The following is a 51,315-nucleotide window of genomic DNA, read 5'->3' as shown; positions in this document are numbered from 1 at the left end:
GTGATCGCCCTGCCGCTGCTGTTCTGGACCGTCGCGGCGACCTTCGAATTCTTCGAGGTACACCGCTACAAGAGCGTGCGGGAAAAGGCGACCTATACCATCGCCGATATGATCTCGCGCGAGCAGGCCGCCGTGACCGATACCTACATGGACAACGTCAAGGTGCTTTTCGACATCATCACCAACGATGGCGGCACCAACCAGTTGCGCGTCAGCATCATCCGCTACGACGCCGGCGACGATGAATACGATGTATTCTGGTCCAAGGTCCGCGGCACCGGGCCGATGGACGAGCTGGTTAACAACGACGTCGCAGACTCTCACGACACCCTGCCGGTCATGGCGGATGGCGAGGACGTGATCGTCGTCGAATCGGTGTCAGACTACGATTCGCTCTTTGATCTGGTGTTCAGCGACGCGTTCGAAATCGAAACCCGCGTCTTTACCAGCATCCGGTTTGCGCCGCAGATTTGCTTTGACGCCTGCGGATCATAGGCTGTCCTGACGCGCTGCCCGGTCGCTTTGCAGCCGCAGCCCGATGATGTCGGCCATTGCCTTGGTCTGGGTGCCCGGTGTCACCCCGCCGACGCCCACACGCCGGCCCCATCGCCACCACAGCCCCGGTCGCCAGCGCAGCGGCGCCCTTGATACGAGCCGCAGGATGAAACCGTTCGACGGCTTGAAGGCAAAAGCGCCGCGGTCGACGCTGGCGATCTGGTCCCACGGCACGATCACCTCGCCGTCGCTGGTGCGCAGTCCCTCTTGCGTCAGCTCGATGGCCTGCGTCGTGGCCCGGCGCAGCAACTCACCCACCCAGAGCGCCCCCAGTCCGATGGCGATCAGCAACAGCTGAAACCCGGCATTGGCGGGCGAACGGGTCAGCACCAGCCACAGCAGCAGCACCCCCAGGCACCAAATAACCAACAGCCCCACCCCGCGGCGCATCGGTGATGCCCGCACCTCTGCCAGTATCTCGTCATGCTCGGCCATGTCTGCCCTCCCGTTCGCACCAGCGGCTTAGCCCGGACGCGCGCCCGGCGCGAGAGGGTATCAGCAAAACCGTGCGGATCGGGAATAGCGGGCGCTCACACCGCCACGGATTTGCGCACCATTTCCCAGTAAAGATCCTGCACCTCGGGCTGCGACAGCCGCCCGCCGGCACGATACCAGGTGTTGACCCCGTTCAGCATGGCGATCAGCGCCATCGCCGCGATGCGCGGGTCCGCGACGGCAAAGATACCGCGCTCGACCCCTTTGCGCAGGATATCCTCGAGCCGCTGTTCATATGCACGGCGCAGCGTCTCGATCCGGGTGAAATTCTCGGGCACCAGGCTGCGCAGCTCCATGTAGGCGATGAACACCTCTTCGGGCCGTTCGGCGTGAAAGCGAATGTGGAATCGGGTGAACGCCTTGAGCGCGGGATACGGCATTTCGCGGTCGGGCAGCGCGTCATAGGCGGCCAGCAGCTCATCCATGTGGGTTTTCATCAGGTCGAACAGCAGCGTCTGCTTGTCGGGCGTGTAATTATAAAGCGCCCCCGCCTGCACCCCCACCTCGGCCGCGATTTGGCGCATGGAAACAGCGGCATAGCCGTGCCGGGCGAAAAGCTGCAGCGCCGCTTGCCGCACCCGCGGGCCGGTGATACCTGAATGGGAACCTTGCGTTCTGGCCATGCCGTCAGAATAATTGAACAGTTGTTCAAATCAATGCCCGACTTGCCCCGCCCCACCCGAAAGTGGCAAGAGAGAGACAGTGGCACACGGAGAAAGCGCCGATGACCATCCGCCCCCTTGCCGCACTGGCCGCCGCTGCCGTGGTGGCGGGATGCAGTTCCTTTCCGCAGCTTGACGCGGCGGTCACCCCCGGCGCGCTGGACCCGGGCTTTCCCGCGCTGATGCCGGTCGATGACCTGCGGGTGGCGGCGGATGCGCGCGCGCCCTCGCCGGGGGCGACGACACTGGTGGCCGATGCCGGCCCCGCGCCCGAGATCGACGCCCGCGCCGCCCGGCTGCAGGCCCGCGCGGATCGCCTGCGCCGAGAGGCGGTGATCGACGCCGCCGCCCGCGAGCGGCTGAACCAGGACGTCGAGATCGAAGAACAGGACATCTGACCGCCCCACCGCCGGCCAACCCGGTGGGCGCGTCACGTCCAGCCGCCGCGAAACCCGCGTTGCACAGCCCGGCCCGAGGGGGTACATGGCGGCAGAACCCCGTCCGCCATCCTATCGGAGCGTGCCCATGACCACCCCCCTGCGCCTTGGCATCGCCGGGCTTGGCACCGTCGGTGCCGGAGTCGTCAAGATCGTCCGCCAAAAGGCCAACCTGCTGGCCGACCGCGCCGGCCGCCCGGTGACGATCACGGCCGTGTCAGCCCGCAGCCGCGACAAGGATCGCGGCGTCAACATCTCTGCCTACGCCTGGGAGGACGACCCCGTCGCCCTGGCCACCCGCGACGATGTGGACGTGCTGGTCGAACTGATGGGCGGCAGCGACGGCCCCGCCAAGGCCGCGACCGAGGCCGCGCTGGCAGCCGGCAAACACGTCGTCACCGCCAACAAGGCGATGTTGGCCTATCACGGCCAGGCGCTGGCCGAGGCGGCAGAGGCCGCCGGCGCCGCCCTGCGCTTCGAGGCGGCCGTTGCCGGCGGCATCCCGGTGATCAAATCGCTGGCCGAGGGGTTGGCGGGCAACGACATCACCCGCGTCATGGGGGTGATGAACGGCACCTGCAACTATATCCTCACCCGGATGGAGGCCACCGGCGAGGGCTACAATACCCTGTTCGACGAATGTGGCCGACTGGGCTATCTCGAAGCCGATCCCAATCTGGACGTTGGCGGCATTGATGCCGGCCACAAACTGGCGCTGCTGTCCTCGATTGCCTTTGGCAGCAAGCCCGCCTTTGACGACGTGGTGCTGCAAGGCATCCAGCGCATTGCCATCGACGATATTCGCCACGCCGCCGATATGGGCTACCGGATCAAACTGCTTGGCGTGGCACAACGCACCGCGCGCGGGCTAGAGCAGCGGATGACCCCCTGCCTGGTGCCGGCGAATTCGCCCCTGGGCCAGCTGGAAGGCGGCACCAATATGGTGGTGATCGAAGGCGACGCGGTGGAACAGGTTGTGCTGCGCGGCCCTGGTGCCGGCGAAGGCCCCACCGCCAGCGCGGTGCTTGGCGATATCTGCGATCTGGCACGCGGCCTGCGCATTGCCACCTTTGGTCAGCCCGCCACCACCCTGCAAGAAATCCCCGCCGCCCAGACCGGCCTGCCTGCCCCCTATTATCTGCGTCTGGCCTTGCAGGACAAACCCGGCGCCCTAGCCAAAGTGGCCACTGCCCTGGGCGATGCCGGCATCTCGATCGACCGGATGCGCCAATACAGCCACTCCGAGCCCACCGCGCCGGTGCTCATTGTAACCCACAAATGCACCTCCGCCGCGCTGGATATCGCCATTGAGGCGCTGGACCAGGCCAGTGTTGTCGACGGTGCCCCCGTCGCCCTGCGTATCGAAGAGCTGTAGCTCTGACTTAAAACGGCAGCGGCGCGCAAAATCTGCTCCCTTGAGGGCACAGCGCGCGCCTTCCTGCCATAGCTTGCGCTATCATCCCTTGCCCGTCCCCCCTGCAAAAGGCTATTCGACAGGCAGCCCGCCCGGATTAAACAGGATATTGAGTATGACCGAGACCTCCGCCGACGCCCCCTTCCACGACCGCATGCTGTCTCTGGGCCTTGCCCGGGTCGCTGAACAGGCCGCACTGGCCTCTGCCTCGCTGATTGGGCGTGGCGATGAAAAAGCCGCAGATCAGGCGGCGGTGAACGCCATGCGCGAACAGCTGAACCTGCTCGACATCAAAGGTGTCGTAGTCATTGGCGAAGGCGAACGCGACGAAGCCCCGATGCTGTACATTGGCGAAGAGGTCGGCACCGGCAATGGCCCCGGCGTTGATATCGCGCTGGACCCGTTGGAAGGCACCACGCTGACCGCCAAGGACATGCCCAACGCCCTGACCGTGATCGCCATGGGGCCGCGCGGCTCGATGCTGCACGCCCCCGACACCTATATGGACAAGCTGGCGATTGGCCCCGGCTACCCCGACGGCGTTGTCTCGCTGGATATGTCGCCTCGTGAACGGGTCGAGGCACTGGCAGCTGCAAAGGGCTGCGCCCCTTCAGATATCACCGTCTGCATTCTGGAACGCCCCCGCCACGAGGCGATGATTGCCGAGGTCCGCGAGACCGGGGCTGCCATTCGCCTGATCACCGATGGCGATGTGGCCGGGGTGATGCATTGCGCCGAATCTGAGACCACTGGCATCGACATGTACATGGGCCAGGGCGGCGCACCTGAGGGTGTTCTTGCCGCTGCAGCGCTGAAATGTATGGGCGGTCAGATTTTTGGGCGCCTGTTGTTCCGCAATGACGACGAAAAGGGCCGTGCCGCCAAAGCCGGCATCACCGATCTTGACCGGATTTATACCCGCGACGAAATGGTGACCCAGGATGTGATCTTTGCCGCCACCGGCGTCACCGGCGGCTCGCTGCTGCCCGAAATCAAGCGCCAGCCAGGCTGGGTTGAGACCACCACGCTGCTGATGCGCTCCAAAACCGGATCGGTACGGCGGATGTCCTACCGCACCCCGGTTTAACACTCCGGTTTAAGCGCCCGGCCCCCGCCCTAGGCAAAAGCGGCTTGCACCGTTGCCTCCGGCGGGGATATTTTAAGCCAAATGAAGGGCTGGATCCATTCGGGTCTGGCCTTTTTCCATAGATGAGGTAGAGCCATGAGCTTTCTTGGGGTTGAAAACTCGCTGACAGGACGCCGCTGGCTGGGGCTTGGCATTGATCTTGAACGCGCAGCCGAACATATGGCGCAGCAAACCGGCTTGCCCATGCCCCTGTGTCAGGTGCTGGCCCGTCGCGGTGTCCCCCCTCATGAGGCCCTTGGGTTCCTCAGCCCACATCTGAAAGACCTGCTGCCGGATCCGCGCCGCATGAAGGATATGGAGCGGGCCGCAGCACGTTTTCTGGACGCGGTTGAGACCCGCCAGCGTATCGCGATTTTTGCCGATTACGATGTGGACGGTGGCAGCTCGGCGGCGCTGCTGCTGGTCTGGCTGCGGGCCATGGGGCTACAGGCGACCCTGTATATTCCCGATCGCATCGACGAGGGCTATGGCCCCAACGACGCGGCCATGGCGGGGCTGGCACAGGCCCATGATCTGATTGTCTGCGTCGACTGTGGCACCCTGTCCCATGGCCCCATTGCCGCGGCCAAGGGCGCCGATGTCATCGTGCTGGATCACCACCTGGGCGGTGAAACCCTGCCCGATTGTGTCGCGGTGGTGAACCCCAACCGCCAGGATGAAGACGGTGAACTGGGCTATTTCTGCGCCGCCGGTGTGGTGTTTTTGATGCTCGTCGAGGTCCGACGTCAGGCCCGAGAAAAGGGTCTGGGCACCGGACCGGATTTGATGAGCCTGCTGGATCTTGTCGCACTTGCAACTGTGGCCGATGTCGCCCCGTTGATTGGGGCTAACCGGGCCCTGGTGCGCCAGGGGCTGAAAGTTCTGGGCGCACGCCAGCGCCCCGGTCTGGTGGCGCTGGCTGATGTTTCCCGCATGGATGCAGCGCCCTCGACCTATCATCTCGGCTTTTTGCTGGGGCCACGGGTCAATGCAGGCGGGCGCATCGGCAAGGCCGATCTGGGTGCCCGCCTGTTGGCAACGGAGAACCCCCATGAGGCCGCCGCGCTGGCAGAACGGCTGGATCAGCTGAACACGGAACGGCGCGACATTGAAAACGCGGTGCGCGCCGCCGCGATGGAACAGGCCGAAGCCCGCGGGTTTGACGCGCCTTTGGTCTGGGCCGCCGGCGAGGGCTGGCATCCCGGCGTGGTTGGCATCGTCGCCTCGCGCCTGAAAGAGGCCGCAGGACGCCCGGCGGTGGTCATCGGGTTGCACAACGGTGAAGGCAAAGGTTCGGGACGTTCGGTAAGTGGTATCGACCTTGGTGTTGCCATCCAGCGCGCTGCAGCAGAGGGCCTGCTGATCAAAGGCGGGGGCCACAAGATGGCCGCAGGCCTGACGGTGGCAGAAGACAAGCTGGAGCCCGCCATGCAGCGTCTCAGCGATCTGCTGGCCAAACAGGGCGCGGGAAGCCTGGGACCGGCGGATTTGAAACTGGATGGCATGTTGATGCCGGGCGCTGCCAACATTGATCTAATCGAACAGATCGAACAGGCAGGCCCCTTTGGTGCCGGAGCCGCAGCGCCGCGCTATGGTTTTCCGGATCTGGCCATCCGCTTTGCCAAACGGATTGGGGAAACCCACCTGAAGCTGTCGTTGACCGACGGGGTTGGCGGTAATCTGGATGCGATCTGCTTTGGCGCCTTTGACACAGCGCTGGGGCCGCGTCTGCTCGAACATGGCGGCGCACGATTCCATTTTGCCGGACGGCTGGAAATCAACAGTTGGGGCGGCCGTCAAAGCCCACAACTGCGATTGGAAGACGCCGCCGAAGCCAGTTGACCCGAGCCAAACCCTTTAAAACACACGCTCTCTGTGCATTCGCAAAAAATTCTCACCAAGAGGCATTTTTTACCTTGCGGCTTTGGCACGGAGAAACTAAACACCGCTCCACAGCAAGTGGCCCGTTCGTCTATCGGTTAGGACGTCAGGTTTTCAACCTGAAAAGAGGGGTTCGACTCCCCTACGGGCTGCCACTTACCCCCCTAGATCCTTTCTATATCGTGCCATTGTTTTCTAACAAATCGGCACCGCTAACCTGTGTCTAGAGAGCAAGACCCTTTCCCTTTTCTTCTGATTTTTCTCTAGCGCCCAGCCCTGCCCCTGAGGCTCCGCATTTGTGAAACCGCCCTGTTCAGGTTTCAATCTTGCTCTGACCGGTTAACCCATTCTGCTGATGTCAGGTTGGCGCAGCTGGACCGTGGTCACGAACACCTTTCGGGAATGACATTCATAACCAATCGCCAGTTTACCCGATTTTATTATGCGCCCTGTATTCTCCCATCTGTTCCGGGATTTTACGACCAATAGTTGGGTGGGCGAGATGGTAATACCAAATTGGGTAGATGAGCTTGTCGCAGGCAATACAAGCCACAAGGGCGATGCGGGCGACAATGCGTTGGATGGCTCCACCGGCGATGACATCATGGACGCGGGTGCGGGTGCCGATACCGTTGCCGGTGAAGAAGGCAACGACATTATTGATGCCGGTGAAGGCAACGATGTCATCTATGGTGACATCGGAGACGGCTTTGATCAGGGCCTAGAGGCCACGCCACTGTCGCTGAAACTCAGCAATATGCAAAGTGTCTCCCACGACGGTCATCTGGGATCTGCGGGTGATTTTGCTGTTTTCAAGGATGTCGCCACCCTGGATGATGGCAGACAAATCTGGGGCAAGTTGGTGTTGGTGGAGAAAACCAACCCGGACATGTGGGTCGAATTTGGCTACGATGAAGGTGCCGAAGTTCTCTTGGATGGCAATGCACCCGGAGATCAGGCGACCTTCCGGTTGGAATTCTTCGACCCTACAACCGGCGACCCCGTTTACCTGAACTCGACCGCAACCTTCAACGATATTGATGACAACAGCTACACCGGTGATGACGAAGCTGTCATTGTGGACGGCAACAGCTTCACCTCGTTTGGCGTGTCATCCGACTCCTCGCTGACCACGGCTTTGGATGGCAATGTGGTCACCGCGTCGGGGAACGAAAGAAATGATTACACAGACCAAGACGCCTGGTTCTCGGCCTCTTTTGAGGATCGCTCCTCTATTGAATTTACCCTACAGACGCGGGTCGGTTTTTCGGGCTTCACCCTTTCAGGCAATCTGATCGAAGACCCCGTCACCACGATCATCGAAGAAGGTGCCGACACCATCATGGCGGGCGCAGGGGATGATATCGTTCATGGCCAGGGGGGGGATGACTCTCTCATGGGTGAAGATGGCAACGATATGCTGGATGGCGGCGAAGGCAACGACGTCATGGAGGGGGGGGTTGGCGCGGATACCCTGCTTGGCGGCGCTGGTGGTGACACCTTGTCGGGTGGCGACGGCGACGACTACATCGATGGCGGCGTAGGCGATGACTCTCTCTCGGCAGGCATCGGCAACGATACCGTGCTCGGCGGCGAAGGCAATGATACGATCCACAACTCGGCTGGGGATGACAGTCTTGTCGGCGGGGTCGGAAATGACAGCATTGTCGCAACCGACGGCAATGACACCCTGGAAGGGGGCGATGGCAACGACACCCTTTATGGCGGCAATGACAACGATCTGCTGGTGGGGGGCGGCGATGCCGACCTGATGTACGGCGAACTGGGCGATGACAGCCTGGATGGGGGCACCGGCGATGACATCATGGATGGCGGTGCGGGCAATGACACCCTGATTGGCGGCGACGGCGGCGATACCATCTCTGGCGGTGACGGCGACGACTATATCGAAGGCGGCCTGGGCAACGACAGCCTGTCAACCGGTCTGGGCAATGATACCCTGGTCGGCGGCGAAGGCGATGACACGCTGCACAACTCAGCCGGGGACGACAGTCTGGACGGCGGCGTTGGCAACGACAGCATTGTGGCAACCGACGGCAACGACACTCTGGACGGTGGTGACGGCGACGACACCATGTATGGCGGCAACGACAATGATCTGCTCATCGGTGGCGGCGGTGCCGATCTGATGCACGGCGAAGCCGATGCGGATACATTCCAGATGTCCGACGGCTTTGGAAACGACACCCTGACCGGTGGCGAGGCCGGGAACGACTACGATACGGTAGACATGTCCGGTGTCACCGCTTCGGGCGTTTCGGTCACCTACACCGGCGATGAGGCTGGCACCATCTCTGATGGCGCTGACACCATCACCTTCTCCGAAATCGAGGCCCTGACCCTTACCGATCAGGCGGATGTGGTGGATGCCTCCTCAGACACCGCTGGTGTGGTGATTGATGCCGGGGCTGGGGATGACACCATTACCTTTGGCGCTGGCGACGATTCGATTTCCGGCGGAACTGGCTACGACCAGTTTGTCCTGACCGCCACCGGCGGCGTTGATACGGTGAGTGATTTCAGTATCTCTGATGACGACGACGATGGTTTTTTCAATGACCAGCTTGATGTCTCAGATCTGACCGGAGGGACCGGCTTTGGCGGCAGTATCCGGACCCAGGACGTTACGGTTACCGATGACGGGTTTGGCAATGCTCTGCTTTCGTTTCCAGGCGGGGAAAGCCTGGTCCTGGAAGGGGTGGCTCCGGCTCAGATTACCACCGCCTCGCAACTGCATTCCGCAGGTATTCCCTGCTTTACCCCCGAGGTTCAGCTGGCCACCAAACGTGGCGCAGTGCCGGCAGGCGAGATCCAAGTGGGGGACCTTTTGCAAACAGCCGACAATGGATATCAACCCGTCCTATGGGTCGGCAAACGCAGGCTGAACAGGGCTGAGCTGGCCAAACGGCCGCATCTGCGCCCCTATTGCATTCGTCCAGATGGGGTTTTGTCCCCCGACCAGCCCATGCTGTTGTCGCCACAGCATCGCCTGTTGGTCAATAAAAAGACCTTTGAATACAATACGCCGGTCAGCGAAAGCTTTCTGTCCGCCAAGCTGCTGGCCGAAATTGACGAAACCTGTCAGCCACAGACCGACACCCCCGACGGTGTCACCTATGTTCATCTGATGACCGAACACCATGAGGTGGTTTTTGCCGAAGGGATCGCAACCGAGACCTTCTGGCCCGGCCCAGAGGCTGTTCGCGGGTTGTCAGCCAAAGATCTGCACGAATTGTTTGAACTGTTCCCAGAGCTGATCCCTGTATATGGGCTGGTTGGATCATATGGCCGTCGCCATACCCGCCAGGCCTATGGTGACCTGGCCCGCCGCAGTCTGAAACGGCGGGATATCTTGCATTTGACCACCGCCTGAGTGTCGCGCCGCGCAGGGGCAAAATGGCCCCCCTCATCGCGGTGATGAAGGGCGCAATGGAGTTGCGACAAAACAGGCTCAGGGCCAAAGGGTTAGCCCCGTGCACTTGGCGCAGGCGAACCAGGGGCTTTGTGCCGCCCTCAGTTTGCTGGCAGCAGCGTCACAGGCGGCCCATTCCTATATACAACTGTCGATCCTGGTCCTTGATCGCCCGACGCCCATGCATAACGCGGGTGTTGTCGATCACTGCCACATCGCCGTCCTGCCAGTTGATTTCAGCCGTGCAGGTCTCGGCAATATCGCGCAGCTCTTCAATTTCATCGGAGCTGACAATTGACCCATCCTCAAGGGTATAGACTGGCGGTTCATAGTTGTGTGACGGGCCCAGAATTGCATTGGCAAACCCCTGCCCCTGGGACACTGACGACGGACGCACCGGAGAGACCTTGATGCGGTACTCAAGCGATCCATCGTCATTCAACGTGAAGTCCTGATCGGGGATTGCCGCTTTGAATTGCAAAATATGGTCATGGGTGACCTCTGCGGGATCACTGATGGCCGGGTGTTCGTTGGCAAGGTAGCGTTTCCACAGCACCTCAGGCAGGGTGCGCGTCACCATCATACGCTGCGACCAGCGCGTTTTTTGGGCGTCAGAGAAAGCTTCAAAAACCCGGCGACCGTCGCAGATCGTTGTTTGTGACCCTTCAAAAGCAGCTTTTGCACTATAGAAGGCAACCACATCCGGGCACACCGGGGTGTTGCCATTTTCAATATGGAGGCCAATGGGCCCCAGGCCCGCGTCGACCTTTTGGGTGTTCTTTTCCGAATATTCACGCGCGGGATCAAAGGTGATGGTTTTGCAAAGCTGTGATGTGATCCCGCTGAAGGTAGGCATATCCATCTTAAAGCCGCGCAGCAGGGCCCAGCCATCGCTGTCCAAATAGTCTTTGACCTCGGATAACACGGCTGGAGTGATAGAAGTTTCGCCCGCATCAGAGGCGCGGATTACGTTGTAGCTCATGACAGATGTCCTGTTGATTTTGGAGGTGTCGATTAGGAGTGGTGTGAGGTTTTGAGCGCCGCAAGGGTTCTGGGATCACGCGCCTGCGCCCCCACCGATTTGTCGACCAGCGATGGGAACAGCCGTTGCACCTTTACGAAAAACCGCTCTTTGCCTTTGGGGAAGCTCTCACGCTTGCCTTTCAGGATGGCATCCCAGGCCTGTGCGGCCACGGTCTCGGCTGTGTCGAGCACCATATCCAACGGCTCAACCAAGGCGCCAAAGGCGCTTTCAGCCGCAGTCTGCGTGGCACGCGGCGCGACATAGGTCACGCCAATGCCTGTCCCGGACAGTTCCCGCCGTATCGCGTCCGAGAACCCGCGCAGGCCAAATTTGGTCGCCGAATAGCCGGCAAAGAACGGATAGGCGATATCGCCAAAAACCGAACCGATGTTGACGATACGGCCCTTGGCGCTGCGCAGTGCCGGCAGCAGATCACGGCTCAATGCCATCGGTGCGACAAGGTTGGTCTCTGCCATGCGTTGCAGGTTTTCATCAGTCATATCAGCCAGATGCCCAACGCTTAGAACGCCCGCATTGTTGATCAGAATATCCAGCCTGCCGCTGACCGCCTGGGTGATCACGGCCCGCCCCTCGGCGCTGGTCACATCGGCCACAATACACCGGGCTTGTGTGGTGCTACATTGGGAGAGCGTCTCATCCAGCGTGCTGGACGTGCGGCCAACCAGGATCAGATCAAACCCCTTCTGTGCCGCCTCAATGGCGAGTGCACGGCCAATGCCAGTCCCTGCCCCTGTGATGAGAACTGTTTTGCTGCTGTTCATGACGCGATGCTTTCTGGGGCTGGTTCTAGCTGCTGGGCAGCACGGGTGTTGATCAAGCTGGCGGCCACAGATCTGTTTGGGGTTCCGGCTGCAAACAGCAGCCCCTGTTCAGACGGATCAGTGGTGATAAACGCCGAGGGCCGCGCATAAGTTGGCAGATCTGACAGGTAGCCCAGAATGTCAGTGGCTGGCACGGCAGCCGCGACAACCAGGAGCAATATCAGCGCCCCGTCAGACTGGCGAAGGCCCAAAGCCGAGCTGACAACCCGCGGATCACTGTTGACCCGCTGTTCGACCCACTCCGGTGAAATGTTGCGCCCGGCACTGGTCACCAACAGTGCATCTTTGCGGCCATCAACAACCAGCCGGTTCCCGTCGAAATGGCCCAGATCCCCGGTGTGCCAGACATCGGGGGCGCCGTCGCCATTCAGATAGCCCGTCATCACTGTCGGGCCTGACACCACAATCTCACCGTTATCGAGCGAAACCGTCAGCCCGTCCAATACTGGTCCCACAGTGCCGGGGTGATTGTCGCCGGGCCGGTTCATGGCCACAACCGCGCAGCATTCAGACAGCCCATAGCCTTCATGGACCGGAATGCCGACATCTTGCGCAGCATGGATCAAAGAGGGCGAGCTGGACGCGCCACCCACAGCCACAAACCGCAGGCTGTCAGGCGCTGCGCGCCCCGCCAGGGCGCTAACCCAGCGGCCCAGCACAGCCGGCGCCAGCAGGCTGGTGGTTGGGCGCAGGGTTTCAAAAGCGGCAACCAGCGGCGCGATCGGCGCCCCAAAGAGAGCCTTGGTTGCTTCAAATCGAAACACTGTTTTGGCGCCCGCGACGATGGGCAGGAAGATCCCGCAAATCTGCTCCAACAATTGCGCCAGCGGCAGAATGGACAGATGGGTATCAGTTTCATCCGCTGCGATCACCTGGCTCAGGGCACTGATAGAAGCCTGCAACTGGCGATCCCCCAGCACGACCCCTTTCGGGGTGCCGGAGGAGCCAGAGGTATAGATGATCCGCTCGGCGCCACCGTTATAGGCGCGCAGCCCGCGCCCGGTGGTCGGAGCGGCAGCCGGGGCAGCTGGGGCAACCGGGCTAAGCAAATTAAGATGTGGCAGCGCCAAAAACAGTTCGGGAGTGTTTGTGATGACACAGCCAACCTTGGCATCCATCAACACATGGGCATTTTGCGCCGTGCTGAAAAAGAACGGCAAAGGCACCTGCCGTTTGCCACTAAGCGTCGCCGCCAGATCAGCCACGACATAGTCGATGCCACCAGCAAGACCGATAGCAACAGGCCCTGTGATGTCATCCAGAACACAAGCCAAGTTTTCCACACGTTCGGACAACTCCTGCCAGCTGATCTGGCCGCTGTCATCTTCAAAGGCGATGGCATCGGGGCGACTGTGTGCATGGCGTTCAAGCGCGTCAAAGACCTGTTTCATCACGATGCCTCCGCCACATGCCCGGCCCGACGTGCACGGGGCGACAAAACAACCGGCTGCGACAGCACCTCGCTAAACGCGCATACTCTTGGATCGGTGTCGTAATAGGATCCCCAGGCCTGTGGGTTTGCGACCTTCGAAATATCCGCCCTGGCGATTTCAGTGTAGCTCAGCGAGGTTCGGGCCAGCAGGCGACGCAGGGGTTTTGTGGCCGTAAACACGCCACAGGTCATCGCGTTCTGACGCCCCCATTCGACCATCTTGTCCAGCATAGGCAGTACCGGAAAGGGGGTTGTCGCGGCCAGAGAAACCACTTCCATGATTTCCGCAGCCGGAACCCGCAGACCGGCTGTCTGATGCAGAGCGGTGGAAAAATCAGTTGTCAGATAGGCATCGGAAAAGAACCCATCCCGCGCCGTCCGAATACCAGCCGCGCAGAGCACCTCTCCGTTTGCATGTTTTGCAACAACCAAGAGAGGGGCGAATTCGGTGACATCGGCGCCATAGGCACTTTTGTAGACACCCTTGATATGGTCCTGGGCCTGCTGGCGTCCCGGGCAGTTGCCGCTCAAAAACTCGATTTTCATATCCAACCTCAACGCACCTTTATTTGACGTGTTGAGACGGGAATCGCAGGGCAAACTTACAAGAGACTTACAAAGCGCAAAAACCACATGATGTGTTACGCCGAAGCATTGAAAATGAAGGAGAATGCTGTGCCACCCCCCTCCCTGTCCTGAATGATGCTTGTGGCATTGTGGGACTGAGCAACCGACTTGACGATGGCCAATCCTATTCCCGATCCCGTGCTGTTGGAATTGGCCAGCGTTCCGCGATTGAAGCGCTCAAACAATGCTGTTTTCAGATTGTCCGGCACCCCGGCGCCGCGATCAAGCACCCGCCATCCAGCAGGGTTGGCCAGCACCTCGATCTCGACTTCGCTCGCCTCGGGGGTATACTGCAAGGCATTGCGGACAACATTGCTCAGCGCGATGGTCAAGAGCCCTGCGTTGCCCTCAACCAAGACCTTCTTGGCGCCGGTGACCGACAGGCTCCGACCAGACCGTAGGGCCGATTGCGCCAGATCCGTGGCGACCTGGACCGCAACACTGTGCAGGTCCACCGGCTCAAAGCTGGTTTTCAAAGCCGCATCGGCGCGGGACAAATCAATCAGCTGAGCAAAGATACGATCGAGTTGATCAACATCCTGCGTCAGCATTGTTTTCAATTCGGGGTCAGTGATGCGGTCGATACTGGACCTGAGCACTGCGATAGGCGTGCGAATTTCATGGGCTACATTGGCGGAAAAATCCCGCTGCGCCTGATAGCCCTGTTCCAGGCGGTCAAACGCCGTGTTCACGTCGCCAATAAGCGGCGCGATCTCAGCGGGCACCTGGGCAACATCGAGACGACGACCAGCCGCAGACGGCCCGATTTGATGCGCCTGATCAGACAGAGATCGCAGCGGCGACAGCGCCTGGCGGGTGGCAAACAGCGTCGAGGTCAGCACCACCACAAGACCCAGGATAACCAACCATATTTCCTCTTCGAGTTCGTGCAGCAAGCTGGCAAAACGCGTCTGGTTATTGCCCTTGGGAAAGGTGGAAACCAGGATCACCACTTCCAGGTCCACAATACGCGCCCTGAGGCCAATTCCCCTACGGTCGCCAAGCAGCGCAATGGGGTGCGGAAGTCCCAGCGTCGTGGCTGCCAGTTGCCGCCATATTTCCCCCGAGGTTTCGCCGCCAGCGATGAGACCACCATCCACATCAAAGACGGTATACCGATAGTTGCCTTCAATCCCCTGGTATCGCAGGGCGCTGGCATCCAAGCCATAGCCCGCACGCGCGGGATCAATCTGACTGACAATTTCATAGGCCTCATCGGTCAGGGCGTCTTCGATGTTTTCTTCCAGATGCTCGTAGAATTCCTTGATGATGACGGCGCCAGCCAAAATGATGCAAAAACACAGTGCCGCCAGGATGTTTAACAGCAGGCTTCGTTTCAGCGACCGGCGTGGCCCAATGACGCGATGTAAAACTTTCATTCAGCAGGTGCCCGTAAAACGTAGCCAATGCCGCGCAGATTGTGGATTTCAATACTGGCGCCTTTTTCGATCAGCTTTTTCCGCAGTCGATGGGTCAGCACATCAATGGCATTGGGCGTTGTCGCCTCGTTGAACCCATAGAGCGCATTTTCGATCACATCTTTTGACACCACGCGGTCCGGCCGACGCAGGAACAACTCTAGCAGGGCGAGTTCCCGTTTGGAAAACCGCGCCACGACGCCATCTATTGCGACGGTCCGGTCTGTCGTCTCATAGGAGACATTGCCCAGCGTCAGCGTCATGCCAAGCACCCCACCGGGACGCCGCAAAACGGCGTTCACACGGGCGATGAGTTCGGACACCGCAAAGGGTTTGACGATGTAGTCGTCGGAGCCCGCATTCAGGCCTTTGATCCGCTCTTCAAGCGCGTCGCGCGCGGTACAGATGAGGATGGGGAGTTGCGGTTTGTGGGCTTTGATCCTTGGCAAAATCTCCAGGCCATCCTGATCCGGCAACCCCAGATCCAGAATAAGGGCGTCATATTCATAGCTTTTCACAGAATGCAGCGCATCCTCAGCCGTATGGACGACATCCACCACAAACCCTGCCTCGTGCAAACTGGCGCTTGTGTTCAGCGCCAGTTTCTCGTTGTCTTCAATATAGAGAAGCCGCATTCGGCATGCCGTCCTATTTCCGAATATACATCACTGTGGATCCATCATCGGCCTTGAAAGCCACCTGTGCAAGGTTGCCCGCCGCATCGTACCAAAGATCCCGTGCCAGCCCGCCCGACAGCCGGTAATGATGGGCCGAAATGCTGCCGCGTCTGGTTTTGACCGTTTCCATGCCAAGATCAGCAGCGCGAATGTTCATCAGTGTCCCGTCGATGGTGTTCATCAGTTTGCCGCTGCGCAGGATATCATCATTCCACAGGCTCGCAGGCAACGCGCCCTTGTTCGCGGTCTGCAATTGATGGGGATCTCCGTCATCGTCGGTGGTTGAGCTCAGCTGCATCAATTTGCCGTTCTTCCAGCTCTCAACACTTGCATGTCTGAAACTGTAGGCTGTGGTTCTGATCAAAGGCACCTTCACAACGATGTCTGTGGTCACCTTGACGGTCAGCGCTGCGGTGGTGCCGGAAAACCTGTAGCTGTGATCGCCGATATCTTTGCCTTTACGAACAACATCAAAATTCAGTTTGCCGTTTGATGGGATCGATAGAGCAGTGACAGGTGCCGCCAAGGCCATAGCAAGGCCTAGGGCCAATCCAAAAATACGCATATCTAGCTCCATTTTTCTTTACGATGGGGGAGCTCATGAGACCCCAGACTTACAAAAATCTTACAAGACAACAGAATGTGCCGCTGCCAGGGCTTGGTTATGGCGCCAGGCACCCCGCACCCATCGTCCCCGGCCCCCGCGACATATCAAAGCCTGGGCGCCACGCGGCAGTGCTGCCGACCAAGGCCTGCGTCATCATCTGCACCTGCCAGACCACGCAAGATTCGCAGCGCCATCGCTGCGACTTTGCCCCTGCATCCTGCAAATTTTCGGAATGACGTTCCGTTCTGCGGTATTGGAAGATCCAGATCTACTCCCTAGTCTGGCGGTTAGAACGACAGCTATGATCTGAAAAGAGGCCGTCGGCATTTTTCTTGGGAGGGGAACATGTATCTATTTCCAGAGTTGCAATGACAGCAATGACACCTGAAGAGGCGGTGTGTCATGTCATTACCACGAACCCGACATTTGCGGTGCATGAGGTCGAGGTGCGGGGCGTGACGGTAAAGGCCTTCAAAGCCATACCTGGCACGGTTCCCGCGCTGCTGGCCTCCGGTTGGGAACAGCACGGTGAGGGAGCCCTTGAATTCCTGGCCTACGAGAGCGAGACCTATACCTATGCCGAATTCACCCAATCCGTGAACCAGCTGGCCCATGCGATGCGCGATGAGCTGGGCTTGGGTCAAGGCGACCGGGTGGCCATTGCAATGCGGAACTACCCCGAACTCTTGATGCTGGTTCTGGCAATTTCCTCCATCGGCGGTGTCGTCGTGTTTCTAAACGCGTGGTGGACAAGCGAGGAACTGGACTATGCCCTCCAGGACAGCAAAGCCCGCGTGATTTTTGCAGATGGGCTGCGTATGGAACGGGTGCTACCGCTTCGCGATGCGCTGGACCTGACCCTGATTGGTGTCCGCGATGCGGAGGGACAAACGGCACATGACCTGAGCAGCCTGAAACGTAATGCCCGTTTCGATACGGCTCCTCTGGTCGAAATCGACACGGATGATGATTTTGCCATCATGTATTCCTCTGGCACCACCGGCCATCCCAAAGGCGTTGTGCAAACTCATCGCGGCGCGGTCAATGCGGTATTCAGCTGGTTGATGCAATCGGTGATCGCGCCGCTGGTTGATCCTCCGGACCCGGACGCGCCAGAACCGCTGCGCCCTTCGGCGCTGGTCGTGACCCCGCTGTTCCATGTCACGGCAACCCACCCGCTGTTCTTGCTCAGCCTGCCGGCCGGTGCCAAGATTACGCTGATGCACAAGTGGGATCCGGAACAGGCGGTGCGCCTGATACGCGACAATAGCATCACGCGCTTTCTTGGGGTGCCCACCCAATCTGCCGAATTGATGGAGGCAGCCGTCAAGATGGGCGAAACCCTGCCCTCCCTGGATTATCTTGGGGCTGGAGGTGCAAAGCGGCCCGGCGCCCAGGTGGCAAAACTGGCCGAAGCCTTTCCCAACGCCGGTGTTGCAACCGGCTGGGGCATGACCGAAACAAATGCCTTGGGCATTGGCATGATCGGCGACAACTACAAGGCCCGCCCCGATAGCGCAGGCAAACTGCACCCCCCGGTTCAAGAACTCCGAATGCTGGATGACGCAGGCAATGATGTGCCCCTGGGGGAACTGGGCGAAATCACGGTGAAAAGCCCAGCAAACATGCGGTGTTATCTTAACAAGCCAGAGACAACCGACGAGGTTCTGCAAGATGGCTGGCTGCGCACTGGCGACCTGGGCGTCCTTGACCAGGATGGCTTTGTGACCATCCTGGACCGCAAGAAAAATATCATTATCCGTGGCGGCGAAAACATCGCCTGCCTGGATGTGGAAGGTGCCCTGCACCATCATCCCGACGTTCTGGAAGCCACAGTATTTTCGGTGCCGGACGAGCGTCTGGGAGAAACAGTGGGCGCAGCCGTACAGCTCAAAGCTGAGGCCCAGCTCACCCTTGCAGATATGGCCGCCTTTCTGGACGGGCATCTCGCGAAATTCAAAATTCCCACCGCCCTTTGGACCCAGCACGACATATTGCTGCGCGGTGCAACGGACAAAATTGACCGTCGCGCGATCCGCGAAGCCTGTCTGAACAATAAAGAGACCTAAGAGATGAACACCCCCACAGAAACAGAAATCGGCACCTATATTGCAGCGGCCGGCGCCGCCGCCTGGCAGGTGCCCGGATTAGACGAAACCACCGCCAAACGACCAATCAAGACCGTTGGCATCATCGGTGCCGGCACCATGGGCGGCGGCATTGCGATGAATTTTGCCACCGCAGGCTTTTCGGTGCGAATTGTCGAGACAACACAAGAGGCGCTGGACCGCGGCCTGAAAGTTGTGCGCGGCAATTACCAGCGCTCGTCCGACAAAGGACGTTTTCCACAGGACGAGGTCGAGGCGCGTATGGCGCGCTTTGATGGCCGCCTTGCGCTTGCAGACCTTGCGGACTGTGATCTGGTGATCGAGGCCGTGTTCGAAAACATGGACCTCAAGCGGCAGATTTTCACCGAACTGGATCGCGTAATGAAACCCGGTGCCATTCTGGCAACCAATACCTCGGCGCTGGATATCAACGAAATTGCCTCGATGACCCAGCGGCCCCAGGACGTGATCGGGCTGCATTTCTTTTCGCCAGCCAACGTGATGAAACTGCTGGAAATAGTGCGTGCCAAACATACTGCGGATGATGTGGTTGCCACCTGTATGGCGCTGGCCAAAGACATCAACAAAATCGCCACGCTTGTTGGGGTCTGCCCCGGTTTCGTCGGCAACCGCATCCTGTTTGCCCGTCAAATTCAGGCCAACAAACTGGTCTACCAGGGGGTGATGCCCTGGGATGTTGATGCCGCCCTGAATGCCTTTGGCTTTAAGATGGGTCCGTTCCAGATGAGCGACCTTGCAGGACTGGATATTGGCTGGTCCAAAGGTGCCAAAACCGACAACCCAATCCGCGATGCATTATGCGAGCTGGACCGGCGTGGCCAAAAGACCAAGGCCGGATTTTACGACTACGACGAGGCACGCCGCCCCGTTCCCTCGGACATCACCGCCGGGATCATCCAGGATATCACTGGCGCAAAGCCCGCAAAAATGAGCACCGACGAGATCATCGAAAACTGCATCTACCCAATGATCAACGAAGCGGTGAAAATCCTCGAAGAGAACAAGGCGCAGCGCCCCTCCGACGTCGATGTGGTGTGGCTCAACGGCTATGGCTGGCCGGCGGACAAAGGGGGGCCAATGTTTTACGGCGACATGGTTGGCGCCAAAGCGGTTTTGGCCCGGATGGAGAAGCTCGGCGCCGAGGATAGCGACTTTGCACCTGCCGACACATTGCGCAAACTGGCCGCTGACGGTGGCGCTTTCACCAAGATCGACACCGGAGGCCTGATCGTATGAGCTATGACTTCATCAAGACCGAAACCAAGGGACATGTGCTTGTCGTCACAATGAACCGGCCCGAGGTCTATAATGCTGTGCATGTGGATATGCACAACGAAATGGCCGACTGCTGGGATAAATTTGCGGCCGATCCAGACCTGTGGGTTGCGGTACTGACAGGCGCCGGAGACAAGGCGTTCACCGCAGGCAACGACCTGAAGGCAACCGCCACCGGTGGCAGCAAGGCCAAGATGACCGAAACCGGGTTTGCCGGTCTGTCGTCCCGCTTTGATCTGGAAAAGCCCATTATTGCCGCGGTCAATGGGTTTGCGATGGGCGGCGGATTTGAAACGGCGCTATCCTGTGACATCATCCTGGCCTCGGAAAACGCCAAGTTTGCCCTGCCCGAAGTCAAGGTTGGCTTCTTCGCCGCCGCCTCGGGCGTTCAGCGCCTGTCACGCTATATTGGCCGGCTGGCGGCGCAGGAACTCATGTTCACCGGCCGCACCATAACCGCCGCTGAGGCACTGAAACTGGGCTGTCTCAACGAAGTCCATCCCCATGACCAGCTAATGGAAAAAGCCATGGAGAAGGCCGAGCAGCTCTGCACGGTGTCTCCCTCGGCGGTCAAGGCAACCAAACGGGTTCTGAATGACATGGCTCTGCGGGACGGCATGGCCGGCAGCATCGCCTATTCCCGCGAGGTGATCGCGGATCTGGCCAAAACCGAAGACTTCAAAGAAGGCGTCAATGCCTTCGTCGAGAAACGCGCGCCCCAGTGGGTGAACAAATAATTTTGCCAAAAGGAGACATGCAAATGTCCGACACCTCCGCTCCATCCAGCCTGAACAATCTGGAAATGTCCGAGAAAGCCAAGCCGCTTTATGACGCCGTGATCAAACACATCCGTGAGAATGTGGATCCGATGACCGCAGAATATCACCGCCTTGGCGAAGGGCGTGAAAACCGCTGGTCCTATGCGCCGGGGCAATTGGAACTGATGGAAGCCGCCAAACAAAAGGCCCGTGACGCCGGCCTTTGGAACTTCTTTCTGCCCAACGCCGAAACAGGCGAAGGCCTGTCCAACCTCGATTACGCCTACATTGCTGCAGAGCTGGGCAAAAACCCCTTGGCGTCTGAAACCCTGAACTGCTCAGCCCCGGACACAGGCAACATGGAGGTGCTGGAACGCATCGGCACAGAGCAACAAAAGGAGCAATGGCTCAAGCCACTGCTGGCCGGTGAAATTCGCTCTGCCTTTGCCATGACAGAACCGGATCAGGCCTCCTCGGACGCCCGCAACATCTCCACTTCGGCGGTTCTGGAGAACGGTGAATGGGTCATCAACGGCGAGAAATACTATATCTCCGGTGCGGGTGATCCGCGCTGCAAGATCATGATCGTTATGGTAAAAACCTCGCCCGAGGCTGAACCCTTCCGGCAGCAATCGCAAATTCTGGTGCCGATGGATCACCCCGGTGTCGAAATCCTTGGTCCCATGCATGTCTTTGGCCATGACGATGCGCCCCACGGCCATATGCACATCCGGTTCACAGATGTACGCGTGCCCGAAGAAAACATTCTGTGGGGCGAAGGCCGTGGCTTTGAAATCTCGCAGGTCCGCCTTGGGCCAGGTCGCATCCATCACTGCATGCGCTCCATTGGCCAGGCGGAACGCGCGCTGGATCTGATGATTGACCGCGGCCTGAATCGCGTTGCCTTCAAAAAGAAAATCATCGACCTGGGCAAGAACATGGAAACCATTTCCCGCGCCAAGATCGAAATTGAATCGATGCGTCTGCTGGTTTTGAAAGCAGCCAAAGCGATGGATGTGCTTGGCAACAAAGAAGCCCGTATCTGGGTTTCAATGATCAAAGCCAAGGTGCCAGAGCAGGTCTGTGACATCATCGACCAAGCGATGCAGGTTCATGGTGCCACGGGCATCAGCCAGTGGTCCCCCCTTTCCGGTATGTACGCCCAGCAGCGCACATTGCGCTATGCCGATGGCCCGGACGAAGTGCATCACCACGTCATCGCCCGCCACGAGGTCAAGACCTACGCTGACAGCAATTCCCGTCAGGACGCAATCAAGGGCGACACCAAGGCCCGCGGCTCGTATGGGTTTGTAGGATGAGCCTGTTTGACCTGACTGGAAAGGTCGCGCTGCTCACTGGGGCGTCCAAGGGCATGGGATTGGCGATGGCAACGGCCCTCGCCGATCACGGCGCAACGGTGGTGATCTCTGCGCGCAAGCAAGAGGCACTGGACACGGCTGCTGCGGGCATCAACGCCCGCGGCAAAGGCACCGCACATGCGGTGTCCTGCAATGTCGGTGACAAGGAACAGCTGCAGGCGCTCGTGGACAAGACCCATGACCTTGCAGGGCCAATCGACATTGTGATCGGCAATGCCGGGGTCAATCCCTACTACGGCAAGACCTCAAAAATCGACGACGAGGCTTACCGCAAAACAATGGATGCCAATGTCCTGTCCAACCTCTGGCTTGCCCAGATGGTGGCCCCTGACATGGTTGCAAAAGGCGCCGGCTCGATGGCGTTCACCTCTTCCATCGGTGCCTTCAAGCCTTCGGTCATGCTGGGCACCTATGGGGTCTCAAAACTTGCGCTGATCGGCTTGGTCCGTAACCTCGCAGCCGAATTCGGGCCAAAGGGCATCCGCTTTAATGCGATTTGTCCGGGTCTTGTGAAAACCGAATTTGCGCGGGAGCTTTGGGATAATCCCGAAACCGCAGAGAAATACCAAAACGAAGTGCCTCTGCGCCGTTTTGGGGAACCCGAAGACTTTGCAGGTCTCGCCGTGTTTCTTGCGTCCGACGCCAGCAAATACATGACCGGGCAGGCTCTTACCGTCTGTGGCGGCTCCAGCATGTGGTCTTGATATGGAACTGAAAAACAAGATCTGCGTCGTCACCGGCGCCGCAAGCGGCATTGGCCGCGCCCTGTGTCAGGCCTTTGCCGCCGAGGGCGCGCGCCATGTGGTTTGCGTTGACATGAATGGCGAAGGGGCGGCGCAAACAGCCAAAGACATCGGCGGCCATGCCTTTACCGTCGATGTGTCCAATGAGGCGCAGATCAGCGCCATGATTGACAGGGTCGAACAAGACATCGGCCCGATAGATCTGTTCTTTTCCAACGCAGGCATTGCCGTGGGCGGGGGCATGGAAACCCCCAGCTGCGAATGGCAACGGTCCTGGGACATCAATGTGATGGCCCATGTCTGGGCCGCCCGCAAACTTGCGCCCCTGATGGCGTCCCGTGGCGGTGGATACCTGTTGAACACATCCTCTGCGGCGGGGCTGCTGAACCAGATTGGGTCGGCCTCTTACGGGGTGACCAAACATGCGGCCGTGGGGCTGGCGGAATGGATCGCGATAAGCCATGGCGATGACGGCATCAAAGTGTCTGTGTTGTGTCCGCAAGCAGTGCGCACCGAAATGACACGGGGCCACGAAGACCACGTTGCGGCGATCAATGGCATGATGGAGCCGGAACCCGTCGCGCAAATCTGCATCCAAGCCATTCGCGATGAGACCTTCCTGATCCTGCCCCATGCGGAGGTGGGGGACTATATGAAGAAAAAGACCGCTGATTATGACCGATGGATCGGCGGGATGCGTAAACTGAACCGCCGTTTTGCAGATCACGAGCTTTGAACGGATCCTGAAAACGACATAAGCTGTGTCTCTGGAAGGATTTGCACCTTCTAGGGCCAGTCTTGTAGGGTCAAGTTTCCAGGGTCAGGCTTCTAAGGTCAGGAACCGTCTGACAGGACCGTCAGAGCGGGCGTTAGTCAGGCTATGCAATATTCAGAAAAAACAGCGGGGCATTGGCGGGGATCCTGCCTATTTGGCGCCCCTTCCCGCCCCGCGAAAGATCACCACAGGTGGTGCCGTCGTATCGCCCAAGCAATCGGATTTTTTGCAGGCTGTTACGCCGCATTCCCGATCGCTTGGGGTATTGGGGGCTAGACCTCCAGCCACTCCTTGCGCACGTCCTCACGCGCTTTCAGCTCTGCGGGCGTGCCCTCAAACACCACCTGGCCATGGCCCATGACATAAACCCGGTGTGCGATGTCCATGGCAATCGACAGTTTTTGCTCAACCAACAGGGTTGAAATGCCCCGGTCCGCGATCTCTTTCAGAACGTCAGCGACCTTTTGCACCATCTGCGGCGAAAGACCTTCTGTCGGCTCATCAATCATCACAAAATCAGGATCCCCCATCAGCGTTCGGCACATTGTCAGCATCTGCTGTTCACCGCCCGACAACACCGACGCCTCGACATCAGCGCGTTCATTCAGGTTGGAGAACATGTCGAACATCATCTGCATCGACCAGCGACCACTGCCGTCCTTCTGACCAGGTTTCAATCCCAGCGTCAGGTTTTGGCGGGTGGTCAGTCCGGGAAATATATCCCGGTTTTCCGGTACATAGCCAATCCCCATGTTGGCAATTTCAAACGCTTTGCGGCCAGAAATCTCTTGGCCTTTGAATTTGACCGAGCCCTTGGGGGCCACTTCGCCCATGATTGCTTTGCAGGTGGTCGAGCGTCCAACCCCATTGCGGCCCAGCAGCGCCACGATCTCACCTTCCTGTACGTTCAGTGTGACGCCCTGAAGGATATGTGATTTGCCATAATAGGCGTGCATGTCAGTGACTTCTATCAATGTTCTGCCTCCAGAGCTGCACCAAGATAAGCTTCCTGCACTTTTGGATCTGCCCGCACGTCCGCTGGTTTTCCTGTTGCAATAATTTCTCCGTAGACAAGAACCGAAATGCGATCAGCGAGGCCAAACACAACCCCCATATCATGTTCAACCATGATCAGCGTTTTGCCCTCCGTCACCTTCATAATCAGATCTGTGATGTAGTCGGTTTCCGAATGGCTCATCCCGGCTGTTGGTTCATCCAACATGATGACATCGGCACCGCCAGCGATGGTAATACCGATTTCAAGCGCCCGCTGTTCAGCATAGCTCAGCGTGCCGGCGGGCAGATTGCGGCGCTCCAAAAGGTTGATCTGTTCAAGAATGGCATCCGCCCCTTCGGTCAGCTGACGCGAGCGGTTGACCAGATTCCAGAACGAATACTTGTACCCCTGCGCCCAAAGCAGGGCGCAACGGACGTTTTCAAACACCGTCATTGCCGGAAAGATATTGGTGATCTGAAATGACCGCGACAGGCCCATGCGATTGATCTGAAAAGGCTGCAACCCAAGCAGGTCTTGACCATGCAGCCTGACCGTGCCCGCAGTTGGCGCAAAGCGCGCTGTGATCAAATTGAACAGCGTAGATTTACCCGCCCCATTTGGCCCGATGATCGCATGGCGTTCCGCTTTGCCAATCGAAAGATCGATGCCGCGAATGATCTTAGCCTGGCCAAAACTTTTCTTCAGGCCCGAAAGCTCCAGTGCTGGTACGCTCATGACACATCTCCTGCCGAGTTGGCTTCGCTCCAGGCCTCTTTCAGCGCAGGTGAAGTCCGCTTTGCGATACCAATCCCAACCACAGTGACCGCGATAGCAATCAGCCATGGCATCAAGGTGTGGCTGTCAAAGGTTGTCCAGAACAACGTCATTTCATTGTCTCCCTGCGCGGCATGACGAACGTGAAAGGTCATTTCAACCAGGGCGCAAAGTCCCAGTATTCCGATGGCTGCGGGGAGCAGTGTTTTTATGTAGGGCCTGACCAACAGTCTGGCCTTTCCAAGCTTGAATGCCGGGACATGCATCATCAACAACCCGGCCAATCCCCCAGGGAAAAACATCACAGTCGCCAGGAAAAGCGAGCCTGCGTAAAACGCCCATAGCTCTGTCTGAAGGCTAAGAACCGTCTGGACCAGCGTGAATACAATCGCGCCGATGATCGGACCAAAGAAGAAGCCAACCCCACCCAAAAAGGTCACCAGAAGGATGATACCAGAGGAGGTTGTATTCAGGTTTTCCTCGGTCAGGATTTCATAGTTGATGGCAAACAGCCCGCCAGCAATACCGGCAAAAAAACCAGACGCCACAAAGCTGTAAAAGCGGACCCAACGGGCAGAATAGCCAAGGAACTCAGCACGTTCCGGGTTGTCACGCACCGCATTGGCCATGCGCCCGACCGGGGTACGAGACCAGAGATACATCAACGCAGCCGACAGCAGCACCCAAAAGGATGTCAGGTAATAGACATTGATCTGCTGCAAAAACTCGTTGCCAAAGAACGGCATCGCATAGGTACGATCGCCCGAGATGCCCTCTTCGCCGCCAAAAAACGCAACAATGATCACGGAGCTGGCGGCGATCAGCTCACCCACCCCCAAAGAGATCATTGCGAATACTGTACCGGCGCTGCGGGTCGAAAATGACCCAACTATCATCGCAAGCCCGGCGCCAAAAAGCCCACCAAAGACAGGCAGCACAGGCAGCGGAAAGCTCGCAAAGAAGTCAGAGGCATTCATGATATGCATGCAGGCAAATCCACCGACACCGGCATATACCGCATGTCCAAAGGACAGCATACCGCCCTGCCCGAGCAACATATTGTAGGCAAGCGCAAAAATCACCGTGATCCACATTTGGTTCATGATCGTCAGCGCGGAATTGGAGGTGAAAATATAGGGCATGATCATCAGCGCCACAGCCGCCAGGATCCAGGGCGCAAGAGTAAGTGTCATGGATCCTGCACGCATGCGCTGCATTGGTTTGCTAGGGTCTGTTGTCAATTCATCGGTCATGATTCACGCTTTCCGAAGAGGCCTGCAGGTCGGAAGATCAGGATCAAGACCATCAAGACATAGGGCAAAATATCTGCGATCTGAGGGCTGGTAACGGTCCACAGATCACGCAGGACGTGGTCGCTCAAATTTTCAGGGGTGGATATGCCAATGGCATTCAGCACGTCGGACATGGCAAGATTGTAGGACTTGGCAAAGGTGGTAATCCAACCGATCAGCAATGAGGCAACAAGTGCGCCCCAAAGCGACCCCAAGCCGCCAATCACGATGGTCACAAAAACGATGGATCCCAGAACAAAGGCCATACCGGGAAAGGTCCCCAGCACCGGCCCTGCAATCACACCTGCGACACCTGCCAGGGCTGTTCCCACGCCAAACACCCCCATAAAGATCAATGGCACGTTGTGACCCAAAGACTCGACCGTGCGGGGATAGCTCAGGGCGGCCTGAATGATCATGCCAACGCGTGTCTTGGTCAAAACAAACAGCAACCCAATAAAGATCGCGACAGAGATAAAGATCATAAAGATCTTATACGCCGGGATCGAGTTTCCAGCGATGGAAAAGGCCGTGAAATTAAGGACTTCGGGAATATTGTATGGCATCTGGTTTTTGCCCCAGACGAACTGCACCAATTCCTCGATCAAAAGCGCCAGACCGAATGTAAAAATCAATTCCGGCACATGGCCATATTGGTGGACACGCCGCAGACCGTATCTTTCAACCCCTGCGCCAAGAACGCCAACAATGAGCGGAGCAATAAGCAAACCCACCCAAAACCCTAGCGCAATACTGATTTGATAGGCAAAGTACGCGCCCAGCATATAAAAACTAGCGTGGGCAAAATTCAAAACACCCATCATAGAGAAAATGAGCGTCAGGCCAGCCGAAAGCATGAATAAAAGCAATCCGGTGACAAGCCCGTCGATTAAGTTGACGAGGATGAGTTCCATCGGTCCCCCAAAGGGTTGATATTGATCAGAGACAAAGGGCCCGCCCTGCAATTGCAGGGCGGGATGAAGTCGGCCTTAGGGGCGCTTCATTTTACAGGTTGTCGGGCTGTCCATGGACGCCATTTCAACCGTCGATTCTGTCACAATGCCAAAGCCGGAATTGTCATAATCGAATTCAACGTTGTCATTCGTGTGAACGCCAACATTCAGGTTTTGGATGACCTGGTGATCCTGTGGGCGCATGAACAATTTTGTGCCCCACATGGAATCGTATTCCATTCCTTCCAACTGGTTCGCCACCGCCACAACATCATCCGCGGTGCCTGCAGCCTCGATGGCGGTGGACAACATACCGATCACGTTAAAGATACGGCTCTGGTCGATGTTGCCATCCGGGTACTTTTCTTTGAACGCGTTGTAGGTTTCGCGCGCTTCCTCAGAGCCAATCGGGTTGATGTTACCCTGGGAAATCAACCGGATACGGCCTTTTGCAGTTTCCCCAAAGGCGGCAGTGATGCCGGAACCCGCTGCGTAGTAGGTATAGATGGGGCCATCATAGCCATTCTCGATCAGCGACTTACCCAGGCCCAGCATATCCGCACCCCAGTTGCCCGTGATGACGGCATCCGCCTCTGAGGCAATGATTTTGCGCGAATAGGGGGTGAAGTCCTTCACCTTGCCAATTGGATGCAGCTCATTGCCGACGATCTCAACATCAGGCCGTTTTTCGGTCAGATTGGCGACAGCTGCTGCGGCAACGGCTTTGCCGAAGGAATAGTCCTGGCCGATGATGTAGACGTTTTTCAGGCTTTCATCGGCGGACATGACATCTGTAAGCGCATCCATTTTGATGTCTGCATTGGCGTCAAAGCGGAAATGCCAGAAATTACATTTGTCGTTTGTCAAAGCGGGATCAACAGCCGCATAATTCAGGAAAAGAACCCGGCTATCAGGGTTGCGCCGGTTATGCTTTGCAATGGCTTCTGTCAGCGCATTGGCAACGCCGGAAGAGTTCCCCTGCACAATGTAGCGAATGCCTTGGTCAATCGCCACCTGCAGCTGGATCAGGGACTCTTTTGGGCTGATCTTGTTGTCAAAGGCAACAATTTCAAAATTGGTGCCCCCAAGAACGCCGCCCTGGTCGTTTACCATGTGCTGGGCCGCAAATTCAAACTGGTGCAATCCGTTAGTCCCCGTGCTCGCGAACGGGCCGGACAAAGGATCAATAAATGCAATTTTGACATTTTCAGCAAAGGCAGCGGATGCACCAACTACCAATGAAAGCGTTGAAACAACGCCAAGCTTAACCATTTTCTTCATGTTTTCCTCCCAAAAAACCAACTCGTCCCTCATCCACCCTGTGAGGTCCGCATCAATAGTCAGGCAAGACTTACACAGTGTCGGTTTAAGTCAAGATGCAGGGTTGCACGTTTCGCCTCTCCCAAAATTCTGGCAAATAGAAATCAGGCTGAAAAAACACCACTAATATCAAAGAACGACGTCGGGTAAATCACCGTTAGCTGCTGTTTTTTATGAAATTTTCCAAACCACCCCTGGCAACGCTAAAGGTGTAGGCAAGCAAAATATCAACATTTATGCGGCGTAAGTTACGCTCCGTATCTTCGAAAGTGCTTTGGCAAGATCAACTGATTCTGTCCGACATCTTTCCGCGAAACCGACCGCCCTAACGCAACCTTTGGTTGAGCTTCTGAATGCTGATCTGTCTCGCTGCCTGAATGAGCAAGGGCGCATGCACGGTTTCAAGCGCTTTGGGCTCCACAAGAAAAGAAGGGCCCCCAACATTCAGCCCATACACGCGGGCGCCATTCATCGAAAACACCGGAACCGCTATACCGTTAACGTCTTTGCGCCATTCACCATACCCGGTGCAAAACCCCTTAACTTCAAAAAACGATTTGGCTTGGGCATAGTGCAACCGCCCCTGCGCTTCGAGGTCTGGGTCCCTGCGGCCGGCCAACTCAAACGCGGCTTCGCGATCATCGTCCTGCTGGCCCACCAGAATGGCGCGCCCGATTGCCGAGGTAAACAGCGGCAAACGCACACCGACGTTGGCAACCAGCGCAACACGTTCGCGGGATCTCAGATATGAAATATACACGACGTCCAGCTGATGGAGTTCCCCCAACGCGACAGAAACATACGAGTTAGGTCCGTCGCGCAGCCGCTGCATCTCTTGTTGTGCGAGATCTTGAATATCAATCCCCGTCAAAACGCTGAACCCCAGGTTCAAGGCGCCAGCCCCAAGGCGATAGGTGCCGCTGGACGGATCGGCAACCAGATATCCCAACTCGCATAGTGTATAAGTTAACCTGGAAATCGTCGCCTTGGGCAAATTGGTCCGCTCAGAGAACTCGGCGTTTGTCAGAGTGATCTCGTCGTCGCGAAAACAGCTCAATAGCTCCAATCCACGCGCCAATGCGGTAACAAAATTTCGGTCTTTCTCCGTATCGCTGTTACCCATTTCACCCACCATCCACCCCTTTAGGTTACGCCATCGAGGCCACAGTCCGCAAGGAAAGCCCCTGCCCTTCAACGCCCGCGAAAGCTTGGACACATGTCCCAGCAGTTTTTGCTTCAAAACGTGCTGGGGGCTCCCTGCCACGGGGAAGAAACAAAACACAAGGCAGCAACCGCAGGTTCGCAGGCCCGGGCCATGGCAATTTCAGCCGACATCACAACGCTATAGTCGATGCCGCTCTTGGCCTTGGGCGGGATGTCGACAGCTCAAACACGCATACCGTTGGTCCAGCCTCGGCTATAGATCGCCCCCGGTTTCAAGCATCATCTCGCGGATCAGCGTCGCTTGAGGGTCGTATTGATGGTGATCTTTCCAAATCAGATATTCGGTCAAATCGGGCACTTCACGCGGCGGCGCAAGCGCGGTCAGATCATCCAGTTTTCCGAACTGTTTCAACAGTCTCTTGTGAATGGTCGCGATGTTGCGGGTGCCGGAAATATAGTAGGGCAACACCACAAAACTGGGTAACGAGGCGGCAATCCTGATGTCTATGTCTTCCTGTTTCAGCCAGTTTTCAAAATGGCTTTTGCCATCGCCGACAAAAAAGTTCGTGACCACATGCGGCGCATCCAGATAGCTTTGCAAGCTAAGGCCCGTCTGAGCCAAGGGATTGTCTTTACAGACCACGCATTGAAACCCGTCCTTAAACAGTGGGGCACGGTGCAACGTGTCGTCTATCCAAAAATCGGGCGCGACAAGGAAATCAACCTTGCCACGTTGGAAATTGCCCATCGCGTCCTCGCTAAAGGGGACCACCGCCAAAGACACCTTGGGGGCACAGATCGACAGACGCTTTGACAGCACCGACAAAAACACCATCGCCACATAGTCAGAGGCAATCACGGTGAATTGTCGTTCCAGCGTATGCAGCTCAGCGCTGGCCCGCATCCGCGACAGGCTGCGCAGGCGGTTGATCAGATCAGGCACCACATCAGCAATAGATTGGCCAAACGGGCTGTGGCGCATTTTTTGCCCGTCGTAATAGAACAGTTCGTCCTGAAAATGTGCCCGTGCACGGTTCAGCGCACTGCTCACCGCAGATTGGGTCAGATTCAGCTCAGCCGCCGCTGCAGTCACGCTTTGCGTCCGCGACAGGGCGTCGATGGCCACCAGCAGGTTCAGGTCCAGTTTCTCAAGATGCATAGGTATTCATAGAATGAATGACCACTACCATCAACATTAACTTCCTTACTTGCCCCTCATCGGCCTAATCTCGCGATACCATCGCCGTCAGCGCCTTTGCTTGGGCCTGGGCGGCTGCAAATAAATGTTTGGGAGGACAATTATGAAGTTTCTGAAAACCAGCGCGATCGTTCTTTGTCTGTTGTCGTCAACAGCTGCGGTTGCCGACAGTTATAACGTCACCATCGCTGCGGGCCATCCGCCGGTTTTCCGCTGGGTCAAAATGTTTCCCGAAGCCTTCATTCCCACAGCCAATGAAAAACTAGCAGCCCTTGGGCATAGCGTCTCTTTCTCAGAGCAATATGGCGGCGCAATTGCCGGTGTGGGTGAAGAGCTGGAAACCGTCGAGGCAGGGCTGTCAGAACTCGGCGCCTGCTCAAGCCTGTTTGATCCGGGCAAACTGGCCGTTCAGAACGTCACCTATTACACTCCGTTTGTGTCCGATGACGTCCAACTGGTGAGCGAAACGCTGCACAATCTGCACCTGAGCGACCCGCGCATGCAGCAGGCCTATACCGACAATGGTGTTGTCTACCTTGGGGCGCCAACGGCGATTGATGACTATGTGCTGATGACGAATTTTCCCGTCACCTCGCTAGCGGATCTGGAAGGGCGCAAGATTGCAGCCCCCGGCGCCTCGATTAACTGGCTGGCCGGAACCGGCGCTGTGGGGGTGCAGGGCAACCTGACCACCTACTACAACGAGCTGCAAACTGGCGTCTATGACGGTGTGCTGGTCTTCGCCTCTGCGGCCTTCCCCGGTAAACTGTTCGAGGTTGCTCCCAACATCACCAAAGTGGGTCTTGGGGCGCAGTTTGCAGGGTCGATCTGCGCCAACAAAGACTGGTGGGATGGCCTGCCCGAAGATGTGCAAGAGGCCTTTCGCGCCGCCGCTGACGCGGCCGCAAGCTGGTATATCGAAGATCTCGAGAACTTTGTCACCATCGCCTACAAGGGAATGGAAGCCGGCGGCGCAACCATAAGTGACGCCAGCAACGAGATGCGCGCACAGTGGGCTGCCGGCATGGAGAATGCGGCCAAAGTCTGGGCGGAAGGGCTGGATGCACAGGGCAAAGACGCCTCGGGGGTGCTGACCACCTATATGGACCAGATGCGGGCCGGTGGTGCTACGCCACTGCGTGACTGGGACAAAGAATAAATGTCAGTCGCCTCTCTCCCCCTGCGCGCGCTCAATATCGCGACGCAGGGGGCCAATATTCTTGGGACACTGCTGATTGTTGGGCTGGTGGTTATCATTTGCACCGATGTGCTGGGGCGGAATCTGTTTGACGCCCCGCTGTCCGGCGTGCCCGAAATGATATCACTGTCGATCGTGGCAATTGTATTCCTGCAGGTGCCGCAAGCGCTCAGGGCTGGTCGGCTCACCCGCTCGGACGGGCTGATCGACAGCCTGCACCGCAGCAGACCGCGCCTGGCGTCAGGGATGGAGCTCCTCTTTGACCTGCTTGGGTGTCTCGTGGTTTCGGCAATTATCTATGCCCATTGGCCAATCCTGATAAAGTCGATCACCCGCAATGAATTTGTCGGGGCAGTTGGCAATTTTACCATGCCCACATGGCCCGCAAAACTGATGATCCTGATCGGAGCCACCCTGCTGGCGCTGCAATTTATAGCCCGCATCATCCAGCGGTTGAAAAAGGGCATATCCAATGACAGATTTTGCCATCGGTATCCTGAGCCTGTTTTTCATGGGCGGGCTGGTTCTGGGCGGGCTTTATGTCCCCATCGCACTGATCCTGTGCTCCTTTGTCGGTGTTTGGGCGATCAAAGGCACGCCTTTGCTGGCGGCCAAGATGCTGGGCCTTGCAGCAAACGATGCGATCTCCAGCTACTTTTTCGGCGTCGTGCCGGTGTTTGTTCTGATGGGGTTTCTCGTGTCAGAAAGCGGCATGGGGCGCGATGCCTTTGACGTTGCCAATGCCATGTTCAAACGCATCAAAGGCGGGCTTGGCATCGGCACCATCGCCGCCAATACCATCTTTGCAGCAATCACCGGCATTTCCATCGCTTCTGCTGCCGTGTTCACCAAAATCGCGGTGCCGGAACTGCGGCGGCACGGCTACACCACCCGGTTTTCCGTCGGCGTGGTCGCGGGGAGTTCGGTGTTGGGAATGTTGATCCCGCCCTCGCTGTTGATGATCCTCTATGGGCTGCTCACCGAGCAATCTATCGGTGATCTGTTCCTTGCTAGTCTGGGGCCGGGGCTGCTGTTGGCCGGCTTGTTTGCCGCAGGCACAATCCTGATGGCCTATTTTGCCCCCGGGTTCATCGGCAAAAACCTCAGTGCGGACAGTGACCATATGCCCGCCTCCGAGGTTCTTGCCAAAGGGATGCCCATCGCCCTGTTGATCAGCCTCGTTCTGGGCGGGCTGTATGGCGGCATGTTCACCCCCGTCGAAGCAGGCGCTGTGGGCGTCGCGGGGGCGCTTATCATTGGTGTTGCAAAACGCCGCCTGTCCCTTGATGCCCTGTGGCGGGTGCTGGTGGAAACGGGGCTGATTACCGCCGCCATCTCCTTTCTGATCATTGCGGCACAAATGTATTCCCGCATGCTGGCCTTCTCGGGCGTGCCGCGCACCTTTGGCACCATGGTGGCCACCGCCGAGATCAGCCTGCTGGCGATCATCTTGCTCTATGTGGTGGTGGTGATCCTGTTTGGAATGATCCTCGACAGCGGATCAATCATGTTGATCCTTGTACCGCTGATGCTGCCAGTGATGGTGAGCATGAATGTGGATCTGGTCTGGTTCGGGGTGATCACCGTGATCGCAGTCGAGATCGGGCTGCTGACGCCGCCCTTTGGCATATCGGTCTATGTGATCAAATCCAGCCTCAATGACCCCAATATCAGCCTCAAGGACATCTTCATCGGCGCCGCCCCTTTTGCAGCGATGATGCTGATCTGCCTCGCGCTTGTCATCGCCTTTCCCATCATCGCAACCGGCCTGTTAGGGCGCTAAATTTTACCGGAGACCTTTATGAAACTCATCGACCTGTCGCGGCCTTTGGAAAACACCGACTATGCCGACCCCCCCGGATTGGGGCCAAAGATCAATTACATCGGCCACAATGACTCGGCCGACCAGGTGCTCCAGTTCTTTCCCGGGGTAAACCGCGATCAACTGCCGGGCGGCGAGGGCTGGGCCGTGGAAGAGGTCACCCTCAGCACCCACAATGGCACCCATCTGGACGCGCCCTATCACTTTCACTCGACCATGGACCAGGGCGCGCGGGCGATCACCATCGACGAGATCCCGCTGGACTGGTGCATGGGTCCTGGGGTCAAACTGGATTTTCGCCATTTTGCCAACGGCTATGTGGCCACGGCTGCGGATGTGGCGGCAGAGCTGAGCCGCATTGGCCACCAGCTAAGCCCCGGCGATATTGTGCTGGTGAATACCTCAGCCGCAGAGGCCTATGGCACGCCGGCCTATGTGGGCACCGGCTGCGGCATGGGGCGTGAAGCCACGGTTTATCTCACCAGTCGTGGCGTGCGGGTGACTGGCACCGACGCCTGGAGCTGGGACGCACCCTTTACCGAAACGGCCAAGAAAGTGGCCGAAACCGGTGACGCCTCGCTGATCTGGGAGGGGCACCGCGCGGGCATGGTTCACGGCTATTGTCACATGGAAAAGATGGCCGCCCTGGACACGCTGCCTGCCACCGGGTTTGACGTCATCTGCTTTCCCGTAAAGGTCAAAGGCGCCAGCGCCGGATGGTGCCGCCCCGTGGCCACCATCAAAGACTAGCCAGGCTCGCACAGCGTCACGGCCCCCATGTTGGCACCCCGCCCCCTAGGGGTTAGCGCGCCGCCGACAGCTATCTTACGACTGGTATCAAACAACTGGCGGGCATCTACCGCTGCCCCTGCACGGCGCTGCGCCCAGGCGCGACCGGCGTGCAGGCCCGCACCAAAAACAATCATAAACGGCGCAACAGTGGGCCACATGGGCTCACGCCGCCCCCGACCCCAAGAGGATATGACCGCATGAAATTTGTCACCCTTGCCGATGGCAGCCCAGATGGGCGCCTTCATATTGTATCGCAGGACGGCAGACGTGCCATTGCTGCCGACACAGCACGCACCTTGCAACAGGCGCTTGAAACCTGGGCGGACAATGCCAGCCAGTGGCGCACCCAATACGCCGCACTTGAGGCGGGCAGCCTTGCTGGCGCGATTGATCTTGACCCGGCAGAAGCCCTGTCGCCTCTGCCGCGCGCCTGGCAGTGGCTCGACGGGTCCGCCTTTGAAACACATGCGTTTTTGATCCAGAAAGCATGGGGCCACCCCGAAGTCGGCCTCAACGAGCGCCCGCTGATGTATCAGGGCATGTCGGACCGCTTTTTGGCGCCAACTGCCGCCGCGCTGTTTCCGTCAGCCGATGATGGCATTGATTTTGAGGGCGAATACGGCGTCATTCTGGACGCTGTGCCCATGGGCACCAAAGCCAAGGACGCGGCACAATACATCCGTCTGATCGTGTTGATCAACGACTGGAGCCTGCGGGCCATCGGCCCCACAGAAATGGCCACCGGCTTTGGCTGGCTGCACTGCAAACCCGCCTGCGCCATGGCGCCTTTTGCGGTGACCCCGGATGAATTGGGCGATGCCTGGCGCGATTGCCGGGTCTGTCTGCCTTTGCAGGTCGAGCGCAACGGCGTCGCCTTTGGCCGCACAAACGGCGATGAAATGAAGTTTGGTTTTGACGAATTGATCGCCCATGCCGCCTATTCCCGCGACCTGCCCGCAGGCACGATCATCGGGTCGGGAACTGTGTCAAACAAGGACTATGAAAGCGTCGGGTCAAGCTGCATCGCTGAGAAACGGGCCATCGAAGCCATCGCCCAGGGCGCGGGAAACACGCCCTTTATGCAACACGGCGACACGGTGGTGATGCGGGTGGAGATGGGTAGCGGTGACAGTTTGTTTGGCGAGATCGCGCAATCAGTGCAGATCGTCACCTAAGCGACGGGCCTACCAAACGGGCCTACCAGACAGGCCTACCAGTGGGGCCTACCAGTGGGGCAAGATTGGCCTTCTTGCCCCCATTCAACAGACGCGTTTCCTGCACAAAAGCGCATCGTTGCAAAAATCAGTTAGCCCAAAGCGCCTCCTCCCCCTTGGGGAGGGGGCGTTTCTTTCAGGCTGAGGGCCAGACATGCCCAAAACGCTGTGACGCCTGAGACCGGCGCGGCAGCATGATCCACAGGGGGTTGCATTTAACGCGGCTCAGATCACGATCACCGCGCCTTTGGTCTCTTTCACCGTTTTCAGACGCAGGCCTATGCTATTTAAAACCGGATACAGCTCCGCAAATACGCTCAATTTGGCTACGGCCAGTACATCAATTTTCCCGTGAAAATGGGAAGACACAGGTTATGCCCCCAAAACAAAGCAGGTCCAAACGGGGTAAGATTGATCAGGGGCGCAATGACGCATCTATTGAAGTTTCTTAAAGAACCTGCCGCATATAGTCTGCGAAGCAAAATGGTTCCCCGGATCTGAATGGACAAATATGATCACCCCCAAGTTTCTCGATGATCGGACACGACTGCAATCTATTGCCAAGTTACGCATAGATTTTCGTGACCATTTTCCGGAAATTCAGGGTCTTTGTGACCTGGCCGCACAGGTCGCAGGGACCGAAGCAGCTCTTATCTCTATCGTGGGGGAACGCGAACAGGTCTTCCTGGCAAAGACCGGAGTGGGGCCCATGCGCAAAATCACACGCCAGGACTCCATGTCTGTGCATGCGGTCAACAGCGGCTCCACATTGGTCGTGCCAGACGCATGCCAGGATGAACGGTTCGCTGAAAATCCATTCGTATTGGGGCCTCCCTACATCCGATCTTATGTGGGGGTTCTTCTGGAGACCGAACCGGGCCTTCCTATTGGGACAGTCTGTGCGATGGGACAGGACCCCAACAGCTTTTCGCCCAAAGTTATCTCTGATCTGGAAAAGATCAGCGCAGCAGTAACAGCGCTGTTGAAAGCACATCGTGACAAACAAACACTTGCAGAAACCGTTTCCAAAAATACCCGGATCGCGTTTTGGTCGGGCATCTTGGAGGAGAGCCCGGAGGAGATCTATGTCATAGATCCCAACACCTGGAAATTTGTTCTGGGCAACCGGGCTGCACGGAAAAACACCGGGTATTCGATGAACCGTCTGACCCATATGACACCGCTGGAGCTTAATCCGCTGCTCACTGCAGAACGCTTTGAAAAGACCGTTCAAACCCTGATGAACAGCAAGCAGACCTACGGGAAAACGAACACCCAGTTGCAGCGGGCAGACGGGTCAAGGTATCCGGTGGACATCACTTTGCATAAAGTGTTCAACGCCTCGCCGATGATTGTGGCCTATGTGCAGGATACAACAGAACGCGCCGCCGCCGAAATCGCAGCCCAGGACGCCCATGCCAGATTGCAGGCGGCGATCGAAGCCCTGACCGATGGCTTTGTGTACTTCGACGCCGACGAACGCTTGGTTCTCTCCAACAGCCGCTATGTCGAGATGTTCTCGAAACAAACCGCCCCTTTGGTAAAGCCAGGCGCAGACTTTGCCGCTATTTTACGTCAGGCCGCATCTGAGGGGTTTTACGCCGGAACCGAAGGACGTGAAGAAGAGTTTGTGCAAGAGCGCTTGCAGGCCTTTCGCAACCCTTCGGGATCCAATCTCGTCACCTTACAAGACGGGCGCGCCTTTCGGGTCTTTGAACAGCGCACCCCGGACGGTGGCTGTGTCGGGCTGCGGGTGGATGTCACGGAGCTCAATCAGGCGCGGGCGCAGGCAGAGGCCGCCAATGCGGCCAAGTCGGCATTCCTGGCCAATATGAGCCATGAAATCCGAACGCCCATGAACGGCATACTCGGGCTGATACAGATGATATCGCAAACCGAACTCGATTCCAGCCAGCGCGAAATGGTTGAAGCTGTGCATGGCTCTGCCGAAGGGTTGCTGAGTATTCTCAATGACATCCTGGATCTGGCGCGTATCGAATCCGGCAAGGAAACCTATGACGCAGCCCCCTTCACCCCCGCGAAGGTGTTGCGGGACGTAGCACGTATTCACCAAATCGTTGCCCAGCAGAAAGGGCTCGAGCTGCAGCTAGACCTGTCACCCGCGCTGGACGGGCAATGGATCGGTGATGCACGACGCATTGGCCAGGTGCTGCATAACCTGTGTGGAAACGCACTGAAATTCACCACCCAGGGGCGCGTCACCCTGTCGGGGCAAGTGACGGCGCAGGGCGGTATTCGCTTAGGCATCAGTGACACGGGGATCGGCATGACGCCGGAGCAGCTGCGGCGGGTAAGCAACAAGTTCGAGCAGGCGGACAACTCCATTACCCGCACCTTTGGCGGAACCGGGCTGGGACTGGCGATCGTCTCTGAGCTGGTCAGGAAAATGGGCGGTGACTTTCACATGGACTCCCAGCACGGCCTGGGCACCAAAGCGCAAGTCATCTTGCCGTTGGCCCCTATCCTGCAGACCAAAGACCGCGATAATACAGACCGCAATACAACAGGCGCTGATGCCACAGAACAGACCTGCACGCCGGAGGCGCCCCTGCGTATTCTGGTGGCAGAAGACAACGCCACCAACCGTCTCATCCTGCGCAAGATGCTGTCAAAGCTGAACCACACCCTGATCATGTGCTCTGACGGGCAGGAGGCCGTGGAAGCCTGGCGCGACCACGCGGCGGAGTGTCTGTTGTTTGATATCTCGATGCCAAACATGAGCGGCTTAGAAGCCCTTGCAGCGATCCGACGCCAGGTATCACAAACAAACGCGCCCATGCCCCCCGCAATAGCCTGTACTGCCAATGCCTTGCCCGACCAGATTGACGGGCTTTTCGCGGCGGGTTTTGATGAGGTGTTGACCAAACCGATCCGATTTCAAGACCTGTCAGCCTGCCTGGCACGTCTACGGGCAAAGATGCCGCCCCAGCACGCCCCGCTGATCCTACAGCACCCCGACTAAGCCATTGGCCCATATGGAGCTTTGATTGGCCATGTGGACCTTGGGCTGCTCCAGGCGCTATAAAGATGAAACAGGGTGTTGTTGTTCTCCCCCCGCAGTTGAAACCCGTCAATTCTATTCAATAGAGATTGCAGCAAAATGGAGCCCGACCGCCCATGTCAACGTGAAGAGGTCCGGCAAAACCGGACAGCCTGCTAAGATCTATACAAACTTAAAGACATCCCCGCGCGACCTGGGGGTGTGTACCTGGTAGCGATCATGGACACGGACCAAAGGATCGCAGTTCACGGGGGCCGCATGGGCCTCCACTCTGGCTCTGCCCCCCTGTCAGTCTGCGTTCAAAAGACGCTCAGGACTGGGCCAGAGACTCCTCGACCCAGGCAACCAGATCGTCAAGCGCACTGCCCCCCTGAACCGCCATCCCGTCAGAGAAGGCCTTGAAGGCTTCGACATTCATGCGATTGACGCCCGACACCACAACCAGCCCCTGGGCCAGAGCCTCTCCGATGACCGGGCGCATGCCACGGCCGTCGGCTTCGTGTTTGCCGAATTTATTGACGATCAAAACCTGTGGGCGGGGCTCTGCCTGCAGGCTGCTGCTCACCTGCCCCACCGCCTGCTCCAGCGCCTCTGGGTTCAGCCGGCACCCACGGGCGCCAGCGCCCAGGGATTGCGAGATACGAATGGTCTCGCCATCGGGCAACACCCGCACATCCATGTCACACAGGGCGTCATCGCTGCATTCGGTATTGGTTTGTACAATCCCCGCCAGCGCAATGCCTTTGGCGTGCAACGCCTCTGCCAGGCTGCTCAGCAGCCGGTCGGTGCCGCCACGGGTTTCGGTCATGACATAGGCCAGATGCATCAAATGCCCTCTCATCAGTGGTTTGGAATTTCGCCTCAAGTGCTATCCGCAATTTGTCCCTGACGCCAGCGCGGTTTTCCCGCGCCCCAATTCAGGGCGCGGGAAACGCTGTTAAAGGCCCAGCGCCCTTTTGCGTTCTTCGGCAAAGCCCTGAACGATGCGGTCGGCAATCAAGGCCAGAATGGCCATGGCCGCCCCGGCTGATATGCCCAGCCCCACATCCGCCTGCCCCAGCGCCAGATAGATCGACTGGCCCAGGCCGGTGGTGCCGATCAGCGCCGCGATCACCAGCATGGCAAAGGCATAGAGGATGGTCTGGTTCAGCCCCAGCAGGATGGTTGGCGCCGCATAGGGCGCCCGCACATCCCGCATCATCTGCCAGCGCGTCGCCCCCGAGGCGGTGGCCGCCTCGATCATCTCGTCCGGCGTCGCGATCAGCCCCTGCCGGGTGTAGCGGATCATCGGCACCACCGCATAGGCGATGATCGCCAGAAAGGCCGAGAATTCACCAATCTGGAACACCATCAGCACCGGGATCAGGAAGACAAACAGCGGGATGGTCTGCAACATGTCACAAATCGGCCGCACCAGCCGCCAGGCCATGGGAGAAACCGCGCTGAGCAAGCCGAGACCGCCGCCCAGCACCGCGCAGGCAAACACCGCTGCCCCCGACAGATAGAGCGACAACAAGGCGCGCTCCCACAGGCCCGAGAGCAGAATAGTGGCAAGCAAGATCACCGACAGCAGCGCCAGACGCGCCCCCCCGGCCACCCAGGACAACGCACCAACACCGATGATGACAAAGGGCCAGGGCAGTTGTGACACGCCCGTTTCCAGAATTCCGGCAGCAATCAGCAGCACAAGCCCAAGGGTCACCTGACCGCGCAGCGCCAACAGCCCACCCAAAACAGCCGCGCCAGCATAGAACCAGAGACTCATCGCTGCGGTCCACTGAAAGCCCCAGGTAAAGGGCAGGATCGCCTGATCCAAACCAATGCGCAGCGGCAGCAGCACATAGAACATGATGCCGTTTTTGAAACTGGTCAGCGCCTCTGCATTGGAGCGGGTGACATCGGTCAGCCAGCTGTCCAGCCCATCGGCCACCGGGTCCAGCAGCTGATAGCTGTCGGGGTCGCCAATACGGCTCCAGAACAGCAGGGTGGCAATCACGCCCAGCGCCAGAATACCGAGGGACACACGGCCATCCCAAAGCTGGCGCCGCTCCTGCGCCAGTGTGCCGCTCATCCGGTCGATTAGGATGGCAAACACCACAATGACCGATCCCGCCAGCATCGCCGGGCCAAACTGTGCCTTGCGCATGGTCAGCAGAACTTCCCAGCCGATGTCATTAAAGCCGCCGATGACGGCGGCGATGATCACCATCGACAGGGCCGCCATCAGACATTGGTTGACCCCCACCATGATCTGCACCTTGGCGGCTGGGATCTCGACCTGAAACAGCTGCTGCATCCGGGTGCCACCGGCCATGACGGCAGCCTCTTTCACCTCAGATTCAACCCGTTGCAACCCCAAGAGCACATTGCGCGCCATCGGCGGCGCCGCATAGATCGCCGAGGCAATGAGCCCCACAACAGGGCCAAAGCCAAACAGCACCAATAGCGGCGTCAGATAGGCAAAGGTCGGCACCGTCTGCATGACATCCAGCAAGGCCTGAACCGGTTCGCGAAAGCGGGGAAACTCATTGGCCAGAATGCCAATGCCCGCCCCCACCAGCAGGGCCAAAGGCACCGACACTGCAACCAGTGCCAGGGTATTCATCCCCTGCACCCAATAGCCAGAGGCCACCACCAGGCCCAACCCGATCGCCGCCATTGACGCCATCTTGATACCGCCCAGACGCCAGCCCAGGGCCACAGTGGCCGCGATCAGCAGCGGCCAGGGCACCACTGCCAGAACATAGTTGGTGGCCGCCATGGGATAGGCCATCAAGGCAGAAAACATCCGCGCGGCGGGTTTCAGATAGGTCAGCGTCCCCTTGACGCCGGTGCCCACGCCTTCGGTGGCGGGGAGCACCCAGTCTTTGGGAAAGGTTGTCACCCCAGGCATCAGCCCTTCGAGCAGCAGACAGAGCGCCCCGGCACTCACCGCAATCAGCGCCGCCAGACTGCCCGCGCTCAGGTTTCCAATTCTGAGGCGGCTCATTGGTCGGTTTCCACCTGCAACGCCGCCGCCAGATCCGCCGGGTTGATGACCCCAACCAGGGTGCCATCTTTGTCCCGCACCGGCACCGGGTCATACAGATCCATGCAGCGCGCCAGTGCCGCATCCAGCGTCATATCCCGGCGCAGCCCCGGATCATCCGCACCATAGCTGTTGCCCTCGGGGCTTTGCATCACCGAGCCCACTCTGGCATGGCGCCCCCTGGCCACGTCTTTGGAGAATTCGCGCACATAATCATCCACCGGGTTCAAAACGATATCCGCCGGAGTACCGATCTGCACGATCTTGCCATCGCGCATAATGGCGATGCGGTCCGCCAGTTTCAGCGCCTCGTTGATGTCATGGGTGATAAAGACAATGGTGGTCTTCAGCTTTTCCTGAATATCCAGGAACTCATCCTGCAGCTGGCGACGGATCAGCGGATCCAGCGCCGAAAAGGGCTCATCCAGGAACCAGACCGAACAATCCGCCACCAGAGAGCGGGCAATGCCAACCCGTTGGCGTTGACCACCGGACAGCTCTCGCGGGAAACGGTCTTCGCGCCCCTCAAGCCCCACCAGATTGATCACCTCTTGGGCCTTGGCGCGCCGTTGCTTGCGCTTCACCCCCTGCACCTTCAGCGGATAGGCCACATTGTCGATCACGGTCATATGGGGGAACAGGCCAAAGTGCTGAAACACCATGCCCAGGGTTTTGCGGCGCAGCTCGATCAAACGCGCCTTGCTGGCCGAAACGATATCTTCGCCTTCAATCCGGATCTCCCCGTGTGAGCCCGGCAGCAGCTGCGAAATACAGCGGATCAAAGTGGACTTGCCAGAGCCAGACAGGCCCATAATGACAAAAAGCTCGCCCTCTTTGACGTCAAAATTGGCATCCTGCACCGCAGGCACCAGCCCCTGGGCGCGCAGCGCCGCAGAGACCTCATCCGCAGTTGAGTGCTGTGACAGCGCCCGTTTCAAGGCGCTGTCTGCATTGACACCAAAGACCTGCCAGACGTTCTGGCAGGAAATGGCGGGCGTATCAGAGCCAGCCGCAGCTGTCTCGCGGGCTGTCTCGATCACCGTCTTGCTCACTTGATTGCGGCGTCGACGACGGGGCGCCAGCTGGCTTCATTGGCTTCCATCCAGGCGGCGACCACCTCTTTGACCTTGCCACCGTCCACATCGATAGCGCCCATCATCGGCTGCTGGTCGGCTACGTTGAGGGTGTAGTTGGACAGGATCTCATAGGCTGCGGGCCAGGTTTCCGCCGTACCGGACCAGGCCGCCTTGAAGATGCGCGAAGGCGCAAAGTCACAGTCGTTGATCGCATTGGGGTTTGGACCCCAGGCCGGATCGGTAAAGCAGGCCTCTTCGCCTGCGGGCAGATCGACAAATTTTACGTCATAGGCCGACATCGCCCAATGGGGTTGCCAAAAGGTGACCAGCAGCGGCGTCTTGCGCTCGGTCGAGGCGCGCAGCTCGGCGATCAAGGCGCCTTCAGACCCTGCGGGAACCGCTTTGAATGGCAGTTCAAGCCCGGTCATGCGGTCGGCACCAGGGGTGCCCCAATCAGCGGGGTAATCCACCAAACGACCTGCTGGCAGGGTCTCAGCCGTGGCAAACAGCGGCGCGCAGGCCTTCAGGGCTTCCCAGGCTGGCAGACCGGGGCAGAGCTCGGCCACATGAGCGGGGTAGGCGATACCTTCCTTCGCCGCCAGCTCCAGATCGCCCAGCTCAACAACTGTGCCCTCAGAAATCTTGATGGCATATTCATCGGAGACATTGGAGGACCAGATTTCCAGCGTGGCGTGGATTTCCCCATCAGCAATCGCTTGGAACTGGTTCAACATGCCAGCGGTGACATATTCCACTTTATAGCCGGCCGCTTTCAGCATCTCGCCAGCGATATGGGTGGTGACATGCTGGCCGGTCCATTCGTTGATCGCCAGTTTGATGGGCTGATCCACGGCGCCCAGCTCTGCCGCGTTGGCGGTGCCTGCAACCAGTGCTGCAGCGCCAAGAAGGCATGCAAATGTTGTCTTTTTCATTGTTCACTTCCCTGTTGTATGCCTTGCCATTCCAATTGGTCGGCAAGGTGATTATGGTAGACCAGAACAGTCCAATACGGCCCCAGAACCCCTGATGCGCCACACCTAAAGGCACGGGCCAAAGGTACAGCTGCCAGTCACAGCCGCCAGTCTTGGCCCAAGTGTGACCGGGTATGCCACAAGTATTTGAACGCTTTACGACCATTTGTCGAGGTTTTGCGGCACATTTCGGGTAAAACCTTGATCCGCCATTCAAGTTTCGAAATGAAAAAGCCATTTTATGGCGCAGCGTGACACATGATTCCCCAAGCTGTCTTGCCCCTGCGCGACTCGCGGCGGTGCTAAAACCTCACCACCGCTTACTGTCTCACAGCTGCCGCGCCAGGTGCAGCATCCCTGCGGTGATCTGGCTCAGCTGCTCGGGCGTGGTCACAAAGGGCGGCATGGTATAGATATTCTTGCCAAAGGGGCGCAGGAAAACCCCCATCTCATGGGCCAGCCCATGGGCCGCATCCGCCGAGACCACATGAGCCATCTCGATCACACCAATGGCCCCCAGCACCCGCACATCGCGCACCTTTGGCAGGGCGCGGGCGGGTTCCAGCTCTTGTGTCAGCTGGTCAGAGATCGCGGCCACCCGGGCGCGCCAGTCCTGCCCCGTCAACACATCCAACGCCGCCTTTGCCGCAGCGCAGGCCAACGGGTTGGCCATATAGGTCGGCCCATGCATAAAGATACCAGGCGAGCCACCGCCAATGCCCAGCGCCACCCGGTCATTGGTCATGGTGCAGGCAAAAGAGATATGGCCCCCTGTCAGCCCCTTGCCAAGGCAGATGATATCCGGCTCCACCGCGCAGAAATCGGTGGCAAACATCTCGCCGGTGCGGCCAAACCCGGTGGCAATCTCATCAAAGATCAGCAGGATGCCCAGCTCATCACAAAGGCTGCGCGCCTGATTGAGGTACTCAGGATGGTAGAAATACATCCCCCCAGTGCCCTGCACCACGGGTTCCAGGATAAACCCGGCAATCTTGTCCGCCCCGGCCTCCAGCAGTTGGCGCAGTGCGGCGATGCCGTTTCGCGCCGGGTCTTCCACCCAGTCCTGACCCAGGGTGATGGGCGGGCGGGCCACAAAATGCTGCACGCTCAGCGCGCCCTGAAACAGATGGTGCATGCCGGTGTCCGGGTCACAGACGCTCATCGCTTTCCAGGTGTCGCCGTGATAGCCCGAGCGCACCGTGGCGAACTGACTGCGGCCCTCAAACCCCTGAGCGTGCTGGTATTGCACCGCCATTTTCATTGCCACCTCAACCGAGACGGATCCAGAGTCGCAATAAAAGATCCGGGTCAGGCTGTCTGGGGTGATCTGCAGCAGCTTGCGGCCCAGGTCGATGGCCGGATCATGGGTCAGCCCGCCAAACATCACATGGGGCAACCGGTCCAGCTGTTCATGGATCGCGGAGGTGATCGCCGGGTGGCGGTGACCATGCATCATGCACCACCAGGACGACATGGCGTCAATCAGCCGGGTGCCATCCTCCAGGGTGATATGCACCCCCTCACCCTCTTTCACCACAAAGGTGGGACCGGGTTTGGCAACATTGGTATAGGGGTGCCACAGATGCTGCTGGTCAAACTCCAGCTGGCTCAGCTCAGCAGTACTCATGGCAGTTCTCCTCCGGTCAGGGCCGCGCGGATCAGGTCCAGTTTGATGTGCCTGGCAAAGGTCTCGGCCAAGACCGAGGGCTGTGCCCCCAGATCCGGCTGTGCCCCCAGATCCGTGATCATCGGCAGCCGCCCCAGATGAGCCACCGCGCCAAATTGGACGATGCTCTCCTCCACCTCCGGTTCGGCATCGCCAATGAAAGCCACCCCAATCACGGTGCAACCCGCGTCCCGCAGCGCCTTGAGCGACAGGAGCGTGTGATTGATGGTGCCCAATTGCGTGCGCGCGCACAGGATCACCGGCGCGCGCCAGCGGGCAAAGAGATCCAGATAAAGCAAATCGCGGTTCAGCGGCACCATCACCCCGCCCGCGCCCTCGACCACCAGCGGGCCATCCAGCTGCGGCAGCGCCAGGTGAGCCGGGTCGATCTCAACCCCTTCGGCCTCAGCTGACAGATGCGGCGAGGCGGGCAGTTGCAGGCGATAGCCCTCAGCCAGGACTGTGCCAGCAGACAGGCGCGCGACGAACTCGCTGTCGGTTTCCTCTTCCAGGCCCGACTGCACCGGTTTCCAATAACTGGCCTGCAGCGCCTGAACCAAGCCGGCGGAGAAAACAGTTTTGCCAATGCCAGTGTCCGTTCCGGTCACCACCAGTGTCTGGTTCACAGCGCTCATGCCACCTGCTCCAGACCCGCTGGCTGTTGCTGCAAACGCGCAAGCTCTGGCGCCAGTCTTTCGAATAGCTCGGTGATAATGCCTTTGGTCAGGGTGCCGGTCAGCGAGATCCGCAGCCGCGAAGTGCCCTTGGGCACTGTCGGCGGGCGAATGCCACGCACGTCAAAGCCCTGCCCCTGCAAGCGCTCGGCCAGCGCCATGGTCCGCCTGTCATCGCCAATCACCACCGGCAGGATCTGGCTTTGAAAACCGGTGATGCCGCAGAGCCGCGCCGCCTCGCTGTGGGCATGGGTGATATGGTCCCAGGCCCGGTTGCGCCGCTCAGGGTTCTGCGCCAGATCACGCAGCGCCACCCGCACCAGGGCTGCATTCAGCGGCGAAGGCGCGGTGGCAAAGATAAAGCCGCGCCCACGATTGATCAGGAAATCAATCAGCACCTGGGCGCCGCAGATCAAGGCACCGGAAACGCCCAGGCCCTTGCCGCAGGTGTGCAGTGTCAGCACAGCAGGGTTCTGGGCATAGTCATGCGCCAGCCCGCGCCCCAGATCGCCAAACAGCCCGGTTGCATGGGCCTCATCCACCACCAGAACCGCCGCCTCGCGCGTGGCCAAAGCGGCAAATTCCGCCAGCGGTGCCAGAGTGCCCTCCATGGAATAGACCGACTCGATGGCGATCCAGACCTGACCGGCGCCACCTGCCGCGCGCCACTGGGCGATCTGCGCCGCCGCATCGCTAGGGTCATTGTGGCTGAATTTGCGCGTCTCCGCGCGCCCCAGCCGCATGCCATCATGGGTGCTGGCATGGATCAGCGCATCATACAGCACCAGGTCGCCGCGCTGCGGCAGGGTGGAAAAAATCGCCTGATTGGCATTAAAACCGCCGCCCATGAACAGCGCCGCCTCACTGCCAAAAAACGCCGCCGCCTCGGCCTCGAGCAGGGCGTGCTCATCAGCATTGCCGCGCAACAGCCGCGAGCCACCGGCGCCAACCGGCACCCCCCGCTCCAAAGCCTCCAGCGCCGCTGTTTTTAGGGTCTGGCTTTGTGCCAGCCCAAGGTAGTCGTTGGAGGAAAAGTCATGCCCGGCGCGGGGGACCAGGCGGCGAAACCGCCCCTGGTCGCGCAGCTCCTGCAGCCCGGCGGCATGTCGCGGAAAACCCTGGCTCATGCCGAGACCACTTCGCCATTTTCGGCGGCGCTGACCGCGCATGTTTTGCTCTGGTTTTCGCTATGGCTGCCGTCGCAACCCACGCCCATGGCGGTGATGCCCAGACGATCAAACAGCATCTGGTCTTTGTCCTCTTCGGGGTTGTCAGCGGTCAGCAGGGTGTCGCCCACAAAGATCGAATTGGCCCCGGCAAAGAAACACATGGCCTGCAGCTCATCCGACATGTCACTGCGCCCGGCGGAGAGGCGCACGTGGGATTTTGGCATCAGGATCCGGGCCAGGGCGATGGTGCGGACAAACTCAATCGGGTCCAGCTTGGCCACATCGGCCAGCGGCGTGTCTGGCATCGGGATCAGCATGTTGACCGGCACCGAATCCGGGTGTTCCTCCAGCGTGGCCAGTGCCAGGATCATGTCGATACGGTCCATCTGTTGCTCGCCCATGCCAACAATGCCACCGGCGCAGACCTTCATGCCCGCCTCGCGCACCCGGTTCAGGGTGTCGATCCGGTCGGCAAAGGTGCGGGTGGTGATGATCTCGGAATAGTAGCGTTCCGAGGTGTCGATATTGTGGTTGTAATAGTCCAGACCTGCGTCGCGCAGGCGAAAGACCTGACTGTCATCCAGCATGCCCAGGGTCATGCAGGTTTCCATCCCCAGATCCTTGACCCCCTCGATCATCGCCTCAAGCGCGGCCATGTCGCGATCCTTGGGCGAACGCCAGGCCGCCCCCATGCAATAGCGCGTGGCGCCGCCTGCCTTGGCCTTGCGCGCCTCGGCCAGAACCCGTTCCACCTCGATCAGCTTGCTGGCCGACAGCTTGGCGCCGTTGCGGGCCGACTGCGAACAATAGGCGCAATCCTCGGCGCAGCCGCCGGTTTTGATGCTCAGCAGTTTGGATTTCTGCACCTGATTGGGATCATAGTGCTGACGGTGCACCGACTGCGCCTCAAACAACAGATCCATGAAGGGCTTGTTGTAGATCTCTTCCGCCTCGGCGCGGGTCCAGTCGTTTCGAATAGGGGCAGCGTCCAGCATGGGCTCTCCTGAGGGTCACAGTGTTGCGTTTGAGCGGCCCTGAGGCGCGCTGTATTTTTATAGATAATAATCGCTAGAGCGCAAAGAAAATATGTTGCAGCGCGGCATTACCTGCAAAACATAGGAATATAGAGCTGTTATTATTGAATTATTTTTATCTATCAAAATTCATGTTGACGGCAACCCATCGCCTCCCCTAGGTCTTAACTCACGCAGGGGAGTCCCACCGAGGGGACTGAGAGGCTGACAGGGCAGAGCAATCTGACCGGCGACGCGACCCTTAGAACCTGACCCAGTTGACACTGGCGTAGGAAGCTAGGACGCGCCGCCAACGGGCTTTTGCCTCTTTGGCTCTGCGCCCGAACCGGGAGGGCCGTAGATCCTCCCCGCGCCTCCCTGCCATGCCTCATCTGGTGACTTTTTTGAGTATTGGCTCGAGGAGCACCAAAATGAACGTAAGCCCCCCAAAGATCACCCCAAAGGTGACAACAGGCGCCCTGCCTGCATCGCGCAAGATCTATGTGCCCGGCGAGATCCACGCCGATATTCGTGTGCCTATGCGCGAGATTTCCACCCATCCCACCGCAGGTGAGGCGCCGCTGCCGGTCTACGACAGCTCTGGCCCCTATACCGATCCCGACCAGCAAACCGACATCCGTCAGGGCCTCGCGCAGCTGCGCCGCAGCTGGATTCTGGCGCGGGGGGACGTTGAGGAATACCAGGGCCGCGAGATCACCGATGCGGACAATGGTTTTGTCGCAGGCGACCGCCTGACGCCGGAGTTCCCGGTCAAACCCGCGCCGCTGCGCGCCAAGGACGGCAAGGCGGTGACCCAGCTGGCCTATGCCCGCGCCGGCATCATCACGCCAGAGATGGAATTCATTGCCATCCGCGAAAACCAACTGCGCGAGACCTCCCCCTGCCACCGGGACGGCAATGACTTTGGCGCCAATATCCCCGATTATGTGACGCCGGAATTTGTCCGCCAGGAGGTCGCCGAAGGCCGCGCCATCATCCCGGCCAATATCAACCACCCCGAGATCGAGCCGATGATCATCGGCCGCAATTTCCTGGTAAAGATCAACGCCAATATGGGCACCTCGGCGGTTTCCTCCTCGATGGAAGAAGAAGTGGACAAGCTGGTCTGGTCGATCCGCTGGGGCGCGGATACGGTGATGGACCTGTCCACCGGCCGCAACATCCACAACACCCGCGAATGGATCATTCGCAACTCTCCCGTCCCCATCGGCACCGTGCCGATGTACCAGGCGCTGGAAAAGGTGAACGGTATTGCCGAGGACCTGACCTGGGAAGTGTTCCGCGACACCTTGATCGAACAGGCGGAACAGGGGGTTGATTACTTTACCATCCATGCCGGCGTACGGCTGCATATGGTGCCAATGACGGTAGAGCGCGTCACCGGGATTGTGTCGCGCGGTGGCTCGATCATGGCCAAATGGTGCCTGCATCACCACAAGGAGAGCTTTCTCTACGAGCACTTTGAGGAAATCTGCGACATCTGCCGCAAATACGACGTCTCCTTCAGCCTTGGCGATGGCTTGCGCCCCGGATCAATTGCCGACGCCAACGACGAAGCGCAATTTGCCGAACTGGAAACCCTGGGCGAGCTGACCAAGATCGCCTGGGCCAAGGATTGCCAGGTGATGATCGAAGGCCCCGGCCATGTCGCCATGCACAAGATCAAGGAAAACATGGACAAGCAGCTAGAGTGCTGCGACGAGGCGCCGTTTTACACCCTGGGGCCGCTGACCACCGATATCGCGCCGGGCTATGATCATATTACCTCGGGCATTGGGGCGGCGATGATTGGCTGGTTTGGCTGCGCCATGCTCTGCTATGTGACCCCCAAGGAACACCTGGGCCTGCCAGACCGAGACGACGTCAAGGTTGGTGTGATCACCTACAAAATCGCCGCCCATGCCGCCGATCTGGCCAAGGGCATGCCCGGCGCCCAGCGCCGTGACGATGCGCTGAGCCGCGCCCGGTTTGAATTCCGCTGGGAGGATCAGTTCAACCTGTCGCTGGACCCCGATACTGCCCGAGACTACCACGACCAGACCCTGCCAAAAGAGGCCCATAAGGTGGCGCATTTCTGCTCCATGTGCGGGCCGAAATTCTGCTCGATGCGGATCAGCCACGACATCCGCGCCGAAGCCCAGAAGGAAGGCATGGAGGCCATGGCCGCCAAGTTCCGCGAAGGCGGTGAGCTTTATGTGCCTGCCCCAGCTGACAAAGCGCTGGAACCGGGCGCATGATCACCATCGCGGGGGCGGGGCTTGC

General features: G+C 58.9%; 43 protein-coding genes, 1 tRNA gene, 1 pseudogene and 1 riboswitch (1 of these 46 only partly in view). Of the genes and pseudogenes, 21 read left to right on the top strand and 24 right to left on the bottom strand.

The features are described from left to right. Positions 1–495 (top strand): pilus assembly protein (locus QZ268_RS07960; protein WP_295450636.1); only part of this gene is annotated, 495 nt, incomplete at its 5' end. On the opposite strand, the gene QZ268_RS07955 is transcribed toward QZ268_RS07960, so the two are convergent. After that, on the bottom strand, positions 490–990 hold the full coding sequence (locus QZ268_RS07955) for a hypothetical protein (protein ID WP_295450634.1): 501 nt from the start codon (positions 988–990) through the stop codon (positions 490–492). The two genes, QZ268_RS07960 and QZ268_RS07955, sit on opposite strands and share 6 nt — an antisense overlap. A gap of 95 nt (positions 991–1,085) precedes the next feature. After that, positions 1,086–1,673 carry a TetR/AcrR family transcriptional regulator gene (locus tag QZ268_RS07950; RefSeq protein ID WP_295450631.1) on the bottom strand — a complete coding sequence of 196 codons (588 nt, stop codon included), beginning with the start codon at positions 1,671–1,673 and terminating at the stop codon, positions 1,086–1,088. A 62-nt stretch (positions 1,674–1,735) separates the two neighbouring features. On the opposite strand from QZ268_RS07950, the gene QZ268_RS07945 reads away from it, so the two are divergent. The 6 genes from QZ268_RS07945 to QZ268_RS07920 all read left to right on the top strand — a co-directional run bounded on the left by QZ268_RS07945 (position 1,736) and on the right by QZ268_RS07920 (position 9,964). Continuing rightward, positions 1,736–2,110 (top strand): hypothetical protein, encoded by a 375-nt coding sequence (locus QZ268_RS07945; protein WP_295450628.1) that lies wholly within the window; start codon positions 1,736–1,738, stop codon positions 2,108–2,110. A 127-nt stretch (positions 2,111–2,237) separates the two neighbouring features. After that, positions 2,238–3,524, top strand: coding sequence for a homoserine dehydrogenase (locus tag QZ268_RS07940; RefSeq protein WP_295450625.1), 1,287 nt, complete (start codon positions 2,238–2,240; stop codon positions 3,522–3,524). A 154-nt stretch (positions 3,525–3,678) separates the two neighbouring features. Next, entirely contained in the window at positions 3,679–4,650 is a 972-nt protein-coding gene (glpX, locus tag QZ268_RS07935) for a class II fructose-bisphosphatase (RefSeq protein ID WP_295450622.1), read from the top strand. Between the two features lie 135 nt (positions 4,651–4,785). Next, complete coding sequence (gene recJ, locus QZ268_RS07930; RefSeq protein ID WP_295450619.1) at positions 4,786–6,531, top strand: single-stranded-DNA-specific exonuclease RecJ; 1,746 nt, start codon at positions 4,786–4,788, stop codon at positions 6,529–6,531. 119 nt (positions 6,532–6,650) lie between these two features. Beyond that, positions 6,651–6,725: transfer RNA gene (locus tag QZ268_RS07925), tRNA-Glu, on the top strand. 347 nt (positions 6,726–7,072) lie between these two features. Next, the gene (locus tag QZ268_RS07920) at positions 7,073–9,964 is read left to right on the top strand and encodes a Hint domain-containing protein (RefSeq protein ID WP_295450616.1); all 2,892 of its coding nucleotides are present in this window, start codon (positions 7,073–7,075) and stop codon (positions 9,962–9,964) included. A 160-nt stretch (positions 9,965–10,124) separates the two neighbouring features. Here the strand turns inward: QZ268_RS07920 and QZ268_RS07915 are convergent, their stop codons facing one another. The 7 genes from QZ268_RS07915 to QZ268_RS07885 form a co-directional block, all read right to left on the bottom strand. Continuing rightward, positions 10,125–10,985: a TauD/TfdA family dioxygenase gene (locus QZ268_RS07915; RefSeq protein ID WP_295450613.1), complete on the bottom strand. Its 861-nt coding sequence runs from the start codon at positions 10,983–10,985 to the stop codon at positions 10,125–10,127. 32 nt (positions 10,986–11,017) lie between these two features. Continuing rightward, positions 11,018–11,809 (bottom strand): SDR family NAD(P)-dependent oxidoreductase, encoded by a 792-nt coding sequence (locus QZ268_RS07910; protein WP_295450610.1) that lies wholly within the window; start codon positions 11,807–11,809, stop codon positions 11,018–11,020. After that, positions 11,806–13,260, bottom strand: coding sequence for an AMP-binding protein (locus QZ268_RS07905; protein WP_295450606.1), 1,455 nt, complete (start codon positions 13,258–13,260; stop codon positions 11,806–11,808). The genes QZ268_RS07910 and QZ268_RS07905 overlap by 4 nt, the downstream gene beginning before the upstream one ends. Beyond that, on the bottom strand, positions 13,260–13,847 hold the full coding sequence (locus QZ268_RS07900) for a thermostable hemolysin (protein ID WP_295450603.1): 588 nt from the start codon (positions 13,845–13,847) through the stop codon (positions 13,260–13,262). Before QZ268_RS07900 ends, QZ268_RS07905 begins: the two co-directional genes overlap by 1 nt. 95 nt (positions 13,848–13,942) lie before the next feature. After that, on the bottom strand, positions 13,943–15,307 hold the full coding sequence (locus QZ268_RS07895) for an ATP-binding protein (RefSeq protein ID WP_295450601.1): 1,365 nt from the start codon (positions 15,305–15,307) through the stop codon (positions 13,943–13,945). Beyond that, on the bottom strand, positions 15,304–15,981 hold the full coding sequence (locus QZ268_RS07890) for a response regulator transcription factor (protein WP_295450598.1): 678 nt from the start codon (positions 15,979–15,981) through the stop codon (positions 15,304–15,306). Before QZ268_RS07890 ends, QZ268_RS07895 begins: the two co-directional genes overlap by 4 nt. Positions 15,982–15,994: 13 nt before the next feature. Next, positions 15,995–16,588 (bottom strand): DUF6134 family protein, encoded by a 594-nt coding sequence (locus QZ268_RS07885; protein ID WP_295450595.1) that lies wholly within the window; start codon positions 16,586–16,588, stop codon positions 15,995–15,997. 410 nt (positions 16,589–16,998) lie between these two features. Here QZ268_RS07885 and QZ268_RS07880 point away from each other — a divergent pair, with 410 nt between their 5' ends. The 6 genes from QZ268_RS07880 to QZ268_RS07855 are packed head-to-tail and all read left to right on the top strand — an operon-like array spanning position 16,999 to position 23,650. Then, entirely contained in the window at positions 16,999–18,699 is a 1,701-nt protein-coding gene (locus tag QZ268_RS07880; protein WP_295450592.1) for an AMP-binding protein, read from the top strand. Positions 18,700–18,702: 3 nt separating this feature from the next. Beyond that, the gene (locus QZ268_RS07875) at positions 18,703–19,995 is read left to right on the top strand and encodes a 3-hydroxyacyl-CoA dehydrogenase (RefSeq protein ID WP_295450589.1); all 1,293 of its coding nucleotides are present in this window, start codon (positions 18,703–18,705) and stop codon (positions 19,993–19,995) included. After that, a complete protein-coding gene (locus QZ268_RS07870) occupies positions 19,992–20,771 on the top strand; it encodes an enoyl-CoA hydratase-related protein (protein ID WP_295450586.1) in 780 nt (259 codons plus the stop codon). The genes QZ268_RS07875 and QZ268_RS07870 overlap by 4 nt, the downstream gene beginning before the upstream one ends. A gap of 23 nt (positions 20,772–20,794) precedes the next feature. After that, entirely contained in the window at positions 20,795–22,111 is a 1,317-nt protein-coding gene (locus QZ268_RS07865; protein WP_295450583.1) for an acyl-CoA dehydrogenase family protein, read from the top strand. Next, on the top strand, positions 22,108–22,875 hold the full coding sequence (locus tag QZ268_RS07860) for an SDR family oxidoreductase (protein ID WP_295450581.1): 768 nt from the start codon (positions 22,108–22,110) through the stop codon (positions 22,873–22,875). Before QZ268_RS07865 ends, QZ268_RS07860 begins: the two co-directional genes overlap by 4 nt. Before the next feature lies 1 nt (position 22,876). Then, positions 22,877–23,650: an SDR family oxidoreductase gene (locus QZ268_RS07855; protein WP_295450578.1), complete on the top strand. Its 774-nt coding sequence runs from the start codon at positions 22,877–22,879 to the stop codon at positions 23,648–23,650. Between the two features lie 311 nt (positions 23,651–23,961). Here QZ268_RS07855 and QZ268_RS07850 read toward each other — a convergent pair whose 3' ends face one another. The 7 genes from QZ268_RS07850 to QZ268_RS07820 form a co-directional block, all read right to left on the bottom strand. After that, positions 23,962–24,645 carry an ABC transporter ATP-binding protein gene (locus tag QZ268_RS07850; RefSeq protein WP_349376698.1) on the bottom strand — a complete coding sequence of 228 codons (684 nt, stop codon included), beginning with the start codon at positions 24,643–24,645 and terminating at the stop codon, positions 23,962–23,964. 14 nt (positions 24,646–24,659) lie between these two features. Further along, the gene (locus tag QZ268_RS07845; protein WP_295450571.1) at positions 24,660–25,421 is read right to left on the bottom strand and encodes an ABC transporter ATP-binding protein; all 762 of its coding nucleotides are present in this window, start codon (positions 25,419–25,421) and stop codon (positions 24,660–24,662) included. Next, on the bottom strand, positions 25,418–26,653 hold the full coding sequence (locus tag QZ268_RS07840) for a branched-chain amino acid ABC transporter permease (RefSeq protein ID WP_295450568.1): 1,236 nt from the start codon (positions 26,651–26,653) through the stop codon (positions 25,418–25,420). The genes QZ268_RS07845 and QZ268_RS07840 overlap by 4 nt, the downstream gene beginning before the upstream one ends. 56 nt (positions 26,654–26,709) lie before the next feature. Further along, on the bottom strand, positions 26,710–27,666 hold the full coding sequence (locus QZ268_RS07835; protein ID WP_295450565.1) for a branched-chain amino acid ABC transporter permease: 957 nt from the start codon (positions 27,664–27,666) through the stop codon (positions 26,710–26,712). 75 nt (positions 27,667–27,741) lie between these two features. Then, positions 27,742–28,986, bottom strand: coding sequence for a branched-chain amino acid ABC transporter substrate-binding protein (locus QZ268_RS07830; RefSeq protein ID WP_295450562.1), 1,245 nt, complete (start codon positions 28,984–28,986; stop codon positions 27,742–27,744). 364 nt (positions 28,987–29,350) lie between these two features. Further along, positions 29,351–30,265, bottom strand: coding sequence for an IclR family transcriptional regulator (locus QZ268_RS07825; RefSeq protein ID WP_365321692.1), 915 nt, complete (start codon positions 30,263–30,265; stop codon positions 29,351–29,353). Between the two features lie 177 nt (positions 30,266–30,442). After that, positions 30,443–31,348 carry a LysR family transcriptional regulator gene (locus QZ268_RS07820; RefSeq protein WP_295450559.1) on the bottom strand — a complete coding sequence of 302 codons (906 nt, stop codon included), beginning with the start codon at positions 31,346–31,348 and terminating at the stop codon, positions 30,443–30,445. A gap of 142 nt (positions 31,349–31,490) precedes the next feature. Between QZ268_RS07820 and QZ268_RS07815 the strand changes: the two genes are divergently transcribed. The 6 genes and pseudogenes from QZ268_RS07815 (at position 31,491) to QZ268_RS07790 (ending at position 39,396) form a co-directional block, all read left to right on the top strand. After that, on the top strand, positions 31,491–32,546 hold the full coding sequence (locus tag QZ268_RS07815) for a C4-dicarboxylate TRAP transporter substrate-binding protein (RefSeq protein WP_295450556.1): 1,056 nt from the start codon (positions 31,491–31,493) through the stop codon (positions 32,544–32,546). Continuing rightward, positions 32,547–32,984: pseudogene (locus QZ268_RS20175) on the top strand (TRAP transporter small permease subunit); the annotation flags it as partial. A gap of 73 nt (positions 32,985–33,057) precedes the next feature. After that, entirely contained in the window at positions 33,058–34,368 is a 1,311-nt protein-coding gene (locus QZ268_RS07805) for a TRAP transporter large permease (protein ID WP_295450551.1), read from the top strand. A gap of 18 nt (positions 34,369–34,386) precedes the next feature. Next, the gene (locus QZ268_RS07800; protein WP_295450549.1) at positions 34,387–35,157 is read left to right on the top strand and encodes a cyclase family protein; all 771 of its coding nucleotides are present in this window, start codon (positions 34,387–34,389) and stop codon (positions 35,155–35,157) included. A gap of 239 nt (positions 35,158–35,396) precedes the next feature. Continuing rightward, on the top strand, positions 35,397–36,374 hold the full coding sequence (locus tag QZ268_RS07795; protein WP_295450548.1) for a fumarylacetoacetate hydrolase family protein: 978 nt from the start codon (positions 35,397–35,399) through the stop codon (positions 36,372–36,374). 550 nt (positions 36,375–36,924) lie between these two features. Beyond that, on the top strand, positions 36,925–39,396 hold the full coding sequence (locus tag QZ268_RS07790; protein ID WP_295450546.1) for an ATP-binding protein: 2,472 nt from the start codon (positions 36,925–36,927) through the stop codon (positions 39,394–39,396). Positions 39,397–39,745: 349 nt separating this feature from the next. Here the strand turns inward: QZ268_RS07790 and QZ268_RS07785 are convergent, their stop codons facing one another. The 8 genes from QZ268_RS07785 to bioB form a co-directional block, all read right to left on the bottom strand. Further along, positions 39,746–40,261 carry a DUF2478 domain-containing protein gene (locus QZ268_RS07785; protein ID WP_295450544.1) on the bottom strand — a complete coding sequence of 172 codons (516 nt, stop codon included), beginning with the start codon at positions 40,259–40,261 and terminating at the stop codon, positions 39,746–39,748. A 111-nt stretch (positions 40,262–40,372) separates the two neighbouring features. Then, complete coding sequence (locus QZ268_RS07780) at positions 40,373–42,424, bottom strand: ABC transporter permease subunit (RefSeq protein WP_295450542.1); 2,052 nt, start codon at positions 42,422–42,424, stop codon at positions 40,373–40,375. After that, positions 42,421–43,503, bottom strand: a complete 1,083-nt coding sequence (locus QZ268_RS07775; RefSeq protein ID WP_295450540.1) for a betaine/proline/choline family ABC transporter ATP-binding protein — start codon at positions 43,501–43,503, stop codon at positions 42,421–42,423. Before QZ268_RS07775 ends, QZ268_RS07780 begins: the two co-directional genes overlap by 4 nt. 8 nt (positions 43,504–43,511) lie before the next feature. After that, positions 43,512–44,471 (bottom strand): ABC transporter substrate-binding protein, encoded by a 960-nt coding sequence (locus tag QZ268_RS07770; protein ID WP_295450537.1) that lies wholly within the window; start codon positions 44,469–44,471, stop codon positions 43,512–43,514. 367 nt (positions 44,472–44,838) lie between these two features. Next, on the bottom strand, positions 44,839–46,137 hold the full coding sequence (gene bioA / locus QZ268_RS07765; protein WP_295450535.1) for an adenosylmethionine--8-amino-7-oxononanoate transaminase: 1,299 nt from the start codon (positions 46,135–46,137) through the stop codon (positions 44,839–44,841). Further along, on the bottom strand, positions 46,134–46,811 hold the full coding sequence (gene bioD / locus QZ268_RS07760; protein ID WP_295450533.1) for a dethiobiotin synthase: 678 nt from the start codon (positions 46,809–46,811) through the stop codon (positions 46,134–46,136). The genes bioA and bioD overlap by 4 nt, the downstream gene beginning before the upstream one ends. After that, positions 46,808–47,977, bottom strand: a complete 1,170-nt coding sequence (locus QZ268_RS07755) for an 8-amino-7-oxononanoate synthase (protein ID WP_295450531.1) — start codon at positions 47,975–47,977, stop codon at positions 46,808–46,810. Before QZ268_RS07755 ends, bioD begins: the two co-directional genes overlap by 4 nt. Further along, positions 47,974–49,014, bottom strand: a complete 1,041-nt coding sequence (gene bioB, locus QZ268_RS07750; protein WP_295450529.1) for a biotin synthase BioB — start codon at positions 49,012–49,014, stop codon at positions 47,974–47,976. Before bioB ends, QZ268_RS07755 begins: the two co-directional genes overlap by 4 nt. 204 nt (positions 49,015–49,218) lie before the next feature. Continuing rightward, positions 49,219–49,345: riboswitch (TPP riboswitch) on the top strand. 118 nt (positions 49,346–49,463) lie between these two features. Between bioB and thiC the strand changes: the two genes are divergently transcribed. After that, complete coding sequence (thiC, locus tag QZ268_RS07745; protein ID WP_295450526.1) at positions 49,464–51,290, top strand: phosphomethylpyrimidine synthase ThiC; 1,827 nt, start codon at positions 49,464–49,466, stop codon at positions 51,288–51,290. Beyond that, positions 51,287–51,315, top strand: the 5' end (the start) of a protein-coding gene (locus QZ268_RS07740) for an FAD-dependent oxidoreductase (RefSeq protein WP_295450524.1). It continues 937 nt past the right edge of the window; only the first 29 of its 966 coding nucleotides appear in the window; its start codon is at positions 51,287–51,289; the stop codon falls past the right edge of the window. The genes thiC and QZ268_RS07740 overlap by 4 nt, the downstream gene beginning before the upstream one ends.

Origin of the sequence: uncultured Pseudophaeobacter sp. (genome assembly GCA_905479575.1) — a bacterium.
In the GTDB taxonomy this organism is placed as follows: domain Bacteria; phylum Pseudomonadota; class Alphaproteobacteria; order Rhodobacterales; family Rhodobacteraceae; genus Pseudophaeobacter.
This window is presented reverse-complemented; position numbering and strand designations above follow the sequence as displayed.

Excerpts from the sequence above, each read along its gene's own strand:
- QZ268_RS07955 (WP_295450634.1), bottom strand. The coding sequence starts at position 990 with ATGGCCGAGCATGACGAGATACTGGCAGAGGTGCGGGCATCACCGATG.
- QZ268_RS07950 (WP_295450631.1), bottom strand. The coding sequence starts at position 1,673 with ATGGCCAGAACGCAAGGTTCCCATTCAGGTATCACCGGCCCGCGGGTG.
- QZ268_RS07940 (WP_295450625.1), top strand. The coding sequence starts at position 2,238 with ATGACCACCCCCCTGCGCCTTGGCATCGCCGGGCTTGGCACCGTCGGT.
- glpX (WP_295450622.1), top strand. The coding sequence starts at position 3,679 with ATGACCGAGACCTCCGCCGACGCCCCCTTCCACGACCGCATGCTGTCT.
- recJ (WP_295450619.1), top strand. The coding sequence starts at position 4,786 with ATGAGCTTTCTTGGGGTTGAAAACTCGCTGACAGGACGCCGCTGGCTG.
- QZ268_RS07920 (WP_295450616.1), top strand. The coding sequence starts at position 7,073 with ATGGTAATACCAAATTGGGTAGATGAGCTTGTCGCAGGCAATACAAGC.
- QZ268_RS07915 (WP_295450613.1), bottom strand. The coding sequence starts at position 10,985 with ATGAGCTACAACGTAATCCGCGCCTCTGATGCGGGCGAAACTTCTATC.
- QZ268_RS07910 (WP_295450610.1), bottom strand. The coding sequence starts at position 11,809 with ATGAACAGCAGCAAAACAGTTCTCATCACAGGGGCAGGGACTGGCATT.
- QZ268_RS07905 (WP_295450606.1), bottom strand. The coding sequence starts at position 13,260 with ATGAAACAGGTCTTTGACGCGCTTGAACGCCATGCACACAGTCGCCCC.
- QZ268_RS07900 (WP_295450603.1), bottom strand. The coding sequence starts at position 13,847 with ATGAAAATCGAGTTTTTGAGCGGCAACTGCCCGGGACGCCAGCAGGCC.
- QZ268_RS07895 (WP_295450601.1), bottom strand. The coding sequence starts at position 15,307 with ATGAAAGTTTTACATCGCGTCATTGGGCCACGCCGGTCGCTGAAACGA.
- QZ268_RS07890 (WP_295450598.1), bottom strand. The coding sequence starts at position 15,981 with ATGCGGCTTCTCTATATTGAAGACAACGAGAAACTGGCGCTGAACACA.
- QZ268_RS07885 (WP_295450595.1), bottom strand. The coding sequence starts at position 16,588 with ATGCGTATTTTTGGATTGGCCCTAGGCCTTGCTATGGCCTTGGCGGCA.
- QZ268_RS07880 (WP_295450592.1), top strand. The coding sequence starts at position 16,999 with ATGACAGCAATGACACCTGAAGAGGCGGTGTGTCATGTCATTACCACG.
- QZ268_RS07875 (WP_295450589.1), top strand. The coding sequence starts at position 18,703 with ATGAACACCCCCACAGAAACAGAAATCGGCACCTATATTGCAGCGGCC.
- QZ268_RS07870 (WP_295450586.1), top strand. The coding sequence starts at position 19,992 with ATGAGCTATGACTTCATCAAGACCGAAACCAAGGGACATGTGCTTGTC.
- QZ268_RS07865 (WP_295450583.1), top strand. The coding sequence starts at position 20,795 with ATGTCCGACACCTCCGCTCCATCCAGCCTGAACAATCTGGAAATGTCC.
- QZ268_RS07860 (WP_295450581.1), top strand. The coding sequence starts at position 22,108 with ATGAGCCTGTTTGACCTGACTGGAAAGGTCGCGCTGCTCACTGGGGCG.
- QZ268_RS07855 (WP_295450578.1), top strand. The coding sequence starts at position 22,877 with ATGGAACTGAAAAACAAGATCTGCGTCGTCACCGGCGCCGCAAGCGGC.
- QZ268_RS07850 (WP_349376698.1), bottom strand. The coding sequence starts at position 24,645 with ATGCACGCCTATTATGGCAAATCACATATCCTTCAGGGCGTCACACTG.
- QZ268_RS07845 (WP_295450571.1), bottom strand. The coding sequence starts at position 25,421 with ATGAGCGTACCAGCACTGGAGCTTTCGGGCCTGAAGAAAAGTTTTGGC.
- QZ268_RS07840 (WP_295450568.1), bottom strand. The coding sequence starts at position 26,653 with ATGACACTTACTCTTGCGCCCTGGATCCTGGCGGCTGTGGCGCTGATG.
- QZ268_RS07835 (WP_295450565.1), bottom strand. The coding sequence starts at position 27,666 with ATGGAACTCATCCTCGTCAACTTAATCGACGGGCTTGTCACCGGATTG.
- QZ268_RS07830 (WP_295450562.1), bottom strand. The coding sequence starts at position 28,986 with ATGAAGAAAATGGTTAAGCTTGGCGTTGTTTCAACGCTTTCATTGGTA.
- QZ268_RS07820 (WP_295450559.1), bottom strand. The coding sequence starts at position 31,348 with ATGCATCTTGAGAAACTGGACCTGAACCTGCTGGTGGCCATCGACGCC.
- QZ268_RS07815 (WP_295450556.1), top strand. The coding sequence starts at position 31,491 with ATGAAGTTTCTGAAAACCAGCGCGATCGTTCTTTGTCTGTTGTCGTCA.
- QZ268_RS07805 (WP_295450551.1), top strand. The coding sequence starts at position 33,058 with ATGACAGATTTTGCCATCGGTATCCTGAGCCTGTTTTTCATGGGCGGG.
- QZ268_RS07800 (WP_295450549.1), top strand. The coding sequence starts at position 34,387 with ATGAAACTCATCGACCTGTCGCGGCCTTTGGAAAACACCGACTATGCC.
- QZ268_RS07795 (WP_295450548.1), top strand. The coding sequence starts at position 35,397 with ATGAAATTTGTCACCCTTGCCGATGGCAGCCCAGATGGGCGCCTTCAT.
- QZ268_RS07790 (WP_295450546.1), top strand. The coding sequence starts at position 36,925 with ATGATCACCCCCAAGTTTCTCGATGATCGGACACGACTGCAATCTATT.
- QZ268_RS07785 (WP_295450544.1), bottom strand. The coding sequence starts at position 40,261 with ATGCATCTGGCCTATGTCATGACCGAAACCCGTGGCGGCACCGACCGG.
- QZ268_RS07780 (WP_295450542.1), bottom strand. The coding sequence starts at position 42,424 with ATGAGCCGCCTCAGAATTGGAAACCTGAGCGCGGGCAGTCTGGCGGCG.
- QZ268_RS07770 (WP_295450537.1), bottom strand. The coding sequence starts at position 44,471 with ATGAAAAAGACAACATTTGCATGCCTTCTTGGCGCTGCAGCACTGGTT.
- bioA (WP_295450535.1), bottom strand. The coding sequence starts at position 46,137 with ATGAGTACTGCTGAGCTGAGCCAGCTGGAGTTTGACCAGCAGCATCTG.
- bioD (WP_295450533.1), bottom strand. The coding sequence starts at position 46,811 with ATGAGCGCTGTGAACCAGACACTGGTGGTGACCGGAACGGACACTGGC.
- QZ268_RS07755 (WP_295450531.1), bottom strand. The coding sequence starts at position 47,977 with ATGAGCCAGGGTTTTCCGCGACATGCCGCCGGGCTGCAGGAGCTGCGC.
- bioB (WP_295450529.1), bottom strand. The coding sequence starts at position 49,014 with ATGCTGGACGCTGCCCCTATTCGAAACGACTGGACCCGCGCCGAGGCG.
- thiC (WP_295450526.1), top strand. The coding sequence starts at position 49,464 with ATGAACGTAAGCCCCCCAAAGATCACCCCAAAGGTGACAACAGGCGCC.